The organism is Acidovorax facilis (genome assembly GCF_050626955.1).
GTDB classification, from domain to species: domain Bacteria; phylum Pseudomonadota; class Gammaproteobacteria; order Burkholderiales; family Burkholderiaceae_C; genus Acidovorax; species Acidovorax facilis.
This window is the reverse complement of record NZ_CP192460.1, coordinates 5,169,948-5,224,099: the sequence shown is the minus strand read 5'-3', so window position 1 is coordinate 5,224,099 and position 54,152 is coordinate 5,169,948. Positions and strand designations below refer to the sequence as shown.

Genomic DNA, 54,152 nt, shown 5'->3' with positions numbered 1-54,152 from the left:
GCATTCAGCAACACTGCGGCGTTGCCATCGAATTTGACGAGCGAACCATCGCCGCGACGAATACCCTTCGCCGTGCGAACCACCACTGCACTGTAAACCTCGCCTTTTTTGACGCGGCCACGTGGAGCGGCTTCTTTGATGCTCACCTTGATGATGTCGCCAACGCTTGCATAGCGACGCTTCGAGCCACCCAGCACCTTGATGCAAAGGACGGACTTGGCGCCGGTATTGTCGGCAACCTCTAACCGAGATTCTGTCTGGATCATTTCAATATTCCCAACTTGCACCAGAAGACAACAGCCCCAGAGAACTTCTCAAGGGCTGCAAATCAGCCAGTCAGTCTTGGGCCCGTCGTCCGCACCGCAAACCATTTGCAGCACTTCCCGCTGGGCAGAAACTTCACGTAGGAAACGCGAAGCCCTCGATTATTGCAAAAGACTTTTACGAAGTCAAGCGCCCCATCAGGCCGGAACCTGCAAATACTGTTGCGCCAGCTCCAAAAAGGCATCCAGGTGGGGGTCGGCACCCAGCTCCGCACGCAGGATGTCAGCGACCGCTGGGGCTAGCTCGATGGCCTTGCGGGCATCGAGGAACAATAACCGGGAGCGGCGGGCCAACACATCCTCTACCGTGCAGGCGTATTCGTAGCGGGCGGCAAAGCGCACCATGGCTTCTGTCAGCCCCCCACCAAGATCGGTGTGCGCACCGGCAATGTCCCGGACAACCGCCGCCTCGCTCCCGTAGGAGTGCAGCCCCTGGGCATCACTGATGCGATGTTGAACAGCCCCTTCAGGGGTTCCCACCAAGGGCAAACGATTGGTCACACCCGACGGTTTTTCCGGCAGCAGGCCCGTGGTGAAGCATTTTTGCAACACATCTTCGGCCATGGCGCGGTAGGTGGTCCATTTGCCTCCCGTCACGGTGATCAGGCCACTGCGACTGGCGAGCACGGTGTGCTCGCGGCTGATTTTCTTGGTGTTGTCACCATCGTCGTCCTGAGGCTTCACCAGCGGGCGCAGGCCCACCCAGATACTCCGGATGTCTTCCACCTTGGGCGCACGGGTGAGGTAGCGCGCCGATTCGTCCAGGATGAACCGGACCTCTTCCCGGAAAGGCTGCGGCTCACGCACGATGTCCTGGCGCGGACTGTCGGTGGTCCCGAGAATGAGCTTTCCCAGCCACGGCACGGCAAAAAGGACCCGGCCATCGGCCGTCTTGGGAACCATCAGGGCATGGTCGGACGGAAGAAACTCCCGATCCACCACGATATGCACCCCCTGGCTGGGCGCCACAATGGGCTTGACGGGGCGGCCTATGGCCTCTCCGTCCATCTGGCGCAGGGCATCCACCCATACGCCGGTGGCATTCACAACCGTACGCGCGCGCACGGTGAACTGCTGGCCACTGTCTGCGTCTTCACACACAAAGCCTGCAACCTTGCCAGCTTCGTGAATCAACGACCGCGCAGGGCAGTAGTTGACCACCAGGGCGCCCAGGCTGGCGGCCGTGCGCGCCAAGGCCAAAGCCAGACGGGCGTCATCAAACTGTCCGTCCCAGTACTTAACGCCACCCTTGAGGCCTTCGGGGCGGGCCGTGGGCAGACACTCCAATGTGCGTGCGCGCCCCATGAATTCGGTGGCGCCCAAGCCCGCTTTCCCTGCCAAAGCGTCGTACATCTTGAGGCCGATACCGTAAAACGGCGTCTCCCAAAAGTGGTATGACGGCATCACAAACGGCAGGGGTTGCGCCAAGTGGGGCGCGTTGTGAAGCAAGGTGGTGCGCTCATGCAACGCCTCGCGCACCAGTGCGATGTTGCCTTGCGCCAGGTAACGAACACCGCCGTGTACCAATTTGGTCGCCCGGGACGAGGTTCCCTTGGCGAAGTCATGCGAGTCCACCAAGACCACGCTGAACCCTCGGGCCGCCGCATCCAGCGCCACCCCCAGGCCTGTAGCCCCACCGCCAATCACCGCCAGGTCATAGTGGTGAGGCTGGGCCAAACGCGCCAAGAGGTCGGCACGCCGTGTGGGAAGGGGAGCGGAGGCAGTAGTCATGGGGTGATTGTCCATGGGCGAAGCAAAAAATAAGGGTTTACCCTTGAATTTTTGTCACTTCGGGGGAAGATCCGGCCCCAGGCCTCCAAAGGCACTGGGGACGGTCTTGAATGAAAAGGCAGCCAGAGACCTTGTGAGCCACGGCTGCCTGAAGCATCGTCACAGTAAGCAGGACGGCGGGTTAGACAGGCTTACCGCGCCTTGCCATCCTTCCAGGCCTGCAACAAGGTGCCGTACGCAATCGTCTGGCCCTTTGGCTTCTCATTGGCCAACTTGGCCCACGGCGCTTGCTTGTCGCTCAGCCACTTGGCGGTGTCGCTCTTGGGGTTGAGCTTGGGAGCGCAATGGGCCATCCCAGCGCGTTCCAGACGGGCCATCACTTGGTCCATCTCGTCGGCCAGCGTGTCCATGGCGCCTTGGGGCGTCTTTTCACCCGTCACGGCCTGGGCTACGTTCTTCCACCAGAGCTGGGCCAGCTTGGGGTAGTCGGGCACATTGGTGCCAGTGGGCGACCACGCCACACGGGCAGGGCTGCGGTAGAACTCCACCAGACCACCCAGCTTGGGCGCCATGTCGGTCATGGCCTTGGACTGGATGTCGGATTCGCGGATCGGGGTCAGTCCGACCATGGTCTTCTTCAGCGACGTGGTCTTGGCCGTCACGAACTGTGCGTAGAGCCAGGCGGCAGCCGTCTTGTTGGCGTCGTGGTCCTTGAAGAAGGTCCAGCTGCCCACGTCCTGGTAGCCGTTTTGCATGCCTTGCTTCCAGTACGGGCCGTTCGGGCCGGGCGCCATGCGCCACTTGGGCGTGCCGTCGGCATTCACCACGGGCAGACCGGGCTTGGTCATGTCGGCCGTGAAGGCGGTGTACCAGAAGATCTGCTGCGCGATCTGGCCCTGGGCGGGCACGGGGCCGGCCTCGCCAAAGGTCATGCCCGTGGCTTCCTTGGGCGCGTATTTCTTCATCCAGTCCACGTACTTGGTGAGGGCGTAGACGGCTGCGGGCGAGTTGGTCGCACCGCCACGGGCCACGCTGGCGCCCACGGGCGTGCACTTGTCGTCGGCCACGCGGATGCCCCATTCGTCGATCGGCAGGCCATTGGGCGCACCGATGTCGGCCGTACCCGCCATGGACAGCCAGGCATCGGTGAAGCGCCAGCCCAGGGATGGGTCCTTCTTGCCGTAATCCATGTGGCCGTAGATGGGCTTGCCGTCGATGTTCTTCACGTCGTTGGTGAAGAACTCAGCGATGTCTTCGTAGGCGCTCCAGTTGAGCGGCACGCCCAGGTCGTAGCCGTACTTGGCCTTGAACTTGTCCTTGATGTCCTTGCGGTCGAACAAATCGGCACGGAACCAGTACAGGTTCGCAAACTGCTGGTCAGGCAGCTGGTACATCTTTCCATCGGGGCCGGTCGTGAACTTGGTACCGATGTAGTCCTTGAGGTCGATGCCGGGGTTGGTCCATTCCTTGCCCGCAGCGCCCATGTAGTCGGTCAGGTTAAGGATCTTGCCGTAGCGGTAGTGCGTGCCGATCAGGTCAGAGTCCGAGATCCAGCCGTCATAGATGGACTTGCCCGACTGCATGGAGGTCTGCAGCTTCTCGACCACGTCGCCTTCCTGGATCAGGTCGTGCTTGACCTTGATGCCCGTGATTTCCTCGAACGCCTTGGCCAGCGTCTTGGATTCGTATTCGTGCGTGGTGATGGTTTCGGACACCACCGAAATTTCCTTCACCCCCTTGGCCTGGAGTTTTTTGGCTGCGTCGATGAACCACTTCATCTCGGCCATCTGCTGGTCTTTATTCAGCGTGGATGGCTGGAATTCGCTGTCGATCCACTTCTTGGCCTCGGCCTCGCCGGCCCAGGCAGCCTGCCCCATCGCCAGAGCCGCGGCGGCGAAAGCGATCGCCTTGAACTGCATCTTCATTGCTGTCTCCTCTCAGATTGAGACCCCCATTGGTAGACCGGCACCAACCCGGGGGGGAACCAGGCCAGGCCTTCGACACTACAAAAACAATAGCTACAAATGCTTACCCATCAGGCGCAAACGGCCATTTTTCCTTAACCCTTGCGCATGATCAGCGCCAGCAGCGCCATCGACACCACAAAGCTGATCCAGATCGACGGATCACCCTGCAGACTGAACCACTGGGCCAGCTTGCCGCTGACGCCCACAAAGATCAGGTTCACGTAGGCGGCCGACAGCAGCCCGATAAAGAGCCGGTCGCCGCGTGTGGTCTCCAGGGGCAGGAAACCCTTGCGCATGGTTGTGGGCGATTTGATCTCCCACACCGCCATGCCCACCAGCATCAGCACGATGCACGTAAAGAACACCGCCACCGGCAGCGTCCAGGCCATCCAGTCAAACATGTCGCTGCCTCCTCAAACCCGGCCCATCGCGAAACCCTTCGCGATGTAGTGCCGCACAAACCAGATCACGATGGCGCCGGGCACGATGGTCAGCACACCCGCCGCCGCCAGCGTCGCCCAGTCCATGCCCGACGCACTCACGGTGCGTGTCATGGTGGCCACGATGGGCTTCGCGTTCACGCTGGTCAGCGTGCGGGCCAGCAGCAGCTCCACCCAGCTGAACATGAAGCAGAAGAACGCCGCCACGCCCACACCGGCCTTGATCAGCGGCAGGAAGATGGTCATGAAAAAGCGCGGGAAGCTGTAGCCGTCGATGTAAGCCGTCTCGTCGATCTCGCGCGGGATGCCGCTCATGAAGCCTTCCAGAATCCACACCGCCAGTGGCACGTTGAACAACAGGTGGGCCAGCGCCACGGCAATGTGCGTGTCCATCAGCCCCACGGTGGTGTAGAGCTGGAAGAACGGCAGCAAAAACACGGCCGGGGGTGTCATGCGGTTGGTCAGCAGCCAGAAGAACACATGCTTGTCGCCCATGAACTGGTAGCGGCTGAACGCATAGGCTGCCGGCAGCGCCACGGTGAGCGAGATCACCGTGTTGATCGCCACATAGATCAGGCTGTTGATATAGCCCGAGTACCACGACGCATCGGTGAAGATGGTCTTGTAGTTGGCCCAGGTGAAGTTCTGCGGGAAGAACGAGAAGCTCGACAGGATCTCCTCGTTCGTCTTGAAGCTCATGTTGACCATCCAGTAGATGGGCAACAGTGCGAACAGCAGGTACGCAATCAGGAACAGCGTGCGCTTCTGGAAACGTTTTTCATTCATGGCCGGCTCCTTCGTCGCTGACGGTGCCCACGCGCTGCATCCAGTTGTAGAGAATGAAACACAGCAGCAGGATGATGAAGAAATAGATCAGCGAGAAGGCGGCCGCAGGGCCCAGGTCGAACTGGCCGACCGCCTTGGTCGTGAGGTACTGGCTGAGGAACGTGGTCGCATTGCCCGGTCCGCCCCCCGTGAGCACGAAGGGCTCTGTGTAGATCATGAAACTGTCCATGAAGCGCAGCAGCACCGCAATCATCAGCACGCCGCGCATCTTGGGCAGCTGGATGTACCGGAACACCGCGAACTTGCTCGCACCGTCGATGCGGGCCGCCTGGTAATAAGCGTCGGGGATGGAGCGCAGCCCGGCAAACGCCAGCAGCGCGACCAGCGGCGTCCAGTGCCACACATCCATCAGCAGCACCGTGAGCCACGCCTGCGTGGCGTTGCCGGTGTAGCTGTATTCAATGCCCATCTCCTGCAACATCCGGCCCATCAGGCCAATATCGGCACGGCCATAGATCTGCCAGATGGTGCCCACTACGTTCCAGGGAATCAACAGCGACAGCGCCACCACCACCAGCACGGCGGACGACTTCCAGCCCTGCGCGGGCATGGACAGCGCCAGCAGGATGCCCAGCGGAATCTCCACCGCCAACACAGCCAGCGAGAAGGTGATCTGCCGCCACAAGGCCGCGTGCAGCTCCTCATCGCGCATCACAGCGGCAAACCATTCAGTGCCCACAAACACGCGGCGCTCGGGGCTGATGATGTCCTGCACCGAGTAGTTCACCACTGTCATCAATGGAAGAATGGCCGAGAAGGCCACGCAGATGATGACCGGCAGGATCAGGAACCAGGCCTTCTGGTTCACGGGCTTGGTCGTCGTGCTCATGCCAAAAGCTCCTCATTCTGGTAGTAGCAGGTGTGCTCACCCAGCACCTGCAGCCACACCGTGTCGCCCGCCGAGGGCAGTCGCGTCTCGGGGCTGAAGCGGGCCTTGAGCGTGTGCTCGCCCACCTTCGCGGTCAACATCAGGTAGGTGCCGATGTCCTGCACTTGCGCCACCGTGCAGGCAATGGCGCCGGGTTGCTCTGCCGATGCCAGCGCCAAGTATTCGGGCCGAATACCCACCTGCACCGGGCCCGTTGGCAAAGTACGTCCCACAGGGGCGTGCAGGCGGTGGCCGACGATGCTGAGCTGGCCCGCGTCCGCCTGCGCGGGCAAAAAGTTCATGCCTGGGGAGCCAATGAAATGCCCCACAAACACATGCTGGGGCCGCTCGAACAGTGCATCGGCCGAGCCCACCTGCACGGCGCGGCCACGCGTCATGACCACCACCTGGTCCGCAAAGGTCAATGCCTCGACTTGGTCGTGCGTCACGTAGATCAGTGTGAGCTTGAGCTCGTGGTGGATCTGTTTGAGCTTGCGCCGCAGTTGCCACTTGAGGTGCGGGTCGATCACCGTGAGTGGCTCGTCGAACAGCACCGCCGCCACATCGGCGCGCACCAGGCCACGGCCCAGTGAAATCTTCTGTTTCTGGTCTGCCGACAGCCCTGCGGCCCGCAGGTTCAGCTGATGGCTCATCTCCAGCATCTCGGCAATCACGCCCACGCGCTGCTTGATCTGCGCCTCGGGCACCTTGCGGTTCTTCAGCGGAAACGCCAGATTCTCGGCCACCGTCATGGTGTCGTAGATCACCGGGAACTGAAACACCTGCGCAATGTTGCGCTCCTGCGGGCTGGCACGGGTCACGTCGCGGCCATCAAACAGCACCTTGCCGTGCGAGGGCACGAGCAGCCCCGACATGATGTTGAGCATGGTCGTCTTGCCGCAGCCCGAGGGGCCCAGCAACGCATAGGCACCGCCATCCTCGAACTCCATCTTCAGGGGCAGCAGCGCGTAGTCGCTGTCCTGCTGCGGGTTCGGCTTGTACGAATGCGCCAAGTCCAGACTGATGCGGGCCATCTCAACGCCCTCCTTGTACAGCGTTCGGGCGCGCGGGCGCCCATGCCAGTCGGCCGTCAGCACCAAACACATAGGCCTGGGCCGGGTCCAGGTGCAGCGTGATGGGCGTGCCCAGTTCAAAGTAATGCACCCCGGTCAACTGCGCCACCAGGTCGCCCCAGGGCGTGGCCGCGTGCACAAAGGTGTCCGAGCCCGAAATTTCGGCCAGCTCGACCACTCCGCCCACGCTGATGTCGCCCGGGCGAGCCACCACGCGCAGCGCACTGGCGCGCACACCCACCGTGAGCCCTGCCGCCGTGGCCACACCTTGGGACAGGGGCACGGCCAGTTCTGCGCCGCCCTCCAAGCGCACCCCCCCTGGGACCGCCGATGCGGCAATGAGATTCATGGGCGGGTCGCTGAAGGCACGCGCCACACGCAGCGAGTTGGGCGCATGGAACACCTCGGCCGTGGGGCCGTACTGCAGCAACTGACCTTCGTCGAGCACAGCGGTGTAGCCGCCGAGCAGCAGGGCCTCGCCGGGCTCAGTGGTGGCATAGACCACGGTGGACTGGCCTGCAGCAAACAGCTGGGTCAGTTCTTCGCGCAACTCTTCACGCAGCTTGTAGTCCAGGTTCACCAGCGGTTCGTCCAGCAGCATCAGCGGCGCACCCTTGGCCAAGGCGCGGGCCAGTGCCACGCGCTGCTGCTGCCCACCCGACAGCTCGGCCGGGTAGCGGTCGAGAAACATGTCGATGTGCAGGCGGCTCGCAATTTCGCGCACGCGGGCGTCGATGTTCTTTTCGCCGCGCAGCTTCAGGGGCGACGCAATATTGGCCGCCACCTTCATGGAGGGATAGTTGATGAACTGCTGGTACACCATGGCCACGTTGCGGTCGCGCACGGGCATGCCGGTCACGTCCACGCCATCCACCATCACGCGCCCGGCCGTGGGCGTATCGAGCCCCGCCATGATGCGCATCAGGCTGGTCTTGCCCGCCTGCGTGGCGCCCAGCAGCACCGTGACGGCGCCGCTATGCAGCGCCAGGCTCATGTCGTGGAGCCAAGTCTGCGGCCCTACCTTCTTGCTGATGCTGTCCAGTGCCAGCTGCATCACGCAACCTTTCTAATGACCCCCTGGGGGCTGTGTGGATCTGGCTTTCTGCTGCGCACGCAGCAAAGTGCCTCGTTTTCGATTGCGTTCATTTTTGTTCTTTTTTGATCGTATCGAATCAAGGTTTACCCTTAATGAGTTCCTTTTTGTTCGATTTAAAGTATCTCCACCCCATAAGCCGATTGATTCGCGTGAATACGAACCCCCGACAACTGCTGCTTCTCGAAGAAGTCCGCGCGCGCAAATCCGCCACGGTGGAACAACTGGCAGACACCCTGGGCGTGACCCTGCAGACCGTGCGACGTGACGTGCAGCGCCTGGCCGAGTCCGGCCTGCTCACGCGCTTTCATGGTGGCGTGCGCGTGCCCAGCTCCACGGTGGAAAACCTGGCCCACACCCAGCGCGAGACACTGCACGCCGAAGGCAAGGCCCGCATCGCGCGCGCCGTGGCCGAACAAGTGCCCAACGATTGCTCGCTGATCCTGAACATCGGCACCACCACCGAAGCCATTGCCAAGGCCCTGCTGCACCACCGGGGCCTGCGCGTGATCACCAACAACCTGAACGTGGCCGCCATCCTGAGCGGCAACCCCGAGTGCGAGGTCATCGTGGCCGGCGGCGTGGTGCGCGCCCGCGACCGGGGCATCGTGGGCGAAGCGGCGGTGGACTTCATCCGCCAGTTCAAGGTGGACATTGCGCTCATCGGCATCTCGGGCATCGAGCCCGATGGCTCCCTGCGCGACTTCGACTACCGCGAAGTGAAGGTGGCGCAAACCATCATCGAACACGCACGCGAGGTCTGGCTGGCGGCCGACTTCAGCAAGTTCAACCGCCCAGCCATGGTGCAACTGGCCACACTGGCGCAAATCGACCGCCTGTTCACCGACGCGCCGCCGCCGGAGCCGTTTCCGGCGTTGCTGCAAGACGCCGAAGTCGTTTGCACTGTGGCCGCTTGATCACCTGACATTCACCATGACCTACCTGCTCGCACTCGACCAAGGCACCTCCAGCTCCCGCAGCATCGTTTTCGACGAAGGCGGCCACATCGTGGCGCAAGCCCAGTTGGAGCTGCCGCAGATCTACCCCCAGCCCGGCTGGGTGGAGCACGACCCGCTGGAGATCTGGCGCACCCAGATCGCCACCGCACGCGATGCTCTGGCCAAGGCGGGCATTGCCGCGAGCGCCGTGCGCGCCGTGGGCATCACCAACCAGCGCGAAACCACGGTGCTATGGAACCGCCAAACCGGCCAGCCCGTGCACCACGCCATCGTGTGGCAAGACCGGCGTGCCGAGCCCGCCTGCGCCCAGTTGCGCGAGCAAGGCCATGCCGCCACCATCCAGGCCAAGACCGGCCTGCTGGTGGATGCCTACTTCTCCGGCACCAAGCTGCAGTGGCTGCTGGACCATGTGCCCGGCGCCCGCGACGCGGCAGAGCGCGGCGAGCTGGCCTTTGGCACGGTGGACAGCTGGCTGATGTGGAAGCTGACCCACGGCAAGGTGCATGTGACAGATGTGAGCAACGCCTCGCGCACCATGCTGTTCAATGTGCACACCAACCAGTGGGACGACGAACTGCTGGCGCTGCTGCGCATTCCCAGGGCGCTGATGCCCGAGGTGCTGCCGTCCAGCGCCCACTTTGGCGACATCGCGGCCGACCTGCTGGGCCACAGCATCCGCATCGGCGGCGTGGCGGGCGACCAGCAAAGCGCGCTGTTCGGCCAGGCCTGCTTCAGCGCCGGCATGGCCAAGAACACCTACGGCACGGGCTGCTTCATGCTCATGCACACAGGCGGCACGTTCCAGACATCGCAAAACGGCCTGCTCACCACCAGTGCGGCGCAGGCGACGGCACACCCTGAATTTGCGATGGAAGGCAGCGTTTTTGTGGGTGGCGCCGTGGTGCAGTGGCTGCGCGACGGACTGCGCGCCATCTCCACCAGCAACGAAGTCGAATCGCTGGCGCAGAGCGTGCCCGATTCGGGCGGCGTGATGATGGTGCCCGCCTTCACCGGCCTGGGCGCTCCGTACTGGAAACCCGACTCGCGCGGCACCATCACCGGCCTCACACGCGGCACCACGCTGGGCCACATCGCCCGCGCGGCGCTGGAAAGCATCGCCTACCAGAGCGCCGCCCTGCTGCTGGCCATGAGCCGCGACGCCGTGGCCGCTGGCGGTGCGCCCGTGAGCGAACTGCGCGTGGACGGCGGCGCGTGCATCAACGACCTGCTGATGCAGTTCCAGGCCGACCTGCTGGGCATTCCGGTGGTACGGCCTGCCGTCATCGAGACCACGGCGCTCGGGGCCGCGTACCTGGCAGGGCTGTCGAGCGGCGTGTACCGCAGCACGGATGAACTCTCGCGGCTGTGGCGCGCCGACCGCCGCTTTGTGCCCACGCTCAGCAGCTCGCGTGCGCAGGAGCTGATGGCGAACTGGGAACACGCCGTTCGCCAAACGACAGCCGATTGAACCCGCCGCGCGCCGGATTGCGGCGCAGCGGCGCTACCATCGTGGCCCCTGTTGTTGCCACCTTGTCGTCCCATGAGCCAAACCGCCGCATCCCCTGCCCTCCCCACCATCGCCTTCATCGGCGGCGGCAACATGGCCAGCGCCATCATCGGCGGGCTGATCCGCCAGGGCCACCCGGCCAGCCAGATCGAGGTGGTCGAACCCTGGGCCGATGCGCGCGCTGCGCTGCAAAAGAACTACGGGATCGAAGCCCAGCCTGAAGCGGGCCCTGCCCTGCAGCGCGCCCGCATCGTGGTGTGGGCCGTCAAGCCCCAGACCTTCAAAGATGCCGCCGCGCAGGCAAAAGCTCACACGCAACAGGCCTTGCACCTGAGCGTGGCCGCCGGCATCCGCTCCGACAGCATTGCCCAATGGCTCTCCACCGAGCGCATCGTGCGCACCATGCCCAACACGCCAGCGCTGGTGGGCAAGGGCATGAGCGCGCTGTACGCCCGCCCTGCCGTGGACGCGGCCGAACGCGCACAAGTCGAAGCCATCATGGCGTCCACCGGCGAGTTCCTTTGGGTGGAGTCTGAAAAGCAGCTTGACGCTGTCACCGCCCTGTCGGGCTCCGGCCCCGCCTACGTTTTCTACTTCCTGGAAGCCATGACACGCGCGGGCACCGACATGGGCCTGACCGAGCAGCAGGCGCACCAGTTGGCCGTGGGCACATTTGTCGGCGCATCAGAACTGGCGCGCCGTTCCGACGAAGCGCCCGCCGTACTGCGCCAGCGGGTCACGTCCAAGGGCGGCACGACCTATGCTGCCTTGCAATCCATGGAATCGGCCGGCGTCGCTGCTGCCTTTGAACGCGCCATGGAGGCCGCACGCCAGCGCGCCGATGAACTGGGGAATGAATTCGGGGGGTAGTGCACTGAGTCAGTGCAATCGGTGCTCTCCATGCCCCAGCTCCTGCAGCCCTTTGAAGCCTGGCACCACACATCGGCCTCGGCCGACAGCACGGTGGTGGTTCCTGATGGGTGCCGTGACCTGATCCTGCATGCCCTCCCCCACCAGCCGCCCACCTGGTTTGTGACCGACCTGGCAGACACCACCTACACCGTGCCGGGCATGGTGGGCGAGCGCTACTGGGGATTTCGCATGCAGCCGGGCGCGCAGGTGGATGCCAAGCGCCTGCTGGCCTTGTTGCACAAACGCTCCATGAACGACGCCCACGATGCCCTGCCCCTGCTGCACGACTGCATGGTGCTGGATGCGCGGGTGGCCGATGCGCTGCAAAGCCTGGCGCGCCACAGCCAGGTGGCCCAGGCAGCGCGGCAACTGGGCGTGTCGGAGCGCACCCTGCAGCGGCTGGTGCAGGTCGCCACCGGGCGCCCCCCGGCTTATTGGAAGTGCCTGGCCCGCGTGCGCCGTGCTGCGCAAGCGCTGCCGGAGGCACCCTCGCTCGCGGAGTGCGCAGCGGACCATGGCTACACCGACCAGGCCCACATGACCCGCGAATTTGGGCGCTGGTTGGGCCGCACGCCCGCAGCAGTGGTGGCCTCGCCCCAGTGGCAGGCGGCTATTGGCGCTTCGGGCTATTGCTGAGGGAGCACGCCAATCCCAGGTAGTGGGCCACCTGCTTGGCAGCCAGGTCTTCTGGCGTGTGCAGTTTGATGTGCCTGCGCTGTTTGCCAGCGCCCTCCAGCACCTTGAATTCGTCCGCCAGCTGGGCGCCATCACCGAACTCCAGCGACACATGCTGGGTGTACGCAAACAGGCCGCAAAAAGACGCTGGTGCCGAAAAGAGGATGCCGCCGTATTTGACCTCCTCGCGCACATCCGGCCCCAGGGCAAGAACAAGGGCGCGGGCGCCCTGCAGCACGCTGTATTGATCTGGATTGCGCTGCCGGATGTCCTGCAGCAGTTTATGGACGCGGTCTTCGGCCATGGATGAAGGGGAGCAAAAATGGGTTTGAATGAAAACTGCAGGCGGGCTCGCGGCTTCCAATCAATGTAGCGAATGGCGTGGAAACCGGCTTGTAAAAACCCGCCACAACCATCACAGACAATCCCGGCCGCGCGCCGTAGTCAGCCCGTCAGCCCCAGCCACCGCAGCAGATAGCTGCCCGCAATGCCGGCAAACACCGTGGCGCCCAGCCAGTGGTTGACGCGGAACGCCTTGAAACACCCTTCGCGCGAGCGGGTCCGGATCAGCGTAAAGTGCCACAGCACCTGCGCCAGCGCAACGGCAATTGCTATATAAAATATAGCATTCAGTGCATATGGATAAAGCGCTAGGGCCCAAATAGACAAAAAAAGCAGATAGAACGCCACGATGGCCGGCACATCCCAGCGCCCCAGCGTGATGGCCGAGGTCTTGATGCCGATCTTGAGGTCGTCATCCCGGTCCACCATGGCGTATTCGGTGTCGTAGGCCAGCACCCAGAACAGGTTGCCCAGCCACATCCACCAGGCCACGGCGGGCACGCTGCCCTGCACGGCGGCAAAGGCGATGACGATGCCGAAATTGAACGCAATGCCCAGCACCGCCTGGGGCATGGAAATGATGCGTTTGGTGAACGGGTAGGCAATGGCCACCAGCACGGCGGGCACCGACCAAGCGATGGCGGCGGTGTTGGTGGTGAGCACCAGGCCAAACGACACCAGCGCCAGCACCGCCCCCAGGCCCAGCGCCTCCTTCACCGACACTGCACCGGTCGTGACGGGCCGCTGCGCCGTGCGTTTGACGTGTTTGTCAAAGTCGCGGTCGGCCACGTCGTTCACGCAGCAGCCCGCACTGCGCATGAGGAAGGTGCCCAGCACAAACACCACCAGCAGGTGCCAGCCCGGAAAGCCGTCGGCTGCAATCCACAGCGCGCTCAGCGTCGGCCACAGGCACACCAGCCAGCCGGCGGGGCGGTCCCAGCGGATCAGGTCGAGATAGAGCGAAAAACGGCTGCGGGGGGAAACAGGGGACGACGACATGATGGGACCATTACAAGAACAGGCTCAGCCGCAAGACGCTGCGGCGGGTGGCGGGCCACGGGCGCACAGAATGTAGCAGCAGCGCCGCGACCGGGACACGCATCACGAGGCCAGGTAACCGCCCCAGCGCGCGCAAAAAACCCGTTAAAGTCTCCGCTCGTTCCCCCAACGCACCGCCCTCTGGGGCACCAACGCATGCCCCATACATCGACCTCCCAGGCCGCCACGCGTTTTGCTGTCCCCCGCGGAATGCTGGTGGGATTTGTGATTGCTGCCCTCGCCACGGTGCTGATCGCGCTGGTGAACTTCCGCACCGCCCAGGTGCGCTCGCACGCTGTGGAAGCCATGGACGAGACCACGGTAACCATGCGCCACCTCAACCTGTTCGTGTCTTCGCTGAAAGACGCCGAGACCGGGCAACGCGGCTATCTGCTGACGGGGGACGACACCTATCTGCAGCCCTACAACCTGTCCCTGGGCGCCATGGAGCGCAACGTGGCGCGCCTCAAGGAGCTGACGGACGACAGCGCCGTGCAGCGCCGCCTGGTGCTGCAGATCGATGACCTGCGCCACGAAAAACTGCGCGAGCTGGGCGAGACCATTGAACTGCGCCGCTCCAAAGGCCAGGAGGCCGCCGTGGCCGTGACCCGCAGTGATGCCGGCCGGGTGCTGATGGACCGCATCCGCGACCTGGCGTCGGACCTGTCCACGCTGCTGAACCAGCAGCTGGAAAGCGACCGCAAGCAGTGGGTAGAGGCGGCCTCGATGTCCACCTACTACTCCTGGGGCGGCTCGTTCGTGCTGCTGGTGCTCATCTGCCTGTCGGCCGCCGCCAATGCGCGGGAGTACCGCCTCAAGGCCCAGCAGTCCTGGGTGGCGGCCGGCCTCAACGGGCTGAGCCAGCGCATCCAGGGCGACCACCGGCTGGAAGACCTGGGCCAGCTCACGCTCGAATACCTGGCGCAATACCTGCGCGCGGCCGTGGGGGCAGGCTATGTGGCCGACTGCAACGGCGCGCTCACCCTGTTTGGTGGCTACGCCCTGCCGCGCGAGCGGCTGGAGCAGCGCCTGCTGTCCGGCGAGGGCCTGGTGGGCCAGGTCGCGCGTTCGCGCCAGATGCTGCATGTGCGCGATGTGCCCGCCGGGCACCTGATGGTGTCGTCCAGCACGGGCCAGTCCGCACCGACCGAACTGCTGCTGGCGCCTGCCATCGAGAACGGCGAAGTGTTTGCCGTGATCGAGCTGGGCTTTCATCGCACAGTGACCGAGCCCGAGCGCACCCTGATGGAACGCGCCTCGGGCATTCTGGCGGTGGCGATCCGCGCTGGAATTGACCGCAACCGCCTGGAGGCCTTGCTGGAAGAAACCCAGCGCCAGTCCGAAGAGCTGCAGACCCAGCAAGAAGAGCTGCGTGTGAGCAACGAGGAGCTGGAGCAGCAAAGCCGCATCCTGCAAGAGTCGCAGGCCCAGATGGAGGTGCAGCAGACCGAGCTGGAGCAGACCAACGCCCACCTGGAGGCGCAGACCCAGCAGCTGGAATACCAACGCGAACAACTGCTGCGCGCCCAAAGCGCCATGACGGACAAGGCCCGCGAACTGGAGCTGGCCAGCCAGTACAAGAGCGAGTTCCTGGCCAACATGAGCCACGAGCTGCGCACACCGCTCAACTCCACCCTGATCCTGGCCAAGCTGCTGTCCGACAACAAGCCGGGCAACCTGAGCGCCGAGCAGGTGAAGTACGCGCAGACCATCTACGCGGCGGGCAACGACCTGCTGGCACTCATCAACGACATCCTCGACCTGTCCAAGATCGAGGCTGGCCAGGCCACCGTGTCGGTGGAAACGGTGACGCTGTCCAAGGCACTGCAAACCCTCATCGACCCGCTGCGCCCGCTGGCGCAAGAGAAGGGCCTGACGCTCACGGCCACCGTCGCGCCCGACGCACCCGCCATGCTGGACACCGACCCGCAGCGCCTGGGGCAGGTGCTCAAGAACCTGCTTTCTAACGCGCTCAAGTTCACCGAGAAGGGCTCGGTGGCGCTGCATGTGTCGCGCAACCCGGACGACACGCTGTCGTTTGCCGTCAAGGACACCGGCATCGGCATTCCGGCGCACCAGCAGGAGCTGATTTTCGAAGCCTTCCGCCAGGCCGATGGCAGCACCCACCGCAAGTACGGCGGCACAGGCCTGGGCCTGTCGATCTCGCGCGATCTGGCGCAGCTGCTGGGTGGGTCCATCCACGTGCACAGCACGCCGGGCGAGGGCAGCGTCTTCATCCTGGTCCTGCCCCAGAAGCTGGTGCCTTCGTCGCCTGAAGCTGCGCCGGCAACGCCGCTGGCGGCGCCTGCTCCAGCCCACACGGCGGCACCGGTCGTCGCACCGGCTGCTTCTGCCCCCGCATCTCCACCCGCAGCGGCCCCTACCGCACCCGTAGCCCCGCGCCGCGCCAGCGCGCGCAGCATTCTGGTGATTGAGGACGACGTGCGCTTTGCGCAGATCCTGGGCGACCTGGCCAGTGAGATGGACTTTGACTGCCACCTGGCCCACAACGCGGCAGATGGCCTGGCCTACGCCGTACACAGCCTGCCCAGCGCCATCGTGCTGGACGTGAACCTGCCCGACTTCTCGGGCCTGGGCGTGCTCGACCAGCTCAAGCGCAACCCGGCCACCCGCCACATTCCGGTGCACGTGGTGTCGGTGGCCGACTACTCGCAAGAGGCCCTGGGCCGGGGCGCCGTGGGCTATGCCCTCAAGCCCGTCAAGCGCGACGAGCTGGTGCATGCCCTGCAGCGGCTGGAAGCCAAGTTCACCCAGAACCTGCGGCGCGTGCTGGTGGTGGAAGACGACGAACGCCAGCGCGAGAGCGTGCGCCACCTGCTCACCAACGACGACGTGGAGATTGTGGGCGCCGGCACGGCAGCCGAGGCGCTGGCGCACCTGCGCGGCTCCACCTTCGACTGCATGGTGATGGACCTGAACCTGCCCGACCTGAGCGGCTACGAATTGCTGCAGCAGATGACGGAGCAGGACGGTGTCTCCTTCCCGCCCGTCATCGTGTACACAGGCCGCGCCCTGTCGCGCGACGAGGAGCAGCAACTGCGCCGGTTCTCCAAATCCATCATCATCAAAGACGCGCGCTCCCCCGAGCGGCTGCTCGACGAGGTCACGCTGTTCCTGCACCAGGTGGAGTCGGAGCTGTCGGCAGAGCACCGCCAGATGCTGCAGGTGGCCCGCAACCGCGAGACTGCCCTGGAAGGCCGCAACGTGCTGGTGGTGGAAGACGATGTGCGCAACGTGTTTGCGCTCTCCAGCATCCTGGAGCCCACCGGCATCCGCGTGGAGATCGCGCGCAACGGCCTGGAGGCCCTGCAGGCGCTGGAGCGCGCCGGCAGCGGCGGCCACCCTGCGATTGACCTGGTGCTGATGGACATCATGATGCCGGAGATGGACGGCTACACCGCCATGCGCGAGATCCGCAACCGCCCCGAGTGGCGCCGCCTGCCCATCATCGCGTTGACCGCCAAGGCCATGAAGGACGATCAGGAAAAATGCCTGGCCGCCGGGGCCAATGACTACATCGCCAAACCGCTGGACGTGGAGAAGCTGCTGTCCCTGGTGCGGGTGTGGATGCCCAAGTAGGCCCCGCCATGCCCCATCGCAAGGCCCGCACCGCCGACATCGAGCAGCGCCTGCTGATCGATGCCATCTACCACCGCTACCACTACGACTTCAGGGGCTACGCGCAGGCGTCGCTCAAGCGGCGGCTGACGTCGGCGCTGGTGCAGTTTGACTGCAAGACGCTGTCGCAGCTGCAGGACCGCGTGCTGCACGAACCCGCCGTGTTCCCTGCGCTGCTCGAATACCTCACCGTGCAGGTGAGCGACATGTTCCGCGACCCCAGCTACTTCCAGGCGCTGCGCCAGGAGGTGGTGCCGCTGCTGCGCACCTACCCGTCGCTCAAGGTCTGGGTGGCCGGGTGCAGCGCGGGAGAAGAGGTTTATTCGCTGGCCGTCCTGCTGCAGGAAGAAGGCCTGCTGGACCGCACGCTGATCTACGCCACCGACATCAACCCGCACGCGTTGCGCGCGGCAGAGTCTGGAGTGTTCGACGTGTCGCGGGTGGCGGCTTTTACCGAGAACCATGCGCGATCCGGCGCCCGCAGTTCGTTGTCGGACTACTACGCTGCCGGCTATGGCCGCGTGGTGTTCGACAAGGGCTTGCGCGAGCACATGGTGTTCTCTGACCACAGCCTGGCCACCGACAGCGTGTTTGCCGAGGTTCATCTGGTGTCCTGCCGCAATGTGCTCATCTACTTCGAGCGCGACCTGCAAGACCGCGCCCTGGGGCTGTTCCGCGAGTCGCTGTGCCATCGGGGGTTTCTGGGTCTGGGGTCCAAGGAGTCTCTGCGGTTTTCAGCGCACACCGATGCCTTCGAGGACTTTGTGAAGGAAGACCGCATTTACCGCAAAAAGGCCGGGCTGTGAGCACCACCGACCTCGCGCCCAGACCAGCACCTTCCGGGGGCTACGCAGCCATCGTGGTGGGCGGTTCCTCGGGCGGTATCGACGCCTTGCTGGAACTGCTGCCCGCGCTGCCCGCCACGCTGCAGGCGGCTGTGCTAGTGGTGCTGCACCTGCCCCGGGACCGGCGCAGCCTGCTGGTAGATATTTTTCAGCCCCGCTGCGCAATGCCGATGCGCGAGGCTCAGGACAAGGATGCCATCACTCTGGGCTCGGTGAGCTTTGCGCCACCGGACTACCACCTACTGGTCGATGCTGGGCCCCAAGGCCCGCATGTGGGGCTGTCGGTAGACCCTCCCCTGCATTTTTCCCGCCCCTCCATCGACGTGCTGTTCGAATCGGCGGCAGACCACTACGGCCCCCGGCTGGTGGGCGTCCTGCTGTCGGGCGCCAATGAAGACGGTGTGCACGGCCTGCAAGCCATTCAGGCGGGGGGCGGCCTCACCATCGTGCAAGACCCCGCCAGCGCCAGCATGCCCACCATGCCGCAGGCGGCCATCGCGGCCTTGGCGGTTGACCACATCCTGCCCCCTGAAGGCATTGCCAGGCTGCTGGTGGACCTGCACCGCCGCCAGCAGCTTTGATACGGGCATATGCGTCCTTCCTTGAGAACCCCATCCACCCTCCCCACCGCCCATGCCCCAGACCGACCGCACCAAATGCCTGCTCGTTGACGATGTCGAGGAAAACCTGATCGCCCTGGAGGCGCTGCTGCAACGCGACGGGCTGGACATCCTCAAGGCCCAGTCGGGCCCCGAGGCCCTGGAACTGCTGCTGGCGCATGACGACGTGGCCCTGGCCTTGCTGGACGTGCAAATGCCCGAGATGAACGGCTTCGAGCTGGCGGAACTGATCCGGGGCAGCGAGCGCACCCGGCACATTCCGCTCATCTTCATGACGGCGGGCTCTCGCGAGCAGAACTGGCAGTTCCGGGGGTACGAGAGCGGGGCGGTGGACTTTCTCTACAAGCCCATCGACCCGCACATGCTCACCAACAAGGCGAGCGTGTTCTTTGAACTGCACCGGCGCAAGCAGGCGCTGGCGCACGAGCTGCGCGCACGCACCGAGGCCTTGCGCATCAACGAAATGTTCATGGCCGTGCTGAGCCACGACCTGCGCACACCGCTGCAGTCCATCGTCGCGGCGGCCACCGTGCTCAAGCGCCAGCCGCCCCCCGACAAGGCGTTGCTGATGGCCGACCGGGTGCTGGGCGCCAGCCAGCGCATGGGCCACATGATCGAAGACCTGCTGGACGTGACCCGCATTCGCCAGGCGGGCGGGCTGGCGCTGCAGCTGGGCTCCACCCACATGCAGGCGCTGGTGCAGCGCACGCTGGATGAGGTGGCCACCAGCCACCCGGAACGCTATATCGGGTCCACCCTGCAAGGCGACCTGGCCGGCACCTGGGATGCCGAACGCCTGTGTCAGGTGATCACCAACCTGGTTGGCAACGCCCTGCACCACGGCAGAGTCGACCACCCTGTGCAGATTGCAGTGGACGGTACCAGCCCTGAGGAGGTGAGCATCACGGTGTCCAACGGCGGCACCATTCCCTCTGCGCTGCTGCCGCATTTGTTCGACCCGTTCCGGGGTGGAGAGCGTGAGCCCGGCCGCCACCAAGGGCTGGGGCTGGGGCTCTTCATTGCGCACCAGATCGTGCGGGCCCACCATGGAACCATCGAGGCCCAGTCACGGGACGATGTCACGACCTTTCGGGTGAGACTGCCGCGCCACTCGCCAGTACGCAGCCCCCGCAATTGACTGCGCGCAGCCCAGCACAACAGCGCAGGTCACCACGACCAGGCGGGTGGCGTGATGAAGTAAAGGATGAACAGCGAGCGATCGGCGCTAGCAAGCCTCAGCCGGCGGCCGAAGCCAGCGCTGTATGGATGGACTCGAGCAAATGCTCCAGCTCTTCCAGCTCAAAAGGTTTGAGCAATGCGCGCACGTTGGGCCCCCAACTGCGCGGGTGGCTTCCCAGCTCGTAGCCGGAGCACAGCACCACCCACCGCTGCGGATCATCCGCCAGCAGCTGGCGGGCCAGTTCCGTGCCCGAAAGGCCGGGCAGGCTGACATCGGTCACCACCACATCAAAGACGTCCCCAGCATCCAGAGCCAGCGCCTCCTCGGCAGTGGCGCAGGGCGTGACCGTCCGGCCTTCACCTTCCATAAGCATGCCGATGGTCTCGCGCAGCTCCGGGTTGTCTTCAACGTACAGGATTCGCATACATCAGAGGGGATTGATACGCCATGCCGCCCTGCGAAGAAGGGAGCATGACCAAAACCCGCATCATGCGCAGGCGATGGAACTGCGCCATGTAGGACAAGGCGCTCTTCTTCGCTGTGCTGCACTGTTCTGCGCCCCTCGGGTAATGCGCGTGGAAGCTGCGAACCCTTTTACTCTTCGAGCAGCGAGCGCAGCATCCACGCCGTCTGCTCGTGCACCGTGAGGCGCTGCGTCAGCAGGTCGGCCGTGGGCTCGTCGCTGGCCTTGTCGGCCAGGGGGAACAGGCTGCGCGCGGTGCGGGCCACGGCCTCATGGCCTTCGACCAGCACGCGCACCATCTCCAGCGCCTTGGGCGGCTTGGCGGGCGCATCGGGCACCGTGGCCAGCTTGCCGAACTCGGCATACGAGCCCGGCGCCACATGGCCCAGCGAGCGGATGCGCTCGGCAATCGGGTCCACGGCATTCCACAGCTCGGTGTACTGCGCCATGAACATGGTGTGCAGCGTGTTGAACATGGGGCCCGTCACGTTCCAGTGGAAGTTGTGGGTGGTGAGGTACAGCGTGTAGGTGTCGGCCAGCAGGCGCGACAGGCCCTGGGCGATGGCAGCGCGGTCCTTGTCGCTGATGCCGATGTTGATGGTGGGGGCGGTGGTCCTGGAGGCCTTGGCCATGTCATTGCTCCTGAAGTGAAGATGGATTCGACAGCAGATGCCCGCCGACCCGTCGGACCTGGAGGCATCGCACCAAAAACACTGTAGCGCAAGGCCATGACCAGCGAGCCTGACCTGCGTCAGAGCCACACCACGGCAGCAGGACATCGCCCGCCAGCGCGGCGCAGGCCAGGCCGGCCTTATGACAGCCGCTTGACCCCCGGCAGCTCGCAGGCATACACCGCGTTGCGCAATGACGCAATGGCTTCATACCGGGTAAAGCTGCGCCGCCATGCCAGCACCACGCGGCGCATGGGTGGCGGGCCGCCGTCCTCTTCGCGGATGGGCAGGTAGCGGATATAGCTTTCGTCGCTCTTACGGCGGCGTGACACGGTGAGCAGCGCATCGCGCGGCACCGAAAGGCGCGGCACCAGCGTCACGCCCATGCCTGCGGCCACCATGTGCTTGATGGTTTCGAGCGAAGAGCCTTCAAACGACTTGCGGATGCCCTCGGCATTGCTCGCAAAGCGCGCAAATTCGGGGCAGACCTCCAGCACATGGTCGCGAAAACAATGGCCCGCACCCAGCAGCAGCATGGTCTCGCTCTTGAGTTCGGCCGCCGTCACAGACTTCTTCGCCGCCAGCGGGTGCGTGCTGGGCACAGCCGCCATGAAGGGCTCGTCATACAGCGGCGCCATGGCCAGGCCCGTGTCGGGGAAAGGTTCGGCCAGGATGGCGCAGTCGATCTCGCCGGTACGCAGCATCTCCAGCAGCTTGACGGTGAAGTTCTCCTGCAGCATCAGCGGCATCTGCGGCGTGCGCGTGATGGACTGGCGCACCAGCTCGGGCAACAGATAGGGCCCGATGGTGTAGATGACCCCCAGGGTGAGCGGCCCCGCCAGCGGGTCCTTGCCGCGCTTGGCAATCTCCTTGATGGCCGCCGCCTGCTCCAGCACGCTCTGCGCCTGGCGCACGATCTCTTCGCCCAGCGGCGTCACCGAAACCTCACCCGCGCTGCGCTCGAAGAGCTTCACATCCAGCTCTTCTTCCAGCTTCTTGATGGCCACCGACAGTGTGGGCTGCGACACGTAGCAGGCATCGGCCGCATGACCAAAGTGCTTCTCCCGCGCTACGGCGACGATGTACTTGAGTTCGGTGAGGGTCATGGTGTGTTCCAGCAGGCCGTGTCATGCCTTGAGATAGTCGGATTTTCCACCCAACCAGCGCGCGACGTGCTTTGCGGCCAGGTCAGGATACCGGTCCAGCATCTGCGGCGCCAGTTCGCGCGCCCATTCGAGCAGGTGCGTGTCGGTCGCCAGGTCGGCAAAGCGCAGCAGCGCATCCCCCGACTGGCGCGCGCCCAGAAACTCACCGGGGCCGCGAATCTCCAGATCGCGCCGGGCGATCTCGAAGCCGTCGTTGGTTTCGGCCATGGCGCGCAGGCGCTCCTTGGCGGTTTCGCCCACGCGGCCGCTGTCGTTGGTGGCATACAGCAGCACGCAGGCCGAGGCCGCCGCACCCCGCCCCACCCGGCCGCGCAGCTGGTGCAGTTGGGAAAGGCCAAACCGCTCGGCGTGCTCAATGACCATGAGGGACGCGTTGGGCACGTCCACGCCCACCTCGATCACCGTGGTGCTGACCAGCACGCCCATCTGGCCGCTGGTGAAGAGCGCCATCACGGCCTTCTTCTCGGCCGTGGGCATGCGCGAGTGCAGCAGACCGACCATGCAGCCCGGCAAGGCCTCGCTCAGATCGGCGTGGGTGGCGGTGGCGTTGGAGAGGTCCAGCGCCTCGCTCTCTTCGATCAGCGGGCACACCCAATACACCTGCCGCCCGGCCTCGACCTGGGCGCCGATGCGTGCGATCACCTCGTCCTTGCGGCTGTCGGCAATGAGTTTGGTGACGATGGGCGTGCGGCCCGGGGGCAGCTCATCGATGACCGACACATCGAGGTCGGCGTAGTAGCTCATGGCCAGCGTGCGCGGGATAGGGGTGGCACTCATCATGAGCATGTGGGGCTCCATGCCATGGGCAGCGAGTTTCTGCCGCAAGGCAAGCCGCTGCGCCACGCCAAAACGGTGCTGCTCGTCGATGATGGCCAGCGCCAGGTTCTTGAACTGCACCTGCTCCTGGATCACGGCGTGGGTGCCCACCACCAGCGCGGCCTCGCCGCTGGCCACCAGCGCCAGCATGGCGGCGCGGTCCTTTTTCTTTTGCCCGCCCACCAGCCAGGCCACCTTGCGGCCGCGCTCGGCCAGCAGGGGTTCGAGCCAGCCGATCATCTTGGCGAAATGCTGCTCGGCCAGGATTTCGGTGGGCGCCATCAGCGCGCACTGCCAGCCCGCGTCCATGGCCAGGCAGGCGGCCAGGGCCGAGACCACGGTTTTGCCCGAGCCCACATCACCCTGCAGCAGCCGGTGCATGGGCACCTGGCGGGCCAGGTCGGCGGCAATTTCTTCGCCCACGCGGCGCTGGGCGGAGGTGAGGCTGAAGGGCAGCACGGCCAGCAACTGCTCATGCAGCGGCAAGGCACCGTCGGCGGCTTTTTGGGCGCGCAACACGGGCGCACGCAGCATGTCGCGTGCGCGGCGCGACTGCTGCTGCGACAGCTGCTGGGCCAGCAACTCCTCGGCCTTGAGGCGCTGCCACGCGGGGTGGCTGTGGTCCTCCAGCGTGGAAAGCGCCACATCGGGCGTGGGGTGGTGCAAAAAAGTGAGCGCCTCGCGCAGGCTGAATAAGCGCTGGAGGCCATTTTGGCCATAAACCCGAGTCACCGGCGGCTCGGCACCGGGTGGCAGGGTGTCTGACAAGTCCACCCGCGTCAGCGCGCCCACCACCGCACGGCGCAGGTAGGGCTGGGGTAAACCGGCCGTGGTGGGGTAGACGGGCGTCAACGCCGCAGGCAGCTCGCCGCCCGCCACGCGGAACGCCGGGTGCATCATCTGCCGCCCCCAGAAGCCGCCCTTGATCTCACCCCGGATGCGCAGGCGCGCACCCACGGCGAGGGTTTTCTGGTGCGAGGGGTAGAAGCTGAAGAAGCGCAGCTCGCATGAGCCGGTCTCGTCCTCCACCTGCACCAGCAGCTGGCGGCGCGGGCGTAGCTGAATCTCGCAGGCGGTCACCGTGGCTTCGATCTGCACCATCTGCCCGTCGCGCGCATTGGCCAGCGGGGTGATGCGGGTTTCATCCTCGTAGCGCAGGGGCAGGTGCAGGGCGAGGTCGATGTCACGTTGGAGCCCCAGCTTTTGCAGCGCCTTTTGCGCTACCGACGCGCCGCCTTTGGCGGCAGCAGGGGCTGCCGAAGCCTTGGCGCTAAGGGAAACTCTGGGGGCTGCGGCGGGCATGTAGCGGGTTCTGCGAACGACAAGGGCGGGGCAAAAAGGCTACCATGGTTACCGTTGATTACGCCTAAAGACGGGCGTTTATTCAGAGTCCAGGTCCCCTACCATGCTCAAGCGCATTCACATTCAGCATCTCACCCTGGGCATGTATCTGCACGAGTTCTGCGGGTCATGGATGGACCACCCGTTCTGGCGGGCCAAGTTCTTGCTCAAAGACCCCGGGGACCTGGCCCGGATACAAGCCACTGCCATCCAGGAAATCTGGATTGACACCGACAAGGGGCTGGACGTGGCGGCGGGCACCGCGTCGGTGTCGCGCGAGGAGGCCGACGCGCAGATTGACACCGACTTCAGCCGCCTGGAGGACCTGCCGCCCATCAAAGTCACGCTGCCATCCCCACCGCCGCCGCCCAAGCGCAACCGCAATCCTGCGGACATGCACAGCGAACTCAAGATGGCCGCTGCCATCTGCGTGAAGTCCAAAGAAGCCGTGGTCTCGATGTTCAACGAGGCCCGCATGGGCCGCGCGGTGGACTCGGCGAGTGCACAGAGCCTGGTGGAAGAAATCTCGGATTCCGTCACCCGCAACCCCGGCGCGCTCATCAGCCTGGCGCGCCTGAAAACGGCCGACGACTACACCTACATGCACTCGGTGGCGGTGTGCGCGCTGATGGTGGCCCTGGCCAAGCAGCTCAAGCTCAAGGACGACCAGCAGCGGCTGGCGGGCATGGCAGGCCTGCTGCACGATCTGGGCAAGGCGGCCATCCCGCTGGCCGTGCTCAACAAGCCTGGCAAGCTCACCGACCAGGAATTCACCGTGGTGCGCAGCCACCCGGTGGAGGGCTACCACATGCTCAAGGAGGGCGGCAACGTGCCCGACGCCGTGCTGGACGCCTGTCTGCACCACCATGAAAAAGTCGATGGCTCCGGCTACCCCGACAAGCTGCAGGGCGAAGGCATCAGCGTGATCGCGCGCATGACGGCCATTTGCGACGTGTACGACGCCATCACCTCCGACCGGCCCTACAAGCGTGGATGGGACCCCGCCGAGTCACTGCGCCGCATGGCCGAGTGGACCAAGGACCATTTCGACGCCCGCATCTTCCAGGCCTTTGTCAAAAGTATCGGCATCTACCCTGTGGGCTCGCTCGTGCGCCTGACCTCGGGCCGCATCGGCGTGGTCACCGAGCAATCGGCCGCCGCACTCACCGCCCCCATGGTCAAGGTGTTCTTCTCGACCAAGTCCGACCTGCGCATCCCCCCAGAAATGGTGGACCTGTCTGCCCCGGGCTGCACCGAGAAGATCGTTGCGCGCGAAGACCCCGACAAGTGGCGCTTTCCGGACCTGAACGAGCTATGGTCAGGCTTTGCCGAGAAGGTCTGGTAGCCCGATGCCCGCACTGATCACCCTCACGCTGAACCCCGCCCTCGACCTGGCCACCACCACCGACCACGTTGCACCCACCCACAAGCTGCGCTGCGGCCCGGTGCAGCGCTTTGCGGGTGGCGGAGGCATCAACGTGGCGCGGGTGCTGCACCGCCTGGGCGCAGATGTGTGCGCCTGGGCGCTGGCGGGCGGTGCGGCGGGCACACAGGTGCGGCAGTTGCTGGCCGCGGAGGGCGTGCCCACGCTGCTGCAACCAATTTCGGGCGATACGCGCGAGAACTTCTCGGTGGTCGAGACCACCACAAGCCAGGAGTTTCGTTTTGTGCTGCCCGGCCCCACGCTGCAGGCCAGCGAGTGGCAGGCCTGCCTGGATGCGCTGGCTACCCACACACCGCCACCCCGCTGGCTGATTGCCAGCGGCAGCCTGCCGCCTGGCACGCCGGACGACTTCTACGCCCAGCTGGCGCGCGCCGCATCCGGCCGGGGCGTGCGGGTAGCCGTCGACACCTCGGGGCCGCCGCTGGCGGCGGCATTGCAGGCCGGGGTGGCGCTGGTCAAGCCCAGCCTGCGCGAGCTGCGCGACGTGATGCAAAAGCCGCTGGAACATGCGGCCGACTGGTGCACCGCCGCCCAGTCGCTGGTGCACAGCGGCGCCGCCGAGATCGTGGCGTTGTCAGTGGGCGAACAAGGCGCCGTGCTGGCCACGCGCGAGGGCGTGTGGCAAGCGCCCGCCCTCAACGTACCCGCCACCACCGGCACCACGGGCGCGGGCGACTGTTTTCTGGCGACCCTGGTCTGGGCGCTGGACCGGGGCGATGCGCCGGCCGAGGCCCTGCGCTGGGGTGTGGCGGCCGGGGCGGCCGCGCTGCTGCACCCAGGCACCACACTGGCCCAGGCGGATGACGTGCGGCGGCTGGTGCGCAGTGTGCCCGCACCGGTGGTGTTCACCCCCCAGCCATAGCACGGCGCCGGCAGGGCCTGCAGCCCCGTGGGACAATCGCGCCTTCCGCAATTTTTACCTTGGCACGGGCCCGTTCGGCCCTCAAGCACGATGACTGATCTCTCCAGCGGCGCAGCCAGCGCCCCCACAACACCCCGCGTGTTCACCCTCAGCGACTTCGACTTCTCGCTGCCCCCCGAACTCATTGCCCAGCACCCCGCGCCCGAACGCAGCGCCTCGCGCCTGCTGGACGGCCGCGCCATGCAGCCGGTGGACCGCATCTTTCGCGAGCTGCCCGGCCTGCTGCGCGAGGGCGACCTGCTCGTCTTCAACGACACGCGCGTGGTCAAGGCACGCATCTTTGGCGAGAAGGCCAGCGGCGGCAAGCTGGAGCTGCTGATCGAACGCGTGTTGCCCGCAGAGGCTGGCAACCCGGGTAACGAAGTCGTGGCCCACATGAAGGTCAGCAAGAAGCCCCTGCCCGGCAGCTTGGTGCACATGGCCGGTGGCCGCAAGGCGGGCGGTTTTGACGCGCAGCTGCTGGGCCGCTGGCCCACCGAGGACGGCCCGCTGTTCCGCTTTGCGCTGCACGGCCCCGCAGGCGAGTCACCCTGGGAGCTGATGGACCGCCACGGCCACCTGCCGCTGCCGCCCTACATCGAGCGCCATCAGAACACCGACCACGACCCCGACGAGGCCAAAGACAGCCAGCGCTACCAGACCGTGTTTGCACGCAACCCCGGCGCCGTGGCCGCACCCACGGCCGCGCTGCACTTTGACGAAGGCGTGCTGGCCGACCTGGCTGCACGCGGCATCGAACGCGCCAGCGTCACGCTGCACGTGGGCGCAGGCACCTTCCAGCCTTGCAAGACCGAAAACCTGGCCGAGCACCAGATGCACAGCGAGTGGTACGAGGTGCCCCTGGCCACGCTGGCCGCGCTGGAGCGCTGCCGCCAGCGCGGCGGCCGTGTGGTGGCCGTGGGCACCACCACCGTGCGCACACTCGAATCCTGGGCGAAGACGGGCCAAGCCTCTGGCGACACCAACATCTTCATCACACCGGGCTTTGCATTCCAGGTAGTGGATGTGCTGGTCACCAACTTCCACCTGCCCAAAAGCACGCTGATGATGCTGGTGAGCGCCTTTGCGGGCTACGCCCACATCATGGGCCTGTACCGGCATGCGATTGCGCAGCAGTACCGCTTCTTCAGTTATGGCGACGCGATGCTGCTGGAGCGTGCGCGCGGCACGCCGTGAGTTCTTCAGGCCCTGCGTCGTCGACCAGCCCTGCAGCCCGCCGACGGGCGGCGCTGGCGGGCATCGCGCTTGCCGTCACGGCCTGCGCGTTCTTTGCGCTGCTGGACACCGCGAGCAAGCTGGTCAGTGTGGGTGTTCCCATCGTCATGGCGCTGTGGATGCGCTATGTGTTCCAGTCGCTGCTGACCACCGCCTTCGTGCTGCAACGGGCGGGGCGCCCTGCCCTGCGCACCACACAGCCCCGCTTCCAGGCCTTGCGCGGTGCGCTGTTCGCCATGACCAGCCTGTTCGGCTTCATCAGCCTCACGGCCCTGCCGCTGGCGGAGTTCACGGCCATCGTGGCCACGGTGCCGCTGTGTGTGACGGTGGTGGCGGCCCTGTGGCTGCACCAGCCCGTGAGCGCGGTGCGCTGGCTGCTGGTGGTCACCGGCCTGGCGGGCACGCTGGTCATCATCCGGCCCGGTGGCGAGGCCTTCACCTGGGCGCTGCTGTGGCCGCTGTGCATGCTGGCTGCGGGCACGGGCTACCAGGTGTTGAGCAGCAAGATGGCAGGCCAGGAGAGCCCCGCCACCACGCAGCTCTACACCAGCTGGATCGCCACCGCGCTGGTGTCGCTGGGCGTGCCGTTCTTCTGGCAGCCGGTGAGCGACCCGTGGCTATGGGCGGGCATGTTCACCATGGGCCTGTCGAGCGCGGTGGGCCACATGCTGCTGCTCCATGCCTATGCGCGCACCACGCCGGTGACGATCGCGCCGTTCCTGTATTCGCAGATCGGGTTTGCCATGCTGGCGGGCTGGCTGGTGTACCGCCATGTGCCCGATAGCTGGTCGATGGCCGGGATCGCCGCGATCGTGCTCAGCGGCGCGGCCAGCACCTGGCTGACCGTGCGGGAAACGCGCTGACGGCACTGCCCAGCGCCGCCCCAGCATTCAGCGGCAGGTGCTGGTTGGCGCAACGCGGGGCGCGGCCCCCATGGCCGGAGGCTGGTTGGCCGAAGGCAACTCCACACAGTAGGTGCCCCAGGGACCCGCAGCCTGAACCATGCGCCGGCCCTCTGCGCCGCGCAGGTGGCGCTCGGCAATGCCAGATCCCAAGGCACCCGCTGGAGCGACTTCCCAGCGCTGATGCGGCGGCTGTGGTTGCTGTGCGCCTTGCCGGCGCTGCCAGGCCCGCTCGCGCTGGAGCGCCCATGCCACATCGTCCATGCTGGGAGCAGCCCGTGGGGCATCACCCGGCCCGGATGCCGGCGCCTGCGGCGCGGGCGCAACCGGCAGGGCGGCAGTCAAGCGCTCCACGCTGCCATCAGGCGCAGCAGGCTCCACAGCGATCGGCCGCCCGCTGCGGGTAACGGCCTGCTTTGGGCCCTGCCCGCTGGCAACGGGTGTGGCGCTCCGGGTTGGAGCGGCAGGCTGGGGAACGGCAGCTGGCAACGGCTCGCTGGGTGCCGTAGACGCGGGCAGCGGCACCAGCGTCACCCATACCATGGCAGGTGCATCGCTGCGCTCGGGCGAAGTTCGCAGAGCACCATCGCTTCTGCTCAGCATCGCCAGAACCAGCCCATGCAGCAACAGCGCCCCACCTACTGCCCAGGCCAGTCGCGGGCCGGAGCCGCGCGTGCCTCGCACTGCCCTAGTCGCCCTGGGCCAAGCCACCAGCCCCGCCACGCGAAGGCGCCTCGCCCTCCTCCGACTCCGCATCGGGCACCCAGGCCAGCAGGTCTGCCGGCTGGCACTGCAGATAACTGCAGATGGCGGACAGGGTCTCGAAACGCACGCCCTTGACCTTGCCGCTCTTGAGCAGGGACAGGTTGGCCTCGGTGATGCCCACATGGGCCGCCAGATCGCGCGACTTGACCTTGCGGCGCGCGAGCATTTCATCCAGGGTCACGACAATCGCCATGGGAATTCCTTCGCTGGCGAGTTGCTAAACAAACGCATCCGCTTCGGCTTGCAGGCGGTGGCCCTCGGCCAGCACGTGCCCCAGGAGCAACATCATCAGCCCCACGACCAATACGCTCATTTCAAACGGCCCCACGCCCAGCGCCACCAGGCCGTTCTGCTGGCCGGAAGCCAGCCAGGACAGCAGCGCCGTCACCCCCGCCTGGTAGACGAGTGAAGTCACGAACATCGCCAAAAAGCCCCAGCCCACGCCACGGAACCCGTGCACCACCGCCGGCCCGAACACGGCCCCGGCCAGAAAGGACCGGCAGATGCGATGCACGCACAGCACCGCATACAGCATGGCCGCAGCGGGAATGCACTCCAGCGCCACGCCCACCCAGCGCCAATGGGTCTCCATGGAGGGCGGCGGTGTGAGGCCGACCAACAAGGCCTGCGAGGGCACCACCGAAAGCGGCATCCAGCCACCCCAACCCGTTTCATGCCCGATGGCCGCCCAGCGCGCCATCGACAACACCAGCGATACCAGGGCACACGCCCAGCTGGCCGCGAGAAGGCCCCAGGCCAGGCGGCGAAACGAGGGGCTGTGAACAGAAGATACCGATGGGGGTAAATGTTGCGTCATGGTTGGTGAATTTTTCTGTAAAACAATAATAATATACCGTCAAACAGAAATTTACTACCATGCTTTTTTTCCCAACGCCCCTGCGCCCTTTGGCTTTTCTCCGTGCTTTCTCGTGTTTTTTGGCCCTGGTGCTGCTGTCGGCCTGTGGCAGTGTGCCGGTGTCATCACTGTGGAAGCTGCGGCAGCTCCAGCTGGAGACGCTGGACCCCGCCGCGCTGCGCGCCGCCGTGGTACACAGCCCGGGCCTGCAGCTTCATGGCAACGCACTGGAGCTCACGGTGAGCGTTTCGCGCACGCTGCGCAAGCCCGGGGGAGCCATCGCCACCGAGCGCCTGGAAGAAAAATTGCCCCTGCAGGAGCTGCGCAGCACGGCCGATCGCAGCGTGCTCGCGGAATATGAAACGTCCCGGACCCATGTGCAGGTCTGGCGGATCGACCCCGCCGCCCTGCCGCGCCTGCAGGCTCTGCGAGAGCGGGCCATGGGCTGGAAAGGCACGGACGATGGTTCCCGCCAGCTGGGCCTGGGGCTGGAACTGTCGGGCTGTCAACAAGGCGGCTCCGGCAGCCGCGTCGTGACCACCCTCTTGCGATTCACCGACACAGGGGAATACATCCCGCTGGTGCGCAACCTCGACCTTGCGGAGACGATGCCAGCGCACGAGCTCGCCAAGCGGTTTCCGGCCTGCACAACGCGCTGAGCCGCCTCAGTGCGCTGCGCGCAAGGCCGTCAGAACGCTACCGCGTGCCCGTCCTTGCGCGGGTCGGAGCCTGCGATGTAGCTGTTGCCGTTCTTCAGCACCAGCTGGGCGCCGCCAAAGGCGAACACGCCGTTGCCCTCTTCCACCGTCACTTCGTGCCCGCGCGCGCGCAGCGCGGCGACCACGGCAGGGTCAAAGCCTGGCTCCACGGCCACACCCTTGCCGCCCGTCACACGCCAGCGGGGCGCATCGGCCGCCGCCTGCGGGTTCTGGCCGTAGCGCAGCACGCGCAGTGCCATCTGGGTGTGGCCCTGGCTCTGCATCGGCCCGCCCATCACGCCAAACGCCATCTGGGGCGTGCCGTCGGCATGCATGGCAAAGGCCGGGATGATGGTGTGCGAGGGGCGCTTGCGCGGCGCCACCTGGTTGGCGTGGCCCGGGATCAGGTTGAAGCCGTGGCCGCGGTTCTGCAGGCTGATGCCCGTGCCCGGCACCACTACGCCCGAGCCAAAGCCCATGTAGTTGGACTGGATGAACGAGACCATCATGCCGGACGCGTCGGCCGCCGCCAGGTACACCGTGCCGCCGGGGCGCGGAGCGCCGTAGCCAGGGTCGCCAGCGCGCGTGGTGTCGATCAGCGCGGCGCGGCCGCGCAGGTAGTCGGGGTTCAGCAGCGCATCGGGCTTGACGTGCATGGCGTCGATGTCGGCGTTGTACTGGTGCAGGTCGGCAAAAGCGAGCTTCATGGCCTCGATGCTGGCGTGCACGGTCTCCACATCGTCCACCGGGTGAGCGCCGATGCCATGCGCGTCGAGCATGCCCAGCGCCATCAGTGCGGCAATGCCCTGGCCGTTGGGCGGAATCTCATGGACCACCGACTCGCCAAACCGCTGCTGGACGGTGCCAACCCAGTCGGCCTGGTGCGCGGCCAGGTCGGCCATCGTCATGGCGCCGCCATGGGCCTGCGAATGTGCTGCGATGCGCTCGGCGATCACGCCGCGGTAGAAAGCCTCGCCCTCGGTCTCGGCAATCAGCTCCAGCGTGCGCGCATGGGCTTCGCTGCGGAAGATTTCGCCCGCCTGGGGCACGCGACCATTCGGCATGAAGCACTCGGCAAACCCGGGCTGCGTGCCCAGCTTGGCCGCGCCCAGCGCCCACAGGCGGGCGATGGTGGGCGACACCGGGAAGCCATTGCGCGCATAGTCGATGGCGGGCTGGGCCAGTTGTGCAAACGGCAGCTTGCCCAGGCGCTTGGAGAGCGCCACCCAGGCCGACACGGCACCCGGCACGGTGACGGCGTTCCAGCCCGTCTCGGGGATGCCACCCAATTTTTCGAAGTATTCAGGCGTCCACGCTGCGGGCGAGCGGCCCGAGGCATTGAGGCCGTGCAGCTCCTTGCCATCCCACACGATGGCAAACCCGTCGCTGCCCAGGCCGCAGCCCGTGGGCTCCACCACCGTGAGCGCCATGGCGACGGCAATGGCGGCGTCCACCGCGTTGCCACCGGCCAGAAGCATGCGCAGCCCCGCCTGCGCCGCCAGTGGTTGCGACGTGGAGACCACATTGCGGCCCATCACCGCGCTGCGGTGGGAGGCGTAGGGAAGGGACCAGTCGAGGGCTTGGGGGTTCATGTGATGGGACTCCATGGCGGGCCAGGACCCGCTCGGATGAAAACTGGCGTGTCCGAGGAAAAGGACACCGAGGAAGGGCCGCCCCGCACCGAGGGTGTCGTCCCCTCGCCCGCATCGCGCAGCGGTGCGAGAGCGGGGGGAAGGCGCGCAGCGCCTCAGGGGGGTTATTCAATGCTTATTTTGTGTTGGCGAATCACCGTCGCCCAGCGGTTGCTGTCCGCCTGCACCATGGCACCAAACTGCGCGGGTGTGCGCGGCGCGGCGGGCTCGACGCCCAGCTTGGCCAGGCTCTCGGCCACCTCGGGCGCCTGCACGGCCCTGGCAAAAGCCTTGTGCACGCGGTCCACCAAGGCGGGGGGAGCCCCGGCGGGCAGGTACACGCCAAACCAGGTCACCGACGAATAGCCGGGCAGGCCAGATTCGGCCAGCGTGGGCAGCTCGGGCGCCAGGGTGCTGCGCTTTTCGCTGGTCACGGCCAGTGCGCGCAGGCGGCCGGCCTTGGCGTGCGGCATGCCGGTGGGCAGGGAATCGAACAGCACATGCGTCTGCCCGGCAATCAGGTCAGGGATGGCCAGGGCCGTGCCCTTGTAGGGGATGTGCGTCATCTCCACACCCGCCTGGGCGCTGAAGGCCGCAGTGTTCAGGTGCACGATGGTGCCGTTGCCGCTGGTGGCGTAGTTGAGCTTGCCGGGGTGGGCCTTGGCGTAGGCAATCAGTTCGCCCACGGTCTTGACCGGCAGCGAGTTGGTGACGAGCAGCACGCTGGGCGCGTCGGCCACATGGGCGACGGGCACAAAGTCCTTGCGTGGGTCGTAGGCCAGCTTGAGCATGAGGTGGGGCGAGATGGCATGTGTGCTGCTGGTGGTCAGCAGCAGGGTGTAGCCGTCGGGTGCGGCCTTGGCCGCCTCGGCCGTGCCCAGGGTGCCGCCCGCGCCGGGCTTGTTGTCCACCACCAGTTGCTGGCCCAGGTCGGCCGCCACGCGCTGGGTGACCACGCGGGCCACCAGGTCGGTCGCGCCGCTGGCTGGGAAGGGCACGATCACCCGCACGGGGCGATCCGGCCAATTGGCTTGTGCCTGCGCGGCAGATGCCAGCACCAGCAGGCCGGCCAGGCCCCAGACACCACGGCCCCAGGAAAGTAGACGCATACAGAGCACTCCCGCAAAGAAATCGGACACAACAGAGGATGGAACCATCTTAGGAAGCTGCGCCTTGCTTGACCAACAGCATTTCAGCAAGCTGCTTTGCCACCACGGCAAACCGGCGCATACTGAACACCTCCCTTTCCGCCCCTTCCACCATGCGTCCCCACCTGCTGCAAGACACCACCCTGCGCTACTTTCTGGCCGTGGCGCAGAGTGGATCGCTCACCGAGGCTTCGGCCCGGCTGCATGTGGCCGCCTCGGCACTGAGCCGCCAGATCGCGGGGCTGGAGGCCCAGCTGGGCACGCCCCTCTTTGAGCGCCACCCGCGCGGCATGGTGCTGACGGCGGCGGGCGAAATCCTGGCGGTGCACGCGCGCCGCACGTTGCTGGACGCCGAGCGCGCGCTGGGCGAGATCGGCGCGCTGCAGGGCCTGCGTGCGGGGCAGGTGCGCCTGGCCACATCGGATGCGTTTGCGAACGAACTGGTGCCGCGCCTGTGCGTGGAGTTCCAGCGCACGTACGCAGGGGTGCAGTTCAGCGTGATCGCCCTGCCCACGGCCCAGGTGCCCGACGCCGTGCGCAGCGGCGCAGCCGACATCGGCCTGTGCTTCAGCCGTGCACCGCACAAGGACATCGACGTGGCCTACCGCCAGAGCGCCCCGGTGCTGGCCCTGCTGCCGCCTAGCCACCCGCTGGCCAGCGCGGGCAGCGTGACCCTGACGCAGATGGCCGAATACCCCTTGGCGCTGCCCCCGCCCGAGACCACGGTGCGCCAGATGATCGACATCGTCTGCAGCCGCCAGGGCCTGCAGCTCGACGCCGTGCTCATCAGCAACCACGCCAAGACGGTGGTCAACTTTGTACAGCTGGGCGGCGGCCTGTCCGTGGCCAGCGAGATCGCCGTGCGCCACCTGGTGGCCGAAGGCGCCATCGTGGCCCTGCCCATCAGCGACCCCGGCATGGACCTGCGCGACATCGAAATCCAGACCCTGGCCGGGCGCAGCCTGCCGGTGGCGGCGCAAGCGTTTCTGGAGCTGCTCAAGGAACGGCTACCGCAGCCGTGGTAGCCCTTGGCGTCGGTTATCCGGCGTGCTGGTCATCACCCGGCAGCCCCAGGCGAATCGCCGCCCCCCGGGCACCGTGGCATCCACCGGCACCCCGCCGCGCGTGACGCGAAGGCGGTGCTGCAAACCCTGCTCAGTAACCGTGCTGCGCGCGAAAATCCCGCGCCTTGCCAAAGTGCCCGTTGCCAATAAAAGGGACAGGCGGGCGCAGTGCCGACAGGGGCGAGGGGTGGTTGGACGTGAGCACCAGGTGCCCGCGGTCAGCGGGAATCCACGCGCGCTTTCCCTGGGCGTGCGAGCCCCAGAGCATGAACACCACCGGACGCGGGCCCTCGGCCACATGGCGGATGACGGTGTCGGTCAGTTCCTCCCAGCCCTTGCCTGCATGGCTGGCGGCCTGGCCCTCTTCCACCGTGAGGCAGGTGTTGAGCAGCAGCACACCGTTCTTCGCCCACTTGACCAGGCTGCCGCCGGGGTTCGGGAACGGGGGGAAGGCCACCCCCAGGTCGCGCTGCATTTCCTTGAAGATATTCTGCAGCGAGGGCGGCAGGCGCACGCCCGGCGCCACCGAAAACGCCAACCCCTCGGCCTGGCCCCGGCCGTGGTACGGGTCCTGCCCCAGGATGACCACGCGCACGTCCTCAGGCGGCGTCAGCTCCAGCGCGCGCAGCGGCTGGGGCGGAAAGATCGCCGCACCCGCCTGCAGCCGCGCCTGCAAGAACGCGAGCAACGCCTGCCCGCGTGCGCCAGCAAAAAAGGCGTCCGCCAACGGCTGCCAGCCGGGCGCCACGGGCCAGTCGGCGGGGTTGGCGCTTTGGAGTTGGGCCGGGGTCTGGGGAGTTGAATTCATGGTCAAAATAGGCTCTAGCGCTTTACCATCAAGCGCAAGCAGCTATTAAAACAGGAGTTTTCACCCTCTCTCACCCAAAGAGCTTGGCCAGGGCCAGGCCCGGATCGTCCGCCCGCATGAAGGCTTCGCCCACCAAGAAGGCGTGCACACCTGCGTCGCGCATGGCCTTCACATCGGCAGGCTTCAAGATGCCCGACTCGGTGACGAGAAGCCGGTCCGCAGGCACGTCCTTGAGCATGGAGAGCGTGGTGTCCAGCGTGACCTCGAATGTGCGCAGGTTGCGGTTGTTGATGCCGACCAGCGGAGTCTTGAGCTTCAGAGCCCGCTCCAGTTCGGGCCGGTCATGCACCTCCACCAGCACCGCCATGTCCAGGCTGCGGGCAATGGCCTCGAAGTCGGCCATCTGGGCGTCGTCCAGGCTGGCCGCAATCAGCAGGATGGCGTCGGCGCCCATGGCGCGCGATTCGTAGATCTGGTACGCATCCACCATGAAATCCTTGCGCAGCACAGGAAGCAACGTGCTGGCGCGGGCTTGTTTCAGGTAGTCGGGCTGGCCCTGAAAGAACTGCCGGTCGGTCAGTACCGACAGGCAGGCCGCGCTCACCTTGCCATCGCCTTCCATATAGCTCTGGGCAATGTCAGCGGGCTCGAAGTCGGCGCGCAGCACCCCCTTGCTGGGGCTGGCCTTCTTGATCTCGGCAATCACCGCCGCCTGGCCCTTGGCGATCTTGGCGCGCAGCGCGCCTTCAAAGTCGCGCGTGAGCACACGGCTCTCGGCGTCGGCGCGCATGGCTTCAAAGGACAGGCGCTTTTTTGCTGCCGCTACTTCTTCGTGCTTGACGGCGACGATTTTGTTGAGGATGTCACTGCTCATGGTGCGCGGCCTTTGGGTTGTCGGTTTCGGTGTCGTCGGACTCAGGGGAGCCCTGTTTCAGAATTTTGGTGAACACGCGGTGCATCACAAACCCGGCCACGATGAAAAGGGCAGAGATGCCCAGTGCAATCCAGGTGCCAGGGTCGCGCCACATGGCCGTGTCAGGCCGCCGTGGCCAGCGCGTGCGTGCGCGTGACCACCTGCTCCAGCTTGGCCAGCGCGGCGCCCGACGCAATCACGGCCCGGGCCTTGGCCAAGCCTGCGGGCACCGAATCGACCACATTGGCGGCATACAGTGCCACGCCTGCGTTCAGACACACGATGTCTTGCGCGGCGCCAGGCTCACCCTTGAGCACGCCGATCAGCATCTCCCGCGACTGCTCGGGCGTCTCAACCTTGAGCGCGCGATTGCTCGCCATCGGCAGGCCAAAGTCCTCAGGGTGGATTTCGTACTCGGTGATCTGGCCGTTTTTCAACTCACCCACCAAAGTGGCAGCGCCCAAGCTGACTTCGTCCATGCCATCACGGCCGTACACCACCAGCGCGTGCTCGGCGCCCAGGCGCTGCAGCGCGCGCACCTGGATGCCGACGAGGTCGGGGTGGAACACGCCCATCAGGATGTTGGGCGCACCGGCCGGGTTGGTCAGCGGGCCCAGGATGTTGAAGATGGTGCGCACGCCCAGTTCCTTGCGCACCGGGGCCACGTTCTTCATGGCGGGGTGGTGGTTGGGCGCGAACATGAAGCCGATTCCGACTTCAGCGATGCACTGGGCGATCTGCTCGGGTTTGAGGTTGATGTGGATGCCCAGGGCCTCCATCACATCGGCGCTGCCGCTTTTGCTGGACACTCCGCGCCCGCCATGTTTGCTGACCTTGGCGCCCGCTGCGGCGGCCACGAACATCGAGCAGGTGGAGATGTTGAAGGTGTTGGCACCGTCGCCGCCCGTGCCCACGATGTCCACCATGTGGGTCGCGTCCTTGACGTGCACCTTGGTACTGAACTCGCGCATCACCTGCGCGGCGGCGGTGATCTCGCCAATGGTTTCCTTCTTCACGCGCAGGCCGGTGATGATGGCTGCGGTCATGACGGGCGACAGCTCGCCATTCATGATGAGGCGCATCAGATGCAGCATTTCGTCATGGAAGATTTCGCGGTGCTCGATGGTGCGCTGCAGCGCTTCCTGGGGAGTGATGGGCATGACGGTGTCTCCTGGGGTGGCGGTCAGGCCGCCGGTTGATCAGTAAAGGCCAGCTTGAGTCCGAAGCCGATGAACATGGCGCCCGCCACGCGGTCCAGCCAGTGCATGCCGCGCTGGATGGCTGTGGCACGGCGCGCCATCCACGAAGCGGCCAGCGCCCAGCCCACATTGACGGGGATGGCGTTCACGTTGAACAGCACGCCCAGCAGCACAAAGGCCAGCGCCTTGTTGTCGGAGCCCGGCGCGATGAACTGCGGCACAAAGGCCAGGAAGAAGATGGCGACCTTGGGGTTGAGCACATTGGTCCAGAAGCCCCCCAGGAACACCTTGCGAAGCGGCGTGTGCGGCGCAGGGGCCGCCTGAGCCGCCGCCAGCGCTGCACTGTTGCCCGCGTCAGCACCGGGCTTGGACAGCAGCATACGCACGCCCATCCACATCAGGTAGGCCGCGCCGATCCACTTGAGCACCGTGAACGCCGTGGCCGACGTGGCCAGCAGCGCGCCCACGCCCACGGCGGCCGCAAAGATGTGCACAAAACACCCGGCCGTGATGCCCAGCCCCGCCACGATGCCAGCGCGTGTGCCGGAACGCAGCGCGTTGGTAACGATGTAGAGCACATCGGGCCCGGGCGTGAGGTTGAGCAGCCAGCCGGCCGCGATGAACATGAGCAGTTGATGAAGTTCGGGCATGGGTGTGTCTACCAGCGTCGGTCAGGTTCCAGGCGGTGCAGGAAGGTCGTCAGCGAATCGCGCGGAGGCTGCACCGCATGCGCGGCCAGGATGCGCCCCGCCGCCCCCCGGTGGTACGTGCCATGCACGACGAGGTGGTTCAGTATCTCGCTGCGCGACATGCGCCCGGTGTCGCCGTCGGTGAAGCGGAACGCCACGGGCTCGGCCAGTTGCGCATCATCCAGCCCGCCCACGTACTGCATATACCAGTCGTCCGACGCGCGCACGGCATCGCTCAGGGTGGCCAGCTCCGGCGTTGCATCGGTGTTGGTGGCCTGATAGGTGGTCTGGGGCAGGCCCTGCAGGTGGCTGGCAAAGATGCGGTCCACCACATAGGTGTGGTTCAGGATGCGCACAAACAGACGGTAGTCGTCGGCAGGCAGCGCGCCTTGCGATGCCGCGCCCAGTGCCAGCAGTTCCTGGTTGGCCCAACGCTTGTACTGAAAGAGCTGGGCCAGGCCCTGAGAGGCCGTCATGCGCGCTGCTCCAGAAAGTTCTTGAGCATGGCGTGGCCGTGTTCGGTGAGGATGCTTTCGGGGTGGAACTGCACGCCTTCGATCGGCAATGTCTTGTGGCGCACGCCCATGATCTCGCCATCCTCCGTCCAGGCCGTCACCTCCAGCACCTCGGGGCAGGTGGCGCGCTCGATGGCCAGCGAGTGGTAGCGGTTGACCGTGAACTTCTCCGGCAACCCCGCGAACACGCCCTTTTGTGTGGTGGTGATGACGCTGGTCTTGCCGTGCATCAGCTCCTGCGCGCGGACGATGGTGCCGCCGAACGCCGCACCGATGCTCTGGTGGCCCAGGCACACGCCCAGGATGGGCAGCTTGCCCGCAAAGTGCTGGATCGCGGCGACCGAGATGCCGGCCTCGGCGGGCGAGCACGGGCCGGGCGAGATGACCAGGCGGTCGAGCTGCCCGGCGGCGAGGCGCGCCTCGATCTCGGCCACGGTGATCTCGTCGTTACGAAACACCTCGACCTCGGCACCCAGTTCACCAAAGTACTGGACGATGTTGTAGGTGAAGCTGTCGTAGTTATCGACCATCAAGAGTTTCATGCGGCGCTCCCGGCAGTGGCGGGCTCGCGCAGGCGGGCGAACTCGCGGTGTTCATAGGCAATGCAGGCTTCCATGAGGCTGCGGTAGATGGCTTCGATCACGTCGGCATCGCCACCTTCGGCCTGTGCGCGCTCGCGCACGCGGTCCACGATGGCCTGGATGCGGGCTTCGTCGCGCACCTGTTCCACGCCTTGCTTGATGCGGGCGGCCTGGGTCATGTAGCCCACGCGCTCCACCAGCAGGGGCACCAGCACGTCGTCCAGCGCGTTCACTTCGCGGCGCACGTCCTGCATGGTGGTGCAGGCCTTCACTTTGGCGATGGCCTTGGGGTCACGGATCGTCATTCCAGGCCCTCCTCAACCAGTTCGGCGGCGCGCAGCAGAGCGCGGGCCTTGTGCTCGGTCTCTTTCCATTCCAGCTCGGGCACCGAATCGGCCACCACACCGGCAGCCGCCTGCACGTAGAGCGTGCCGTTTTTGATGATGCCAGTGCGGATCGCAATGGCCACGTCCATGTCGCCCGCGTAGCTGAGGTAGCCGCAGGCGCCGCCATACAGGCCGCGCTTGGTGGGTTCGAGCTGGTCGATGAGTTCCATGGCGTGCACCTTGGGCGCGCCGGTGAGCGTACCGGCCGGGAAGGTCGCCTTGAGCACATCCATGCTGGTCATGCCATCGTGCAGGATGCCCTCCACGTTGCTCACGATGTGCATTACGTGGCTGTAGCGCTCCACCGCAAAGGCTTCGGTCACCTTCACGGTGCCGGTCTTGGCGATGCGGCCGATGTCGTTGCGCGCCAGGTCGATCAGCATCACGTGTTCGGCGCGTTCCTTGGGATCGTTGATGAGCTCGACCTCGGTGGCCTTGTCCTTCTCGGGCGTGGCGCCACGCGGGCGGGTGCCCGCCAGGGGGCGGATGGTGACTTTGGTGCCCTCGTCGGTCTTCTCCTGGCGCACCAGGATCTCGGGGCTGGCACCCACCACATGGAAGTCGCCAAAGTCGTAGAAGTACATGTACGGCGACGGGTTCAGCGAACGCAGCGCGCGGTACAGGCTCAGCGGGCTTTCGGTGTAGCGCTTGTGGATGCGCTGGCCCACCTGCACCTGCATGAAGTCGCCCGCAGCAATCAGCTCCTTGGCGCGGTGCACTGCGGCCAGGTAGTCGGCCTTGGCAAAGTCGCGCTGAGCGGGGTGGCTTTCGGTGGCCTTGACCACGGGGGCACTCACCGAATACTTGAGCTGCTCTTTCAGCTCACGCAGGCGCTTCTTGGCGCGGGTGTAGGCCTCAGGCTGGGCAGGGTCGGCGTAGACGATGAGGTAGAGCTTGCCCGAAAGGTTGTCGATGACCGCCAGTTCTTCGCACTGCAGCAACAGGATGTCGGGGCACCCCAGGGTGTCGGGCGGGCAGGTGGTCTCCAGCTTCTTTTCGATGTAGCGCACCGCGTCGTAGCCAAAGTAGCCCGCTAGGCCGCCACAAAAGCGCGGCAGGCCGGGGCGCAGCGCCACCTTGAACCGCTTTTGGTATGCCTCAATGAAGTCGAGCGGATTGCCCTGGGCGGTTTCGACCACCTGGCCGTCCGTCACGACCTCGGTTTTGGCCTGCGCCCCAAAGCCGCTGGCCCGCAGCAGGGTGCGGGCGGGCAGGCCAATGAAGCTGTAGCGCCCGAAGCGCTCGCCGCCCACCACGGATTCGAGCAGGAAGCTGTGCTTGCCGCCGTCCTTGGTGTGCGCCAGCTTCAGGTAGAGCGAGAGGGGGGTTTCCAGGTCCGCAAAGGCCTCGACCATGAGCGGAATGCGGTTGTAGCCTTCGCTGGCCAGGCTTTTGAATTCAAGTTCTGTGATCACGGGGAGGGCTCCCAGCTGTCGCAGCGCGTGTCCCTGTCAATGAAAAAGGGGCGCTGCGGTCCATTCAATCGGCCTCACCGCATCGGGGTGGAGGCCACGGGTGCACGCTGGGGCTGCTGCCCAGGTGCCATCAGGCGTTCAAAGCGACAGGCTGACGCCAGGGCCAGGCTCCCCGGTCGCTGCAACCTGTGATGAACACGTGGTGAATGAACATGGGCCAAAGTGTAGCAAAGCTTTTTTCAGGGCCTGAGTTGACGACTCTCAAGGCGAGATCGCACAACCACTCGAAAACCCTGTTGCGGCCCGGCAGGAGCACTGCAACAATTTGAAACGAACGACCGTTCTTTTTTAGGAGTTGCGCATGAAGTTTCTCCAGCGATGTGCCGCAGCAGCCGTGGCCTGCCTGTTGGCGGCCGGTGCTATTGCCCAGCCCATCACCGTGGCCGACGTCAAGTATGAAGAGACGAGCAGCCTGAGTGGCAGCAGCCTTCAGCTCAATGGCGCAGGGGTTCGCTACAAGGCCGTGTTTAAGGTGTACACCGCAGGCCTGTACCTTGAAAAGAAGGCCTCGACTCCCGCTGAAATCATGGCCCTGAAGGGCCCCAAGCGCATGAGCATCACCATGCTGCGCGAGATCGACTCCACCGAGCTGGGCAAGCTGTTCTCGCGCGGCATGGAGGACAACATGGACCGCGCAGCGTTCTCCAAGCTCATCCCGGGCGTGCTGCGCATGAGCCAGATCTTCTCGGACCACAAGAAGCTGCAGGCGGGCGACCAGTTCATGATCGACTGGATACCAGGTACCGGCACGGTGATCACGGTCAAGGGCAAGCCCCAGGGCGAGCCTTTCAAGGAGCCGGAGTTCTTCAACGCGCTGCTGGGCATCTGGCTGGGCAATGTGCCCGCCGACTGGAAGCTCAAGGACGCCCTTCTGGGCAAGCCTGCGTAACCCCCCTGGGACAAACCCCGAGGCACTTCCGCCCGGGGCTGTCCCGCGCCCGACAGACGCGCTCCCTACTCGGGAGTAGCCTTTGGACCAACGAGCACACCCGCCCCTCACTGATGAAACAACGGCCTCTTGCTGCGCGCACCCCGCAGTCACTGATGCCACGGCCTGAACCGAGATTTTCGCGCTACCCGCGCCCCGCAACGAGCCGTCTGTAACGCCCCCAATTTTCTGCCCCCAGATACCTTTTTGCGCCAGACCCCACCATGAAACTCAGCAACCTTTCCGTCGGCCTGCGCCTGGGCGCGTCGTTCGGTGCCATCCTGCTCATCACCGCGTTGATTGCCGCCACCGGCATGTGGCGCATCGCGAGCCTGCAAGGCGCCAGCGAACGCGTGGCCACCCAGGAGATCGAGCAGCAGACCCTGGTGGAGAACTGGGCGTCAGACATCCGCCTGAACTGGGTGCGCACCGAGGCCTTCCTCAAGGCCATTGACCGCGACTACATGGAAAAGCTCACGGCCGACACGCAGGCCACAGCCAAAGGCATCGAGGGCAAGGTCCAGCGCATCGAAGGCCTGGTACAGGGAGACAAGAACCGTGCGCAACTGGCCACCATTGCCGCCGCCAGCAAGGCCTACAACGACAAACTCGCCGAGATCCGCGAACTGCACCGTGGCGGCGAGCCCAATGTGCCCACGCTGGTGGACAAGGACTTGCGCCCTCTGGCGGACAAGTACCTCCAATCCCTCGACGACCTGCGCACTGCCATGGCCGCGCAGCTGGCCGACAGCCAGGGCGACACCAGCACGCTGGCCAAGGCCAGCCAGGTGTTGCTGGGCGTGGGCACACTGATAGCCGTGGCACTGGGGGCACTATTGGCCTTCACCGTCACACGCTCCATCGTGCAACCTGTGCAGCGGGGCAAGCAGGCGGCGGAGAGCATTGCCGATGGCGACCTGACCCACCCCATCGAAGCCAGCGGCAATGACGAAACCGGCCAACTGCTGCAGGCGCTGGCCACCATGCAATCGCGCCTGGCCACCATCGTCGGCAATGTGCGCCACAACGCAGAAGGCGTGGCCACCGCCAGCGTCGAAATTGCTTCCGGCAACAATGACCTCTCGGCACGCACGGAACAGCAAGCCTCAGCCTTGCAGCAGACCGCCGCATCCATGGAAGAACTTGGCTCCACGGTGCGCCAGAACGCCGACAACGCGCGCACGGCCAATCAGCTCGCCATGAGCGCATCCACCGTGGCCCAACAGGGAGGCGATGTGGTGGCCGAAGTGGTCGAGACCATGAAGGGCATCAACGACAGCAGCCGCAAGATCGCCGACATCATCAGCGTCATCGACGGCATCGCCTTCCAGACCAACATCCTGGCCCTGAATGCTGCCGTGGAGGCTGCGCGCGCGGGCGAACAGGGGCGCGGCTTTGCCGTGGTGGCCGGGGAAGTGCGCAGCCTCGCTGGACGCAGCGCTGAAGCCGCCAAGGAGATCAAGGGCCTGATCGGCACCAGCGTGGAGCGCGTGGAGCGCGGCACAGCCCTGGTGGACAAGGCCGGCGCCACCATGAGCGAAGTGGTTGCATCGATCCGCCGCGTGACGGAGATCATGGGCGAGATCAGCGCAGCCAGCAGCGAACAGAGTCAGGGTGTCTCGCAGGTGGGCGAAGCCATCACGCAGATGGACCAGGCCACGCAGCAGAACGCGGCCCTGGTAGAGCAAAGCGCAGCAGCGGCCGACAGCCTCAAGACACAGGCGGGGCAGCTGGTGGATGCGGTGGCGGTCTTCCGCCTCTCAGCCAACGCCACCCGCCACGGCGATGCAACGCCCACCCCCGTGCGCGGCAGCAGCATCAGCGCATCGCGGCTCGACTACCGCGCCGTGGCGCCACGCCAGTTACCCGCCTGAGATCGGCTCAGGTCAGCTGCGCCAGCGAATCCACAAAACCGTCGGCATCCACGGCCCGAACGGGCGCGCCGTGGTTGTAGCCGTAGGTGACCAGCACCACGGGGCACCCGGCAGCGCGGGCAGCCTGCGCGTCGTTGCTGGAATCGCCCAGCATCAGCGTGCGCGCGGGGGCAGTGCCCAGCGCTTCGCAGGTCTTGAGGAGGGGCAGAGGATCGGGCTTCTTGCGCTCGAAGGCGTCACCGCCAAACACTTTCTCGAAATACCCATCGAGGCCCTTGGACTTCAGAAGCGGCAGCGCAAAGTCCGTGGGTTTGTTGGTCAGGCAGGCCAGGCGCAGCCCCCGGGCACGCAGCGCCTTCAGACCGTCCTCTACACCCCGGTAAACCCCTGCAAACTGGCCGTTGATGTCCAGGTAGTGGCGCTGGTAGCTGGCCCAGGCCGCAGGATAGTACGCTTCGATTTTTATAGCATCTTGCGCAATACCATCAAGCGCTAGCACGTTTTTTAGCACTGATCGCAGCAAATGCTCCGAGCCTTTGCCCACCATGTGTTCGATGTGCAGGGCCTCGATGGCCGGCAGGGCCAGCTCACGGAGCATGCGATTGATCGCCTCGTTGAAATCCCCCATGGTGTCCACCATGGTGCCGTCCAGGTCCACGATGACGGCATCTACACGGGACAGCAGAGAAGACAACATGGGGTCGGCGGCGTGGGACATAAGGCAGAAAGACGGAAGAGGAAAAAGTTGCCCAAGTTTAAGGAACCGATGAAGCCTTCTTCCTCCCGCCCACCCTGCATTCAGCGCAAGCTCAGCGTCTGCCGCTTCCACGCAGGGTCTTGCCAACGCTGGAACAAAGGCAGCGCTGCTACATCGCCCGTGACCCGCTCAGTGGTCAGGCCGTCCAACCGCACCACCTCAAAGCTCTTGCGGTAGCGCCCCTGGCCGCGCGCCTCGCGTGCCACCAGCATCTGCTGGCCGCCAGGCACCCATCCGGCCCACTCGGCCACGCCGGTTTCTGGCGTGGTGGCCGCTGGCGGCAGCACATCGGCGAGCCAGCCGCCTTCGGTCTTGCGCAGCACCCACAGCTCGCGCCAGCCTTCCAGGGGTTGCACGGCCAAGGCGACCGCCGTGCCTTCGCGGTTGGTGCTGGCCGACGCAGACCAGACCACGCCATAGGTGCAACGGCGCAGCAGCGGGGCCTGGGCCGTGTGCTGGGCATCCACCAGCAGCACACAGGTTTCACCGGGAGCGCCGGGCTCGGTCACCAGGGTCGGGCGGGCTGCTTTGGACGGGGCCGCTGGCGCGGTAGTGGGCACCAGTGCCCAGCGCACCGCACTCACCCGCATGGCCGCATCGTTGTAGGCGCTTTGGTCCTCGTCGGGCAGGTCGGCCTTGCTCACGCCGGCGAACTCGGTCAGCGCGCGCGCAGCAGCGGCAGCCACCGCTGGATCTGCAACATTCTTGCGCGCCTGCTCGAAAGCCGTGGCGCCCCACACGCTGGCGCGGCGCATCTGCACGCGGTTGCGCAGGTAGGGCGGCAAGCCGGCAACGTCCACACGCTCGAGCACATCGACCTGCCAGGCGTGCACCTTGGCGCGTTCGTGGGCTGGCAGGTCGGGGTTGATGCACTCTGGCCGCGTCAGCGCCAGGGCGGCGCGGGCGCGCTGGGCGGCATCGGCCACCGGCATGGCCAGCACGCGGCGAAAGGCTTCGCCTTCATAGCAAACCTGCATGCGGCCCTCCACCTCGTAAGTGGCAAAGCGCACGCCGTAGCCATTGGCCACATCCAGGTGGGCCGACAGCGTGGCCCCCGAGGCCTTGCCCGGCACGGCCACCGAGGCGCGACGTGCAAGCCGGTCGGCGAACGTGCCCAGCGCATCAAAAGCCTGCGCGCCCTCGACACCCGCCAGCAGCTGGCCGGGAGCCGCCTGCAGGTACGCGGCGGTGAGGCCAATCCCCAGCGCCTCAGCACCCGGCGTGTCTTGCATGAAACGCAGCACAGCCAGCAACGCGGGGCCTTCGGCCTCGGTCAGTGCCACGCGGCGCACATCGCTGGCGCGGATGAAACCGCCGCGCTCACGCTTGTGGTCCCACACCTGCAGGTAATCCAGGCGCTCGCCGCGCACCTCCAGCACCTCGCCCTGCCACAGGCTGGCCTGCTGCTGGGCGCCATCGCGCGGCGCGGCACGCAGGCTGGCCTGGTCCTGCACCACGATGGCACGGCCCAGGGCATTGGCCGAAGCAGGAGGCACGGCGGCAGAGGCCACCGTGACTGCAGCGCTGGCGACCGCCGCGACGAAGGTCAAGGTCGTGAGATTCATGTTCATTGCTCCGTAGCCTGGGGGGTGGAGGCGTCGTCGGCCACGCCCGCAGCCTGTACAACACCGGCTTGCGCATTGCGGTTGCCGCCCAGCAGCGCCGCGCCGATGAAATCACCGTTGGTCGGAGGCGGCGCGATGATGACCTGGATCTTGTCGGAGAGCTTGTCGGCCAGCGTCTTTTGGATGAGCAGCGGATGTTTGGTGACCAGCGCTCCTTCGCGCGCCATCTGCTCGGCGTTCACCTTGCCAATGCGGTCCATGCGGTAGGCCTCGGCCTCAGCCAGCTTCTGGCGGGCATCCGCCTCGCCGTTGGCTTCGATGCGGCGGGCCTGGGCGCTGCCCTCGGCGGCCTTGATGCGGGATACCTTTTCGGCCTCGGCCTCCAGCTGGCGCTGCTCGATCTGGCGCTGCTTGAAGGGCAGCACATGTTTCATCGCCTCTTCCTGGGCGCGGGCGGCGATCACCTGCTCGCGGGCCGCAGCTTCAGCAGCCACCTCGCGGCGCACCTTGTCGGCATTGGCGTCGAGTTCGGTCTCCTTCACACGCTTGTCTTTCAGCTCCAGCGTGTAGCGCATCTTCTCGGAAGCCAGTTCCTCGGCCAGCAGGCTGTCCATGCCGCGGCGGTACTCGGCGGGCAGGTCCACCTTGCCGATCTGCACGTGGCGCAGCAGCACGCCATCGGCGGCCAGGCGCGTGCGCAGTTCGGTCTCGATGATTTGTGCGATCTCGGCACGCTTGGACGAGAAAATTTCACGCACGGTGTAGCGGGCAAACACCTTGTAGACCAACCCCTGCACGGCAGGTGCCACGATGTCGGCGTCCACATCATCGGGCAGGCGGCCAGCCTTGACGGTTTCGGAGGACGGATCGAGTGCGTAGCGCACGCTCAGGTCAAGCCCGAACGACAGTCCTTCCACCGATTGCAAGGGTGCGCTGCCATTGGCCTGGCGCATGGCTTCAGGGCGGTAGCTCTGGTCCCGCAGAGAGAAGATGCGCACGCTGTGCAGGCCCGGAACCACCCACATGCTGCCATCACGCCACTGGCTCACCGAACCGGTGAACTGGTTCATGCGGACCGCCAGCTCCCCCTGGCCCAGCTGCTGCACCGGCGGGTGGCGAAGCACAAGGCCCCCTGCACCGACCACCACGGCACCGGCCACCATCCAGCGCACCGTGCTGGCCGTGGGCAGCAGGTACGCCCAGTGGATGCGCCCAGCGTCCACGTCTGCGGATGCTGGCATGGCAGCTTCCGTCTGCGAAGGTGCCGCGTCTTGCGGCCATTCGCCGCTGGCGTCCAGCGGGCGGGGGGCGGCATCGCGGCCACGCAGGGCTTGTACGATGCGGTTCCAGGCGGTTTTCATGGTGTTTCTCTCTCTCGGTAGGGTGTGATTTGTTGTCTGCTTCTGAGCGGCCTCACCGGGCTGCTCATTGGGGACTGATTCTTCGGTTTCACCCCGGAAGCAACAACACATCGCGCGCCCCAAAGCCCTCACAACCACCGCACAAACCCTCCGGGCCCGGAAGAAACCTTCACACCGGGCAAGCAAGGCGCCCCGGATAATCGACGCACCCTTACTCCGCGCCCCGCCCATGACCCGCATTGCCGTGATCGAAGACGACCTGCCCACCAGCAACCAGCTGGCGGGCTGGATTGCCAGTGCGAAGAGCGGCATCGTGATTGACCAGTGGTTCACGCGCGACGACGCCGAAGCCGCCCTGGCGCGCGAGCACTACGACGCCGTGGTCCTTGACATCGAACTGGGCCGTGAGCGCCATGCGGGCGTGGCGCTCATCAACGCCATCAACAAGCGCCGCCAGGGCACACCGGTGCTGGTGGTGTCGGCCATGCCTGCGGCCATCTACCGCAGCATCATGAAGGCGCTGGACGCGTGGGACTACCTGCAAAAGACCACGTTCGAGGAGGCCGACTTCATCGAGACCTTTCTCGACATCCTGCGCACCACGCAGGCACAGACTCCGACCCGCGCAGCACCCGCCCCGGTGGGCGATGCGCTGGTGCTGGACCCGCTGTGGCAGCGCTCCCCCACCTGGCGCGGCGAGCGCATCAACCTGCCGCTGACGGCCCAGCGCATCCTGGCCACGCTGCACCAGCGCAGTGGCGAGGTGGTGTCGTACGACGAACTTTTTGAGGTGGTGAAAAGCGGGCGCAACCGCGACAACGTGCGCAAGCACGTCAGCACCATCCGCGAGGCCCTGCGCGAGGTGGACCCCGCCTTCGAAGGCATCGAGAACGTACCCATGCGCGGCTTTCGCTGGACAGGCAAGTGATGCGTCTGCTCCGCCACCCCGCGCTGGAAATGCCCCGCCTGGGCCTGCCCGCCTTCCGGTTGCGGATTCTGGTGCGCAGCGTGTTTGTGCTACTGGCACTGGCCACCGTCGCGCTGAGCGTGGTGCTGCTCAAGGAAGAAAAGGAGCGTGGCTGGCAGAGCTACCAGCACGGCTTCGCGCGCAGCCAGTCCGAGGTCATGGCCCGTCTGCGCCACCCCTCTGGGCAGCTGGCCTTGCTCAATGCGGGCAACCGTGGCGCCGCCCCCGCGCCGCTGGCGCCCCTGCTGCTGCCCTATGCGGCGCTAGATTTCGACGACCAAAACAAGGCCCAACAGGCCGTGGAAATGGCGGGCTGCGCGGTGCAGTACCCCGACGGTTCGTCGGTCTGCGCGGCCATCGGCAACAACCCCTATGCCGGGGGCTTCATCTACCTGGTGGGCAGCTTCTACGCGGGCGAGCTGGTGCCCCGCGAACGTGGCGCACTGGATGTGCAGGCCGTGCACCGCGCCCGCATCACGCTGGACATGCGCGGCGCTACCTACCGCTGGGTGGCGCCTTTTGAAGCACTGCCACCCCAGGGCACGATCAGCACCCGGGGCCGCCTGACAGGATTCGTGGACAGCGGAGAAGAGTCCCTGGATGCCCGGGCGCGGCCAGTGCGAGATTTTCGCGGCTGGCTCTGGCAGAACGGCCAGTGCCGGGATCTGGCGGGCGCCGTGCCCGATTGCCTGCGCCGCACCTTCTACTCCATCCGCCTGCCGGTGGAGCTGTTCCGCGAAGCGCTGTTTGACAAGCAGCGCCTGGTCTGGCCGCCACAGGATCTTGGCAACATGCGCGTGCGGGTGGAAATGCTGGCGCCTGGCACGGGCGCGGCGCTGTTCGACAGCAATGCCCCCGGTGCCCAGGCTGCGGCTTCGCTGGCGGAGGTGGCGCGCACCCTGCTGCCCGGCGAACAGGTGCAGATCCGCAAGCTGGGCACGAGCGACAGCGAAGCGATCACGCTCAAGGGTTCCGAAGTGCAGGCAGACCCGTCGGCGCCCTGGCTGCTACGCCTTATCAGCTGGCTGCCGCTGGAGTGGCAAGCCGCTGGCGATCATCAGGCGCAGCCGGTACCGGCCGGCCTCGACATTCTGGACACCCCGGCGGGCAACTATGCCGTCACCTTTACCAGCAACCTGCGCGGCGTGGAGCAGGGCCTTGCCGCCGTGGCCACCCGCATGTCGTGGTACCTGGGCGCCATGCTCGCGGCCATCGCGCTGGCCTGGCTGGTGGTGGAGGTGGGCCTCATCCGCCGCGTGACCGCCCTCACCCGCCGCGCGGCAGCGGTTTCGTACAACGTGCAGGACGGGCACATCGGCCCCCGCCTGGGCGACCTGGACGTGTCGGACCTGCGCGGGTCGGACGAGCTGGGTATTCTGGCTGGCGGCCTGGCCGACCTGCTCCAGCGTGTGAAGGACGATATCCAGCGCGAACAGTTGCGCGCCCAGCAGGAGCGCGACATGTGGCATGCCGTGGGGCACGAGATCATGTCCCCTTTGCAATCGCTCATGGTGCTGCACGGCAGCGCCGACGACCCGGGCCACCGCTACATCCAGCGCATGCAGCAGGCCGTGCATGTGCTGTATGGCACGGCCTCCCCCGCGGAGGCGTTGCAGGCGGCCGACGTGCCGCAAGGTCGACTGGACCTGGATGCCTTCCTGCACCACGTGGCCAACAACGCGCACTTTGCAGGCATCGACAACGTGGTCTATGAAGGAGGGGCGGGCCCGGTCATCGTTCGGGCGGACGAATTTGCATTGGAAGACGTGGTGACCCATATCCTGCGTAATGCCGACCGCTACCGCCCGCCGGGCACGCACATCACGCTGACGCTGGCGGCCTCCGAGTCGACTGCCAGCGCCACGCTGCGCAACCAGGGTGTCACCATTGCCGAGGATCTGCTGGGGCGCATCTTTGAGCTGGGGGTGTCCGACCCCAGCCTTCCAATGCCCGACGGCGAGAGCGGGCACCGGGGCCAGGGCCTGTTCGTGGCCAAGACCTACATGGCCAAGATGGGTGGCACGATCAACGCGCGCAATACGGCCGACGGCGTGGCCTTCGTGCTGACCTTTCAGCGCCTGGGCTGACCCGGCCCGAAACGCGCGCCCCGCGCACGGCAGGGGGCGGCACTGTCCGACAGGGGCGCGCCGCAGGGGGGCCTACCCTGCAGGCATACGTTCAGACCACCGTCTGCGATTGCCCCAGGAGCCCTTTCATGAACCGCATTCCCTTTGCCACCCCCCTCTTCACCGCCGCCTTGCTGCTGGCATGCGCGGGTGTATCCGCACAAACGCCGCCTCAGGATGCGCGGGCACGCTATGAGCAGGAGCGGGAAAAGTGCATGACCAACAACACCCAGGACAGTCTGGCCACCTGCCTGCGCGAGGCCAACAACGCGCTGGATGCTTCGCGCAAGGGCGATCTGAGCAACCCTGGAGCCGCCGCAAACGACAACGCCACACAGCGTTGTGCTGCGTTCCAGACGGCTGCCGACCAGGCTGATTGCATGCGCCGTGTGCAAAGCAGCCCGGCGAGTGGCTCGGTGTCCGGCGGCGGCGTGTTGCGTGAATCGACCACCACGACGATCACCGTCCCTGCGCAACAATAACCGAGCTCCAGGAAGGCGTGGTCTGTGAAAACGGCCACCGCGCAAAGTCTGCGCAGCGGCTCAGGAGATCACCCCAGTTCTGCGCGCATCGCGTCGATGACGCCTTGGTAGTCGGGCTTGCCAAAGATGGCGCTGCCCGCCACAAAGGTGTCAGCACCCGCATCGGCCACGCGGCGGATGTTGTCGGTCTTGATGCCGCCATCCACTTCCAGGCGGATGTCCTTGCCCGAGGCGTCGATGCGCTTGCGCACAGCTTCGATCTTGCGCAGGGCCGAGTCGATGAAGCTCTGGCCGCCAAAGCCAGGGTTCACGCTCATGATGAGAATGAGGTCGATGTCGTCGATTACCCAGTCCAGCATATCCAGCGGCTCGGCCGGATTGAACACCAGGCCGGGCTTGACGCCCTTGGAACGGATGGCCTGGATGCTGCGGTGCACATGGCCCGAGGCATCGGGGTGAAAGCTGATGTAGTCCGCACCCGCGTCGGCAAACGCGGCGGCCAGGGCGTCCACCGGCTGGATCATCAGGTGCACATCGATCGGTACGGCCACACCGGCGGCGGTCTTGGCATGGGGCTTGAGCGCCTGGCACACCATGGGGCCGAAGGTGAGGTTGGGCACGTAATGGTTGTCCATCACGTCGAAGTGGATCCAGTCTGCGCCAGCGGCAATGACATTGCGCACCTCTTCACCCAAGCGGGCGAAGTCGGCGGAGAGGATGGAGGGGGCGATTCGGAATGTGCGGCTCATCCCCCGATTGTCGCAAAGCGCAGCAGGTCTGGGGTTTTACCCCATGGACATGCACTTTTTACGAATCTCCACGGTTACCATTCGCCCCATGCCAAAGTACCAGTTTGACGTGGAAGTGCTGCCCGAATACCTGCCCGAGCAGTCTGCGCCGGACACGGGGGTGTTCAGCTTCGCTTACACCATCACCATCACCAATTCCGGGGAAACGCCTGCGCAGCTGATTTCGCGCCACTGGATCATCAGTGACTCCCGGGGCCACACCGAAGAGGTCAAGGGCCTGGGCGTGGTGGGCCACCAGCCGCTGCTCAAGCCGGGCGAATCGTTCCAGTACACCAGCGGTTGCCGGCTTCGCACCTCCAGCGGGACCATGCACGGCACCTTTCACTGCGTGGCCGAAGATGGCGAGCCCTTCAACAGCCCGGTGCCGTTGTTCGTGCTGGAGGCGATCTGCCACGGCCCTTCGGGCGAACCTTTGAGCGGCCGGGTGCTGCATTGAAGCGCTATTGCCCCCACACCCCGCATTCCGACCTGGCCAGCATTCTGGCGGCTCTCGACCCGGCCGCTGACCTGGCCCATCGCCACCTGTGGCTCATCCACCTGCTGGACTGGGTGCGCGGCAAGCGCGATTCGGTGCCTGCCGCTGTGGGCCGGGTGCAGCTTTTCATCGATGCGGTCGCGGCACGGCCCGATCTCCAGCAGCGGCTGCAAGCCTGGTGGGCCACCTTGGTGGGCCAGGTCGATATCACCACCTTGCTGGCCGATTTTGGCTTTGCGCCCCGCACTGCGCTGGTCAGCGAGATGGCGGAACGTCTGCGCACCAAGCTGCTGCCGGGCAGCCCAGAGACCATCGACGCGTCCGAGCTTTTCATGCTGGCGCTGCCCAGCGCTTTTGACGCCCAGTGGCTCGCGGCGCTCGACGAAGCCCAGCTGAACCGGCTGGTGGAGTTGCTGGCTTCCCCGGGTGGCAACAACAGCCCCGGTGGCGCCACGCGCTGGCACCGCGCCCTGCTCGACGCCATCACTTACTGCGCGGGGCAGATTCTCTCGACCGGCTTTGCCCCCGAACTCCGGTTGCGCATGAGCGAATCCGCGCGCGAGGCGCAGCCTTTTCATGCACTGATCCGCGATGTGGAGAGCCTGCGCGTGGAGGTGCTGCATGCGCTGCGCACGCCTGACCGGCTCAACGAGTCGGCCCAGCGCCTGCGCGAGCGCCTGGAGGCCTGCCGCGCGGCGGCGGCCACCGTGTACACGCATTTCGAAGACAACGGCATTTCAGTGGGCCTGGTCTTTCGCCTGCGGCAGCTGCGCGAGCGCATCCTGCGCGTGCGCGAATTGCTCGACTGCCTGCTGTCGGCCCAACCAGCCGTCACGGCGGCGCAGCTCATGGCGCACCTGGTGATGGTGGGACAGGAGCGGCGCAGCCTGCGCGCGTTGCTGGCGTCCAACTCCTCGCTGCTGGCGGCCAAGGTGGCCGAGCGCAGCGCCGAGACGGGCGAGCACTACATCACCCGCACAGGCACCGAATACCGCGCCATGCTGCGCAAGGCGGCGGGCGGCGGTGCGCTGATGGCGTTCACCACACTGACCAAGTTCGGCCTCCATGCGCTGGCGCTGTCA

General features: G+C 66.0%; 53 protein-coding genes (2 of these 53 cut by a window edge). 21 read left to right on the top strand and 32 right to left on the bottom strand.

Features of this window, described 5'->3' with window-relative positions:
• From rplN to ACQ4MJ_RS23930, 8 genes are all read right to left on the bottom strand, one after another.
• A protein-coding gene (rplN, locus tag ACQ4MJ_RS23965; RefSeq protein WP_007861702.1) for a 50S ribosomal protein L14 crosses the window boundary here: on the bottom strand, nt 1-266 show its 5' portion. 103 nt of this gene lie to the left of the window's left edge; the window shows 266 of its 369 coding nt (coding positions 1-266); the start codon lies at nt 264-266; its stop codon lies beyond the left edge, outside the window.
• Between the two features lie 195 nt (nt 267-461).
• The gene (locus tag ACQ4MJ_RS23960) at nt 462-2,054 is read right to left on the bottom strand and encodes an FAD-dependent oxidoreductase (protein WP_431151001.1); all 1,593 of its coding nucleotides are present in this window, start codon (nt 2,052-2,054) and stop codon (nt 462-464) included.
• Nucleotides 2,055-2,245: 191 nt separating this feature from the next.
• Nucleotides 2,246-3,979 (bottom strand): ABC transporter substrate-binding protein, encoded by a 1,734-nt coding sequence (locus tag ACQ4MJ_RS23955; RefSeq protein WP_121508363.1) that lies wholly within the window; start codon nt 3,977-3,979, stop codon nt 2,246-2,248.
• A gap of 134 nt (nt 3,980-4,113) precedes the next feature.
• On the bottom strand, nt 4,114-4,422 hold the full coding sequence (locus tag ACQ4MJ_RS23950) for a DUF2160 domain-containing protein (protein WP_431151002.1): 309 nt from the start codon (nt 4,420-4,422) through the stop codon (nt 4,114-4,116).
• Nucleotides 4,423-4,434: 12 nt separating this feature from the next.
• The gene (locus ACQ4MJ_RS23945) at nt 4,435-5,247 is read right to left on the bottom strand and encodes a carbohydrate ABC transporter permease (RefSeq protein ID WP_055395662.1); all 813 of its coding nucleotides are present in this window, start codon (nt 5,245-5,247) and stop codon (nt 4,435-4,437) included.
• The gene (locus ACQ4MJ_RS23940; RefSeq protein ID WP_100408926.1) at nt 5,240-6,136 is read right to left on the bottom strand and encodes a carbohydrate ABC transporter permease; all 897 of its coding nucleotides are present in this window, start codon (nt 6,134-6,136) and stop codon (nt 5,240-5,242) included. The genes ACQ4MJ_RS23945 and ACQ4MJ_RS23940 overlap by 8 nt, the downstream gene beginning before the upstream one ends.
• On the bottom strand, nt 6,133-7,209 hold the full coding sequence (locus ACQ4MJ_RS23935) for an ABC transporter ATP-binding protein (RefSeq protein WP_426305385.1): 1,077 nt from the start codon (nt 7,207-7,209) through the stop codon (nt 6,133-6,135). Before ACQ4MJ_RS23935 ends, ACQ4MJ_RS23940 begins: the two co-directional genes overlap by 4 nt.
• 1 nt (nt 7,210) lies before the next feature.
• Nucleotides 7,211-8,302 (bottom strand): ABC transporter ATP-binding protein, encoded by a 1,092-nt coding sequence (locus ACQ4MJ_RS23930; RefSeq protein WP_218301478.1) that lies wholly within the window; start codon nt 8,300-8,302, stop codon nt 7,211-7,213.
• Between the two features lie 191 nt (nt 8,303-8,493).
• Between ACQ4MJ_RS23930 and ACQ4MJ_RS23925 the strand changes: the two genes are divergently transcribed.
• The 4 genes from ACQ4MJ_RS23925 (at nt 8,494) to ACQ4MJ_RS23910 (ending at nt 12,355) form a co-directional block, all read left to right on the top strand.
• The gene (locus ACQ4MJ_RS23925; protein ID WP_055395745.1) at nt 8,494-9,258 is read left to right on the top strand and encodes a DeoR/GlpR family DNA-binding transcription regulator; all 765 of its coding nucleotides are present in this window, start codon (nt 8,494-8,496) and stop codon (nt 9,256-9,258) included.
• A gap of 16 nt (nt 9,259-9,274) precedes the next feature.
• The gene (gene glpK, locus ACQ4MJ_RS23920) at nt 9,275-10,768 is read left to right on the top strand and encodes a glycerol kinase GlpK (RefSeq protein ID WP_431151004.1); all 1,494 of its coding nucleotides are present in this window, start codon (nt 9,275-9,277) and stop codon (nt 10,766-10,768) included.
• A 72-nt stretch (nt 10,769-10,840) separates the two neighbouring features.
• Complete coding sequence (gene proC / locus ACQ4MJ_RS23915) at nt 10,841-11,677, top strand: pyrroline-5-carboxylate reductase (RefSeq protein WP_142142893.1); 837 nt, start codon at nt 10,841-10,843, stop codon at nt 11,675-11,677.
• 30 nt (nt 11,678-11,707) lie between these two features.
• Nucleotides 11,708-12,355, top strand: a complete 648-nt coding sequence (locus ACQ4MJ_RS23910) for an AraC family transcriptional regulator (protein WP_147433796.1) — start codon at nt 11,708-11,710, stop codon at nt 12,353-12,355.
• On the opposite strand, the gene ACQ4MJ_RS23905 is transcribed toward ACQ4MJ_RS23910, so the two are convergent.
• Together ACQ4MJ_RS23905 and ubiA are read right to left on the bottom strand one after the other, a co-directional pair.
• The gene (locus ACQ4MJ_RS23905) at nt 12,330-12,698 is read right to left on the bottom strand and encodes a DUF1801 domain-containing protein (RefSeq protein ID WP_431151005.1); all 369 of its coding nucleotides are present in this window, start codon (nt 12,696-12,698) and stop codon (nt 12,330-12,332) included. The two genes, ACQ4MJ_RS23910 and ACQ4MJ_RS23905, sit on opposite strands and share 26 nt — an antisense overlap.
• Before the next feature lie 140 nt (nt 12,699-12,838).
• The gene (ubiA, locus tag ACQ4MJ_RS23900) at nt 12,839-13,735 is read right to left on the bottom strand and encodes a 4-hydroxybenzoate octaprenyltransferase (protein WP_431151007.1); all 897 of its coding nucleotides are present in this window, start codon (nt 13,733-13,735) and stop codon (nt 12,839-12,841) included.
• Nucleotides 13,736-13,930: 195 nt separating this feature from the next.
• Here ubiA and ACQ4MJ_RS23895 point away from each other — a divergent pair, with 195 nt between their 5' ends.
• The 4 genes from ACQ4MJ_RS23895 to ACQ4MJ_RS23880 are packed head-to-tail and all read left to right on the top strand — an operon-like array spanning nt 13,931 to nt 20,016.
• A complete protein-coding gene (locus ACQ4MJ_RS23895; protein WP_431151009.1) occupies nt 13,931-17,374 on the top strand; it encodes a response regulator in 3,444 nt (1,147 codons plus the stop codon).
• 8 nt (nt 17,375-17,382) lie between these two features.
• A complete protein-coding gene (locus tag ACQ4MJ_RS23890; RefSeq protein ID WP_431151011.1) occupies nt 17,383-18,219 on the top strand; it encodes a CheR family methyltransferase in 837 nt (278 codons plus the stop codon).
• Nucleotides 18,216-18,839 (top strand): chemotaxis protein CheB, encoded by a 624-nt coding sequence (locus ACQ4MJ_RS23885; RefSeq protein ID WP_056065346.1) that lies wholly within the window; start codon nt 18,216-18,218, stop codon nt 18,837-18,839. The genes ACQ4MJ_RS23890 and ACQ4MJ_RS23885 overlap by 4 nt, the downstream gene beginning before the upstream one ends.
• A gap of 52 nt (nt 18,840-18,891) precedes the next feature.
• Complete coding sequence (locus tag ACQ4MJ_RS23880; protein WP_431151012.1) at nt 18,892-20,016, top strand: hybrid sensor histidine kinase/response regulator; 1,125 nt, start codon at nt 18,892-18,894, stop codon at nt 20,014-20,016.
• 97 nt (nt 20,017-20,113) lie between these two features.
• Here the strand turns inward: ACQ4MJ_RS23880 and ACQ4MJ_RS23875 are convergent, their stop codons facing one another.
• From ACQ4MJ_RS23875 to recG, 4 genes are all read right to left on the bottom strand, one after another.
• Nucleotides 20,114-20,482 (bottom strand): response regulator, encoded by a 369-nt coding sequence (locus ACQ4MJ_RS23875; protein ID WP_056065339.1) that lies wholly within the window; start codon nt 20,480-20,482, stop codon nt 20,114-20,116.
• A gap of 170 nt (nt 20,483-20,652) precedes the next feature.
• Nucleotides 20,653-21,153, bottom strand: a complete 501-nt coding sequence (locus ACQ4MJ_RS23870) for a Dps family protein (RefSeq protein WP_431151014.1) — start codon at nt 21,151-21,153, stop codon at nt 20,653-20,655.
• Between the two features lie 179 nt (nt 21,154-21,332).
• The gene (locus ACQ4MJ_RS23865; RefSeq protein ID WP_121421399.1) at nt 21,333-22,298 is read right to left on the bottom strand and encodes a LysR substrate-binding domain-containing protein; all 966 of its coding nucleotides are present in this window, start codon (nt 22,296-22,298) and stop codon (nt 21,333-21,335) included.
• A 21-nt stretch (nt 22,299-22,319) separates the two neighbouring features.
• On the bottom strand, nt 22,320-24,476 hold the full coding sequence (gene recG, locus ACQ4MJ_RS23860; protein WP_121421400.1) for an ATP-dependent DNA helicase RecG: 2,157 nt from the start codon (nt 24,474-24,476) through the stop codon (nt 22,320-22,322).
• Nucleotides 24,477-24,579: 103 nt separating this feature from the next.
• Between recG and ACQ4MJ_RS23855 the strand changes: the two genes are divergently transcribed.
• The 4 genes from ACQ4MJ_RS23855 (at nt 24,580) to ACQ4MJ_RS23840 (ending at nt 28,959) form a co-directional block, all read left to right on the top strand.
• Complete coding sequence (locus tag ACQ4MJ_RS23855) at nt 24,580-25,860, top strand: HD-GYP domain-containing protein (protein ID WP_055395633.1); 1,281 nt, start codon at nt 24,580-24,582, stop codon at nt 25,858-25,860.
• 4 nt (nt 25,861-25,864) lie between these two features.
• Entirely contained in the window at nt 25,865-26,821 is a 957-nt protein-coding gene (locus tag ACQ4MJ_RS23850; RefSeq protein WP_431151017.1) for a 1-phosphofructokinase family hexose kinase, read from the top strand.
• Nucleotides 26,822-26,911: 90 nt separating this feature from the next.
• On the top strand, nt 26,912-28,057 hold the full coding sequence (gene queA, locus ACQ4MJ_RS23845; protein ID WP_431151019.1) for a tRNA preQ1(34) S-adenosylmethionine ribosyltransferase-isomerase QueA: 1,146 nt from the start codon (nt 26,912-26,914) through the stop codon (nt 28,055-28,057).
• Nucleotides 28,054-28,959 carry a DMT family transporter gene (locus ACQ4MJ_RS23840; RefSeq protein ID WP_431151021.1) on the top strand — a complete coding sequence of 302 codons (906 nt, stop codon included), beginning with the start codon at nt 28,054-28,056 and terminating at the stop codon, nt 28,957-28,959. Before queA ends, ACQ4MJ_RS23840 begins: the two co-directional genes overlap by 4 nt.
• A gap of 27 nt (nt 28,960-28,986) precedes the next feature.
• On the opposite strand, the gene ACQ4MJ_RS23835 is transcribed toward ACQ4MJ_RS23840, so the two are convergent.
• The 3 genes from ACQ4MJ_RS23835 to ACQ4MJ_RS23825 all read right to left on the bottom strand — a co-directional run bounded on the left by ACQ4MJ_RS23835 (nt 28,987) and on the right by ACQ4MJ_RS23825 (nt 30,580).
• A complete protein-coding gene (locus ACQ4MJ_RS23835; RefSeq protein WP_431151022.1) occupies nt 28,987-29,601 on the bottom strand; it encodes a hypothetical protein in 615 nt (204 codons plus the stop codon).
• A gap of 85 nt (nt 29,602-29,686) precedes the next feature.
• Entirely contained in the window at nt 29,687-29,956 is a 270-nt protein-coding gene (locus ACQ4MJ_RS23830) for a helix-turn-helix domain-containing protein (RefSeq protein ID WP_176887319.1), read from the bottom strand.
• A 24-nt stretch (nt 29,957-29,980) separates the two neighbouring features.
• Nucleotides 29,981-30,580: a DUF2975 domain-containing protein gene (locus ACQ4MJ_RS23825; RefSeq protein ID WP_082437325.1), complete on the bottom strand. Its 600-nt coding sequence runs from the start codon at nt 30,578-30,580 to the stop codon at nt 29,981-29,983.
• A gap of 59 nt (nt 30,581-30,639) precedes the next feature.
• On the opposite strand from ACQ4MJ_RS23825, the gene ACQ4MJ_RS23820 reads away from it, so the two are divergent.
• Nucleotides 30,640-31,278 carry a hypothetical protein gene (locus ACQ4MJ_RS23820; protein WP_431151023.1) on the top strand — a complete coding sequence of 213 codons (639 nt, stop codon included), beginning with the start codon at nt 30,640-30,642 and terminating at the stop codon, nt 31,276-31,278.
• Nucleotides 31,279-31,307: 29 nt separating this feature from the next.
• Here ACQ4MJ_RS23820 and ACQ4MJ_RS23815 read toward each other — a convergent pair whose 3' ends face one another.
• Complete coding sequence (locus ACQ4MJ_RS23815) at nt 31,308-32,909, bottom strand: gamma-glutamyltransferase family protein (protein ID WP_431151024.1); 1,602 nt, start codon at nt 32,907-32,909, stop codon at nt 31,308-31,310.
• Nucleotides 32,910-33,073: 164 nt separating this feature from the next.
• Complete coding sequence (locus ACQ4MJ_RS23810; RefSeq protein ID WP_431151026.1) at nt 33,074-34,057, bottom strand: Bug family tripartite tricarboxylate transporter substrate binding protein; 984 nt, start codon at nt 34,055-34,057, stop codon at nt 33,074-33,076.
• Between the two features lie 152 nt (nt 34,058-34,209).
• On the opposite strand from ACQ4MJ_RS23810, the gene ACQ4MJ_RS23805 reads away from it, so the two are divergent.
• Complete coding sequence (locus tag ACQ4MJ_RS23805) at nt 34,210-35,121, top strand: LysR family transcriptional regulator (protein WP_431151028.1); 912 nt, start codon at nt 34,210-34,212, stop codon at nt 35,119-35,121.
• Between the two features lie 130 nt (nt 35,122-35,251).
• Here ACQ4MJ_RS23805 and ACQ4MJ_RS23800 read toward each other — a convergent pair whose 3' ends face one another.
• The 9 genes from ACQ4MJ_RS23800 to trpE form a co-directional block, all read right to left on the bottom strand.
• Nucleotides 35,252-35,968 (bottom strand): uracil-DNA glycosylase, encoded by a 717-nt coding sequence (locus tag ACQ4MJ_RS23800; protein WP_121421410.1) that lies wholly within the window; start codon nt 35,966-35,968, stop codon nt 35,252-35,254.
• A 70-nt stretch (nt 35,969-36,038) separates the two neighbouring features.
• Nucleotides 36,039-36,842, bottom strand: a complete 804-nt coding sequence (trpC, locus tag ACQ4MJ_RS23795; RefSeq protein WP_056065300.1) for an indole-3-glycerol phosphate synthase TrpC — start codon at nt 36,840-36,842, stop codon at nt 36,039-36,041.
• A complete protein-coding gene (locus ACQ4MJ_RS23790; protein WP_176887327.1) occupies nt 36,832-36,996 on the bottom strand; it encodes a hypothetical protein in 165 nt (54 codons plus the stop codon). The genes trpC and ACQ4MJ_RS23790 overlap by 11 nt, the downstream gene beginning before the upstream one ends.
• Before the next feature lie 7 nt (nt 36,997-37,003).
• The gene (gene trpD / locus ACQ4MJ_RS23785; RefSeq protein ID WP_055395612.1) at nt 37,004-38,041 is read right to left on the bottom strand and encodes an anthranilate phosphoribosyltransferase; all 1,038 of its coding nucleotides are present in this window, start codon (nt 38,039-38,041) and stop codon (nt 37,004-37,006) included.
• A gap of 23 nt (nt 38,042-38,064) precedes the next feature.
• Complete coding sequence (locus tag ACQ4MJ_RS23780; RefSeq protein WP_431151029.1) at nt 38,065-38,730, bottom strand: LysE family translocator; 666 nt, start codon at nt 38,728-38,730, stop codon at nt 38,065-38,067.
• Nucleotides 38,731-38,738: 8 nt separating this feature from the next.
• Nucleotides 38,739-39,245 (bottom strand): DinB family protein, encoded by a 507-nt coding sequence (locus ACQ4MJ_RS23775; protein ID WP_431151031.1) that lies wholly within the window; start codon nt 39,243-39,245, stop codon nt 38,739-38,741.
• The gene (locus tag ACQ4MJ_RS23770; RefSeq protein WP_431151032.1) at nt 39,242-39,826 is read right to left on the bottom strand and encodes an anthranilate synthase component II; all 585 of its coding nucleotides are present in this window, start codon (nt 39,824-39,826) and stop codon (nt 39,242-39,244) included. Before ACQ4MJ_RS23770 ends, ACQ4MJ_RS23775 begins: the two co-directional genes overlap by 4 nt.
• The gene (locus tag ACQ4MJ_RS23765; RefSeq protein WP_431151034.1) at nt 39,823-40,170 is read right to left on the bottom strand and encodes a chorismate mutase; all 348 of its coding nucleotides are present in this window, start codon (nt 40,168-40,170) and stop codon (nt 39,823-39,825) included. The genes ACQ4MJ_RS23770 and ACQ4MJ_RS23765 overlap by 4 nt, the downstream gene beginning before the upstream one ends.
• On the bottom strand, nt 40,167-41,666 hold the full coding sequence (gene trpE, locus ACQ4MJ_RS23760) for an anthranilate synthase component I (RefSeq protein WP_431151036.1): 1,500 nt from the start codon (nt 41,664-41,666) through the stop codon (nt 40,167-40,169). Before trpE ends, ACQ4MJ_RS23765 begins: the two co-directional genes overlap by 4 nt.
• Nucleotides 41,667-42,027: 361 nt before the next feature.
• Here trpE and ACQ4MJ_RS23755 point away from each other — a divergent pair, with 361 nt between their 5' ends.
• Both ACQ4MJ_RS23755 and ACQ4MJ_RS23750 read left to right on the top strand, forming a co-directional pair.
• A complete protein-coding gene (locus ACQ4MJ_RS23755) occupies nt 42,028-42,615 on the top strand; it encodes a chalcone isomerase family protein (protein WP_055395601.1) in 588 nt (195 codons plus the stop codon).
• Between the two features lie 263 nt (nt 42,616-42,878).
• Nucleotides 42,879-44,528, top strand: coding sequence for a methyl-accepting chemotaxis protein (locus tag ACQ4MJ_RS23750; RefSeq protein ID WP_431151038.1), 1,650 nt, complete (start codon nt 42,879-42,881; stop codon nt 44,526-44,528).
• Between the two features lie 7 nt (nt 44,529-44,535).
• Here ACQ4MJ_RS23750 and gph read toward each other — a convergent pair whose 3' ends face one another.
• The 3 genes from gph to ACQ4MJ_RS23735 form a co-directional block, all read right to left on the bottom strand.
• A complete protein-coding gene (gene gph, locus ACQ4MJ_RS23745) occupies nt 44,536-45,246 on the bottom strand; it encodes a phosphoglycolate phosphatase (protein WP_431173682.1) in 711 nt (236 codons plus the stop codon).
• Nucleotides 45,247-45,326: 80 nt separating this feature from the next.
• Nucleotides 45,327-46,850, bottom strand: a complete 1,524-nt coding sequence (locus tag ACQ4MJ_RS23740; RefSeq protein ID WP_431151041.1) for a hypothetical protein — start codon at nt 46,848-46,850, stop codon at nt 45,327-45,329.
• Between the two features lie 2 nt (nt 46,851-46,852).
• A complete protein-coding gene (locus ACQ4MJ_RS23735; protein ID WP_431151043.1) occupies nt 46,853-48,211 on the bottom strand; it encodes an SPFH domain-containing protein in 1,359 nt (452 codons plus the stop codon).
• Between the two features lie 229 nt (nt 48,212-48,440).
• Between ACQ4MJ_RS23735 and ACQ4MJ_RS23730 the strand changes: the two genes are divergently transcribed.
• The 3 genes from ACQ4MJ_RS23730 (at nt 48,441) to ACQ4MJ_RS23720 (ending at nt 51,786) form a co-directional block, all read left to right on the top strand.
• Complete coding sequence (locus ACQ4MJ_RS23730) at nt 48,441-49,139, top strand: response regulator transcription factor (protein WP_431151044.1); 699 nt, start codon at nt 48,441-48,443, stop codon at nt 49,137-49,139.
• A complete protein-coding gene (locus ACQ4MJ_RS23725) occupies nt 49,139-51,265 on the top strand; it encodes a sensor histidine kinase (RefSeq protein ID WP_431151045.1) in 2,127 nt (708 codons plus the stop codon). Before ACQ4MJ_RS23730 ends, ACQ4MJ_RS23725 begins: the two co-directional genes overlap by 1 nt.
• A 128-nt stretch (nt 51,266-51,393) precedes the next feature.
• Nucleotides 51,394-51,786, top strand: a complete 393-nt coding sequence (locus ACQ4MJ_RS23720; RefSeq protein ID WP_218301452.1) for a hypothetical protein — start codon at nt 51,394-51,396, stop codon at nt 51,784-51,786.
• Between the two features lie 68 nt (nt 51,787-51,854).
• Here the strand turns inward: ACQ4MJ_RS23720 and rpe are convergent, their stop codons facing one another.
• The gene (rpe, locus tag ACQ4MJ_RS23715) at nt 51,855-52,535 is read right to left on the bottom strand and encodes a ribulose-phosphate 3-epimerase (protein WP_431151046.1); all 681 of its coding nucleotides are present in this window, start codon (nt 52,533-52,535) and stop codon (nt 51,855-51,857) included.
• 88 nt (nt 52,536-52,623) lie between these two features.
• Between rpe and apaG the strand changes: the two genes are divergently transcribed.
• On the top strand, nt 52,624-53,031 hold the full coding sequence (apaG, locus tag ACQ4MJ_RS23710; protein ID WP_431151047.1) for a Co2+/Mg2+ efflux protein ApaG: 408 nt from the start codon (nt 52,624-52,626) through the stop codon (nt 53,029-53,031).
• Nucleotides 53,028-54,152, top strand: the 5' portion of a protein-coding gene (locus ACQ4MJ_RS23705; protein WP_431151049.1) for a site-specific recombinase. Its footprint extends 903 nt past the window's final position; the window shows 1,125 of its 2,028 coding nt (coding positions 1-1,125); it begins with the start codon at nt 53,028-53,030; the stop codon falls past the right edge of the window. Before apaG ends, ACQ4MJ_RS23705 begins: the two co-directional genes overlap by 4 nt.

Excerpts from the sequence above, each read along its gene's own strand:
- ACQ4MJ_RS23930 (WP_218301478.1), bottom strand. The coding sequence starts at position 8,302 with ATGCAGCTGGCACTGGACAGCATCAGCAAGAAGGTAGGGCCGCAGACT.
- ACQ4MJ_RS23740 (WP_431151041.1), bottom strand. The coding sequence starts at position 46,850 with ATGAATCTCACGACCTTGACCTTCGTCGCGGCGGTCGCCAGCGCTGCA.
- ACQ4MJ_RS23820 (WP_431151023.1), top strand. The coding sequence starts at position 30,640 with ATGCTTTTTTTCCCAACGCCCCTGCGCCCTTTGGCTTTTCTCCGTGCT.
- ACQ4MJ_RS23850 (WP_431151017.1), top strand. The coding sequence starts at position 25,865 with ATGCCCGCACTGATCACCCTCACGCTGAACCCCGCCCTCGACCTGGCC.
- ACQ4MJ_RS23790 (WP_176887327.1), bottom strand. The coding sequence starts at position 36,996 with ATGTGGCGCGACCCTGGCACCTGGATTGCACTGGGCATCTCTGCCCTT.
- recG (WP_121421400.1), bottom strand. The coding sequence starts at position 24,476 with ATGCCCGCCGCAGCCCCCAGAGTTTCCCTTAGCGCCAAGGCTTCGGCA.
- ACQ4MJ_RS23750 (WP_431151038.1), top strand. The coding sequence starts at position 42,879 with ATGAAACTCAGCAACCTTTCCGTCGGCCTGCGCCTGGGCGCGTCGTTC.
- ACQ4MJ_RS23780 (WP_431151029.1), bottom strand. The coding sequence starts at position 38,730 with ATGCCCGAACTTCATCAACTGCTCATGTTCATCGCGGCCGGCTGGCTG.
- queA (WP_431151019.1), top strand. The coding sequence starts at position 26,912 with ATGACTGATCTCTCCAGCGGCGCAGCCAGCGCCCCCACAACACCCCGC.
- ubiA (WP_431151007.1), bottom strand. The coding sequence starts at position 13,735 with ATGTCGTCGTCCCCTGTTTCCCCCCGCAGCCGTTTTTCGCTCTATCTC.
- ACQ4MJ_RS23875 (WP_056065339.1), bottom strand. The coding sequence starts at position 20,482 with ATGCGAATCCTGTACGTTGAAGACAACCCGGAGCTGCGCGAGACCATC.
- ACQ4MJ_RS23905 (WP_431151005.1), bottom strand. The coding sequence starts at position 12,698 with ATGGCCGAAGACCGCGTCCATAAACTGCTGCAGGACATCCGGCAGCGC.
- ACQ4MJ_RS23935 (WP_426305385.1), bottom strand. The coding sequence starts at position 7,209 with ATGGCCCGCATCAGTCTGGACTTGGCGCATTCGTACAAGCCGAACCCG.
- ACQ4MJ_RS23775 (WP_431151031.1), bottom strand. The coding sequence starts at position 39,245 with ATGACGGCCTCTCAGGGCCTGGCCCAGCTCTTTCAGTACAAGCGTTGG.
- ACQ4MJ_RS23945 (WP_055395662.1), bottom strand. The coding sequence starts at position 5,247 with ATGAATGAAAAACGTTTCCAGAAGCGCACGCTGTTCCTGATTGCGTAC.
- ACQ4MJ_RS23730 (WP_431151044.1), top strand. The coding sequence starts at position 48,441 with ATGACCCGCATTGCCGTGATCGAAGACGACCTGCCCACCAGCAACCAG.
- gph (WP_431173682.1), bottom strand. The coding sequence starts at position 45,246 with ATGTCCCACGCCGCCGACCCCATGTTGTCTTCTCTGCTGTCCCGTGTA.
- ACQ4MJ_RS23720 (WP_218301452.1), top strand. The coding sequence starts at position 51,394 with ATGAACCGCATTCCCTTTGCCACCCCCCTCTTCACCGCCGCCTTGCTG.
- ACQ4MJ_RS23940 (WP_100408926.1), bottom strand. The coding sequence starts at position 6,136 with ATGAGCACGACGACCAAGCCCGTGAACCAGAAGGCCTGGTTCCTGATC.
- ACQ4MJ_RS23950 (WP_431151002.1), bottom strand. The coding sequence starts at position 4,422 with ATGTTTGACTGGATGGCCTGGACGCTGCCGGTGGCGGTGTTCTTTACG.
- ACQ4MJ_RS23830 (WP_176887319.1), bottom strand. The coding sequence starts at position 29,956 with ATGGCGATTGTCGTGACCCTGGATGAAATGCTCGCGCGCCGCAAGGTC.
- ACQ4MJ_RS23755 (WP_055395601.1), top strand. The coding sequence starts at position 42,028 with ATGAAGTTTCTCCAGCGATGTGCCGCAGCAGCCGTGGCCTGCCTGTTG.
- ACQ4MJ_RS23960 (WP_431151001.1), bottom strand. The coding sequence starts at position 2,054 with ATGACTACTGCCTCCGCTCCCCTTCCCACACGGCGTGCCGACCTCTTG.
- ACQ4MJ_RS23810 (WP_431151026.1), bottom strand. The coding sequence starts at position 34,057 with ATGCGTCTACTTTCCTGGGGCCGTGGTGTCTGGGGCCTGGCCGGCCTG.
- ACQ4MJ_RS23895 (WP_431151009.1), top strand. The coding sequence starts at position 13,931 with ATGCCCCATACATCGACCTCCCAGGCCGCCACGCGTTTTGCTGTCCCC.
- ACQ4MJ_RS23870 (WP_431151014.1), bottom strand. The coding sequence starts at position 21,153 with ATGGCCAAGGCCTCCAGGACCACCGCCCCCACCATCAACATCGGCATC.
- trpC (WP_056065300.1), bottom strand. The coding sequence starts at position 36,842 with ATGAGCAGTGACATCCTCAACAAAATCGTCGCCGTCAAGCACGAAGAA.
- ACQ4MJ_RS23835 (WP_431151022.1), bottom strand. The coding sequence starts at position 29,601 with ATGCTGAGCAGAAGCGATGGTGCTCTGCGAACTTCGCCCGAGCGCAGC.
- ACQ4MJ_RS23725 (WP_431151045.1), top strand. The coding sequence starts at position 49,139 with ATGCGTCTGCTCCGCCACCCCGCGCTGGAAATGCCCCGCCTGGGCCTG.
- ACQ4MJ_RS23910 (WP_147433796.1), top strand. The coding sequence starts at position 11,708 with ATGCCCCAGCTCCTGCAGCCCTTTGAAGCCTGGCACCACACATCGGCC.
- trpD (WP_055395612.1), bottom strand. The coding sequence starts at position 38,041 with ATGCCCATCACTCCCCAGGAAGCGCTGCAGCGCACCATCGAGCACCGC.
- ACQ4MJ_RS23735 (WP_431151043.1), bottom strand. The coding sequence starts at position 48,211 with ATGAAAACCGCCTGGAACCGCATCGTACAAGCCCTGCGTGGCCGCGAT.
- apaG (WP_431151047.1), top strand. The coding sequence starts at position 52,624 with ATGCCAAAGTACCAGTTTGACGTGGAAGTGCTGCCCGAATACCTGCCC.
- ACQ4MJ_RS23825 (WP_082437325.1), bottom strand. The coding sequence starts at position 30,580 with ATGACGCAACATTTACCCCCATCGGTATCTTCTGTTCACAGCCCCTCG.
- ACQ4MJ_RS23805 (WP_431151028.1), top strand. The coding sequence starts at position 34,210 with ATGCGTCCCCACCTGCTGCAAGACACCACCCTGCGCTACTTTCTGGCC.
- ACQ4MJ_RS23800 (WP_121421410.1), bottom strand. The coding sequence starts at position 35,968 with ATGAATTCAACTCCCCAGACCCCGGCCCAACTCCAAAGCGCCAACCCC.
- rpe (WP_431151046.1), bottom strand. The coding sequence starts at position 52,535 with ATGAGCCGCACATTCCGAATCGCCCCCTCCATCCTCTCCGCCGACTTC.
- ACQ4MJ_RS23815 (WP_431151024.1), bottom strand. The coding sequence starts at position 32,909 with ATGAACCCCCAAGCCCTCGACTGGTCCCTTCCCTACGCCTCCCACCGC.
- ACQ4MJ_RS23890 (WP_431151011.1), top strand. The coding sequence starts at position 17,383 with ATGCCCCATCGCAAGGCCCGCACCGCCGACATCGAGCAGCGCCTGCTG.
- ACQ4MJ_RS23955 (WP_121508363.1), bottom strand. The coding sequence starts at position 3,979 with ATGAAGATGCAGTTCAAGGCGATCGCTTTCGCCGCCGCGGCTCTGGCG.
- glpK (WP_431151004.1), top strand. The coding sequence starts at position 9,275 with ATGACCTACCTGCTCGCACTCGACCAAGGCACCTCCAGCTCCCGCAGC.
- ACQ4MJ_RS23865 (WP_121421399.1), bottom strand. The coding sequence starts at position 22,298 with ATGACCCTCACCGAACTCAAGTACATCGTCGCCGTAGCGCGGGAGAAG.
- ACQ4MJ_RS23765 (WP_431151034.1), bottom strand. The coding sequence starts at position 40,170 with ATGACGATCCGTGACCCCAAGGCCATCGCCAAAGTGAAGGCCTGCACC.
- proC (WP_142142893.1), top strand. The coding sequence starts at position 10,841 with ATGAGCCAAACCGCCGCATCCCCTGCCCTCCCCACCATCGCCTTCATC.
- ACQ4MJ_RS23770 (WP_431151032.1), bottom strand. The coding sequence starts at position 39,826 with ATGAAACTCTTGATGGTCGATAACTACGACAGCTTCACCTACAACATC.
- ACQ4MJ_RS23855 (WP_055395633.1), top strand. The coding sequence starts at position 24,580 with ATGCTCAAGCGCATTCACATTCAGCATCTCACCCTGGGCATGTATCTG.
- ACQ4MJ_RS23880 (WP_431151012.1), top strand. The coding sequence starts at position 18,892 with ATGCCCCAGACCGACCGCACCAAATGCCTGCTCGTTGACGATGTCGAG.